Origin of the sequence: Methylobacterium sp. Leaf111, from assembly GCF_001423285.1 — a bacterium.
In the GTDB taxonomy this organism is placed as follows: domain Bacteria; phylum Pseudomonadota; class Alphaproteobacteria; order Rhizobiales; family Beijerinckiaceae; genus Methylobacterium.
In genome coordinates, this window is sequence record NZ_LMNE01000001.1 from 273426 (window position 1) to 328313 (window position 54888).

Genomic DNA, 54888 nt, shown 5'->3' on the forward strand with positions numbered 1-54888 from the left:
AGACCTGCCGCACGAGACCTGCCGCACGAGACCTGCCGCACGAGACCTGCCGCACGAGACCTGCCGCACGAGACCTGCCGCACGAGACCTGCCGGGATCCGACGCTCCGGCCGCCTCCTCGGCACCGTCGCCAGAGCGACGAAGCCGCCGCCGGCCGGCATCCGGCCCTCACGGCGTAGGCTCGTCCGGCCGCTCCCCCGGGCTCACCCACGAGCCCGAGAAGGTCAGGGTCGCGGTGTAGACCGCCGCGCTGTCCGTGTTGCGAACGACGACCTTGAAGGCCTGGGCATCGGCCCCGCGCCGGGGGATCGCGTCCCGCGCGATCTCCGGCAAGGCGCGCATCGCTTCGCGGCGGACATGGTCGGCGTCGACGCAATCCTGGCCGATCGGATCCGGGACGAACGCGCGGCCGTCGTGAATGTCGAAATAATAGCGCGCCACTCGGGTGCCGCGCTGTCCTCGCCTCGGCTACTTTGTGGAGAAGTGCCTCGCAGGATCGCGGGTTCTGTCGGGTAGATCACCGAGGGACGGGCCCGCGCCGGCATCCGTTCCTCGGGCGCGGGCCAAAAAAACTAGGCTGGCAAATCTAACTGTTGGGCTTGGCGTTCGAGGGCGGTGAGGTAGGCATCGGGATCGCGTCGGAAGCGGGTTCGTGCGACGCGCGCTTGGCNCTAGGCTGGCAAATCTAACTGTTGGGCTTGGCGTTCGAGGGCGGTGAGGTAGGCATCGGGATCGCGTCGGAAGCGGGTTCGTGCGACGCGCGCTTGGCGCCTGTCATCGAGGGATCGGCGCAGGTCTTGCCACCGCGCGCGATCGACCCGGCCGAGATCGCGTCCGGACAGGATCCGAGCCCGCGTGCCGATGCCTGCCACGAGCCGGACTGACCCGCGCAGCACCGCCCCGGGCGAGGCTGTCTTGCGCCCGGTGGCGCGGCGCTCGTGATAGCGCTGCGAGCCGAACAATTGCTCCAGGGCGTTGTTGGTGCGGGGCAGGCCGGCGACGTCGGGCGCGTAGAACAGTCCGGGCCGATAGCTCCGCGCGACCTTGCGGAAGTGGTCGAGGGCCGCGCCGAGATCGACGACGCGTCGACGGTGGCGCTGCATTGCGGCGAGCAGGCCGTCGAAGCGCCGCCGGACCTTGGCGCCTGTCTCCCCGGCGGGATCGGCCAGCAGGCGGGCGGCGGCGTGCACGAAGACGAAGCCTTGCCGGACCACCGGCCAGAGCGCRGCGGTGCGGGCGAGCGCCCGTCCGATCAGGAGCGCGAGCCGGGCGAGCGGGCGCGAGGCCCCCCTTTTGAGCGCACCCGCTCCAGGCTGCCGGCGACCTTCTCCAATCGGTCCTTCAACCGCAGCCCTGCCGCATCGAGCGGTGCGCGCCCGTCGTCGGTGATCGCGCTGCGCACGGCGCTGGCATAGCCGCGCACTACGTTCGCCTCGGCGTCGCTGCGTCCCTCCACAGCCCGCTCGATCGGGCGCACGCCACGCACCGCTTTCTTCAGTTCCTTCTTGGCGTGCCGGTCGGCCTCGAAGATCGGCAGCGCCGCCTCCCGCAGGAAATGGAAGTGGCAGAGTTGATGCGGAACCTCCGGAAGGGCCGTGGCCACCGCCTTGCGGATGGAGTGCTGACCGTCGCTGATCACGCCCGCCACCGGCACGCCCACGGCCTCCACCACCTCGCGCAGCAGCACGGTCAGATCCTCCGCGGTCCCCGACAGCAGGCTGCGCGCCAGCAGGACCGTCCCCGAGAGACAGTCGCGTAGCACCCAGAGCACCTCGTGGCCGACATCCGGCTGCAGACCGTCGAGGGCGAGGACGATCCGGTCCTGCCCACCAAGCTGCCGGCGCAGGTGCTGAGGATCGCCGAGCCGGGTCGACACCACCTCGTCGTAGCGGTCGAGCAGGTTTGTCACGCTGCGCTCGGCGATGGGCACACCGCGATCACGCAGGATCGCGTGGATCTCCGGCACTGAGCGATGTTCGCGGTGGCGCAAGGCTCCCACCAGCGCCATCACGTCGAGGCCGAACTCGTGCTGCGGCAGCGCCAATGCGCCTTCGGCCTCCGGGCGGTAGGGCTTGCGGAAGCGGGCGCAGCCCTCGGCCTCGCAGCGGCGGATCTTCAGGCGCAGCCGTTGCGTGCCGGACAGCGTCACCAGCGTGCGTCGGTTCTCGTAACGGAGCCGCATGCTCTGGCCGCAGGCCGGGCAGAGCCGCCGAGCCGGCTGAAGCACCCGCTCCACATCCGGTGTCCGCGATTGCCTTCGCGACATCCCGCGCCTCCAAAATGGCGCCCCCAGAACTAAACCTACCAGACAGCCAGCTTTGCCGGCCTAGNTCCACATCCGGTGTCCGCGATTGCCTTCGCGACATCCCGCGCCTCCAAAATGGCGCCCCCAGAACTAAACCTACCAGACAGCCAGCTTTGCCGGCCTAGAAAAAAAGCGCAGGCTCAAAACGAGCCTTGTCAATCACTGGTGCTGCAATGGAGCACCAATGTGACCAATCAAATCGTAAACAAAAATCACCTGACTGGGCTTTCGAGGAGCGAGAAAGCATCTGCAATACCGGCTGCTCAGCCACTGATGAACGAGCATCAGGCCGCTGCCCTTTTAGGGGTAGCGGTTAAGACCCTACGTAACTGGCGATGCCGTGGTGATGGACCAAAGTTCGTCAAGCTCGGTGGCGGCCGTATGGTGCGGTATCGCGAGAGCGACCTTACTGCCTTCATTGAACGCGACGTACGTGCATCCACAGGCGATCGAGGTCTCTGATCACCTCGTGGCATATACATGAAGGCCGTTTGAACGATCCGGCCAACCGCTGCCTTGAACCCCGACGATGGATCTCTGATTTGCCCACGCTCTCGGACGGCAATCGAGCATCTGAACTGCGCCTGCTGCCAACCGGAGTATCTGCAGATGGTCGGCGAACAATCAGGCTTTTCTGCCACCCTTCACCCCTAGCAGAAAGAGGGGTGGTGGTTGCGACTCGATAGGAGGTAGCGGTTTACGCCTGATCGGATGAATCGCCGCAGTGACGGCCGACAACGCGATGGTAGCTATGTGGTTGCTAGGAAAAGTCTCAGTTAGCAACTTCCACTGCTAAACTCTTGAAAATAATGGTGAGCGCGCTGGGACTCGAACCCAGGACCTACAGATTAAAAGTCCGTTGCTCTACCAACTGAGCTACGCGCTCGTGTGCGACGGGGCGTTGCGGCGCTCGGCGCCGCGCCGTGTCGAACAGCGTGGCTCGCAATAGGGGGTCGGCGGTATGGGGTCAACCGGCTTCGCGGTCGTCCCCCGGGGATGGTGCGTCAGGCCGCGGCGCGTTCGGCCTCGGCCCGGGTCCAGGCCGCGCGGGTCTCGTCGCTGAAGTCGGCGAGGCGGCCCTGCGCGATGGCGGTGCGCAGGCCCGCCATCAGGTCCTGGTAGTAGGACAGGTTGTTCCAGGTGAGCAGCATCATTCCCAGGATCTCGTCGCTGCGCACGAGGTGGTGGAGGTAGGCCCGGGAATAGTCGCGGGCCGCCGGGCAGGACGAGGCCTCGTCCAGGGGGCGGGTGTCCTCGGCGTGGCGGGCGTTGCGCAGGTTGATCCGGCCGTGTCGGGTATAGGCGAGGCCGTGGCGGCCGGCGCGGGTCGGCATCACGCAGTCGAACATGTCGATGCCCCGGGCCACCGAGCGCATCAGGTCGTCCGGAGTGCCGACGCCCATGAGGTAGCGCGGCTTGCCCGCGGGCAGGTGCGGCTCGACCGTCTCGATCATCGCCAGCATCACGTCCTGGGGTTCGCCCACCGCGAGCCCGCCGATGGCGTAGCCCTTGAGGTCGAGGTCCACGAGGGCGCGGGCGCTCTCCACCCGCAGGGCCGGCACGTCGCCGCCCTGGACGATCCCGAACATCGCCTTGCCGGGCTGGGTGCCGAAGGCCACGCGGCAGCGCTCGGCCCAGCGCAGGGACAGGTGCATCGCCTTCTCGATAGCCGCGTGCTCGGCCGGCAGGCGGACGCACTCGTCGAGCTGCATCTGGATGTCGGAGCCGAGCAGGCCCTGGATCTCGATGGAGCGCTCCGGGCTCATGTGGTGGGTCGAGCCGTCCACATGGGAGCGGAAGGTCACGCCCTGCTCGTCCAGCTTGCGCAGGGCCGAGAGCGACATGACCTGGAAGCCGCCGGAATCGGTGAGGATCGGGTGCGGCCAGTTCATGAAGCGATGCAGGCCCCCGAGGCGGGCCATGCGCTCGGGACCGGGGCGCAGCATCAGGTGGTAGGTGTTGCCCAGGACCACGTCGGCCCCGAGTTCGCGGACCTGGCCCGGATACATCGCCTTCACGGTGGCGGCCGTGCCCACCGGCATGAAGGCCGGCGTCCGGATGGTGCCGCGCGGCATCGTGATCGCGCCGGTGCGCGCGGCCCCGTCGGTGGCGTCGACGCGGAAGGTGAATTCGGCGGGCAGGCCGGCGGATGCGGCGGGAGAGGCGGGCTCGGACATGGGCGCCGTCTTAGAGCCTCCGGCGCTTTCGAGGCAAACCCCGCGCGGGCCGGCGCCTCAGCCGCGCGCCGGAAACAGCAGGCTGGAATCGCCGTAGGAATAGAAGCGATAGCCCCCCGCGATGGCGTGCGCGTAGGCCACCCGCATGGTCTCCAGGCCCGAGAAGGCCGAGACCAGCATGAACAGGGTCGAGCGCGGCAGGTGGAAGTTGGTCATCAGGGCGTCCACCGCGCGGATGCGCGTGCCCGGGGTGATGAAGATCTCGGTCTGGCCGGCGAAGGGGTGGAGGCGGCCCTCCCCGTCGGCCGCGCTCTCGAGGAGGCGCAGGGCCGTTGTGCCCACAGCGACGATGCGCCCGCCCCGCGCCCGCACGCCGTTGAGGGCCTCGGCGGTGTCGGCGTCGAGGCAACCGATCTCGGCATGCATGCGATGGTCGGCGGTGTCGTCGGCCTTCACCGGCAGGAAGGTGCCGGCGCCCACGTGCAGGGTCACGGTGTGGCGGGCGATGCCGGCGGCATCGAGTTCGGCCAGCATCGCCTCGGAGAAGTGCAGGCCGGCGGTGGGGGCCGCCACCGCGCCGGGCTCGCGGGCATAGACGGTCTGGTAGTCGGTGGCGTCCTGCGCGTCGGTGGGGCGCTTGCCGGCGATGTAGGGCGGCAGCGGCAGGTCCCCTATGGCGGCGATGGCCTCGTCCAGGGCCGGTCCGGCGAGATCGAAGCGCAGGGTGATCTCGCCGCCCTCCCCCTTCGCCGCGATGGTGGCGTCGAGGCCGCCGAGGGCGCAGGGCGCGCTGGCGCCGTGGCGGCCGAAGCTGACCCGGTCGCCGGCGGCGAGGCGCTTGCCCGGCCGGGCGAAGGCGCGCCAGGTGTCCGCCGCCTCGCGCAGGTGGAGCATCGCCTCCATCCGCAGGCCCGGCGAGCCCGGGCGATGGCGGACGCCGGCGAGCCGCGCCGGGATCACCCGGGTGTCGTTGAAAACCAGGGCGTCGCCCCGGCGCAGGAGCTGCGCGAGGTCGCGCACCCGCCGATCCTCCAGGCCGTCGTCGGGCCGGACCACGAGGAGGCGCCCGGCATCGCGGGGCACAGGCGGCCTGAGGGCGATGCTGTCTTCGGGCAGCTCGAAATCGAAGAGATCGACGCGCATGCCGCGCCACCTGCCCGGTTTGCCCGCGCGGATCAATGGTCCGGCGCGCGTGCCCGGAACCCGGGACGGTCCTGCCGGTTCGCTGAGGGGCCGGGCCACCGCCCGGCGCGCCTGGATTTTCGTACTTCCGGTTGCGATAGTCCGACCCCCTCACGGTGAGATCGAGTCAGGAGTTCGAGGCATGAGCGACGGGACCCCCCGGCCGGTGCGGCCGGGCCGCGTGACCCTGGACGGGCAGCTGGTGACGTACTGGGAGCGGGAGGCGCAGCGCCTCGAGACGCTGGCCGATGCCGCGCGCTGGAACTGGAGCGCCCGCAGCTTCCGGCGCAAGGCCGAGCGCGCCCGGGCCGAAGGCGCGCGCTTCGCTGCCCGCGAGCGGGCGCGCAAGCCCGTGGCGCCGGACACGCCGGAGACCTCCGAGTCGGCATAGCCCCGGCTCAATCGTTCAGCGGCGGGTTCAACCTTTGCCGTGGCCTTGGCGCCGGGACGGGCGCTATGGCCGCGCGACCGGGCGTCGCTGCTGCGCCCGGGCCGAGACCGGACGTCGCCATGGACCGTACCCAGAAAGCTGCCCTCCTGAGCGCCGGCCTCGGCGCCCTGGTGATGGGCCTCAAGTTCGCCGCCTACTGGGTCACCGGCAGCCTCGCGCTGTACTCGGATGCCCTGGAGAGCATCATCAACGTGGTGGCGGCGGTGTTCGCCCTTGTCGCCCTGCGGGTCGCCGCCCGTCCGGCCGACGACGACCACCCCTACGGCCACCACAAGGCCGAGTACTTCTCCGCCGTGATCGAGGGCGCGCTCATCGTCGTGGCGGCGATCCTGATCCTGCGCGAATCCTTCCACGGGCTTCTCGACCCGAAGCCCCTCGACGCGCCGCTGACCGGCCTCCTCGTCAACCTCGTGGCCACCGCGATCAACGGCGCCTGGGCCGTGATCCTGCTGCGCCGCGGCCGGGAATGGCGCTCCCCCGCCCTGGTGGCGGATGCCCGGCACGTCATGGCCGACGTCGTCACCTCGGGCGGCGTGCTCGTCGGCGTCGCCCTGGTGGCGGTCACGGGCTACGCGATCCTCGATCCGCTCATCGCCGGGCTCGTCGCCCTCAACATCCTGTGGTCGGGCTGGGGCATGATCCGCGATTCGGTCAGCGGCCTCATGGACAAGGCGGCCCCCGGCGAGATGGTCGCGCAGATCCGCGCGCTCATCTCCCTCCACAGCACCGGCGCCCTGGAGGCGCACGACGTCCGCACCCGCCACGCGGGACAGGCCACCTTCATCGACTTCCACCTCGTGGTGCCGGGCACGATGACGGTGCAGGATTCGCACGCGATCTGCGACCGGCTGGAGGCCGCCATCGAGAACGCCATCGAGGGCTCCGTGGTGGTCATTCACGTCGAGCCGGGCGAGCACGCCAAGGGACGCGGCGTGCCGGTGATCTAGGGTCTCTCTCGTGGATTTGTCTTCTCGGGAGAACCGGTTTCCCCTCATCCCGGGCGAACTCTAGCCGACGGACACCGTCTCGCCGAAGATCGCCTCGAAGGCGGCGCGCAGTTGCATGTCGACCTCGGGCATCGAGACGAGGTGGCCGAGCTCGACGAGGCTGGTGACGCCGTGGCCGGCGATGCCGCAGGGGACGATGCCGGAGAAGTGCGACAGGTCCGGCTCCACGTTGAGGCTGATGCCGTGGAAGCTGACCCAGCGCCGGACCCGGATGCCGATGGCGGCGATCTTGTCCTCGACCGCCGCCCCGCGCTCCGGTCGGCGGACCCAGACCCCGACCCGGTCCTCCCGCCGCTCGCCGCGCACGTTGAAGGCCTCCAGGGTCGCGATGATCCAGGCCTCCAGGGCGGCCACGTAGGCCCGCAGATCCCGGCGGCGCCGGTTGAGGTCGAGCATCACGTAGGCCACCCGCTGGCCGGGCCCGTGATAGGTGTACTGCCCGCCCCGGCCCGTCCGGTGCACGGGGAAGCGCCCGGGGGCGACGAGGTCGTCGTCCTGCGCGGAGGTGCCGGCCGTGTAGAGCGGCGGGTGCTCCAGCAGCCAGACCAGTTCCGGCGCCTGCCCCGCCGCGATCGCCTCGGCGCGCGCCTCCATGGCGGCCACGGCCTCCCCGTAGAGCACGAGCGCGTCGCTGATCCGCCAGTCCACCGGCGCCGCGCCGGCCATGGGCCGGAAGTCCCTCGGCGGGAGCGCCAGCCGGGTGGCATTTAGGGTTTCGTTTACCAAGACTTCACCATCGCGCGTGGAAGGTGGACGGAAGGGCGGACGCCGCATCGCGCGCCGCCCCGGAGCGGGGGACGGGGCGCGTGGCGGTTCTGGAAGACCTGAAGGTCGATCTTAAGGTGGTGCTCGGCCGTAGTCATATGCCGCTGCACATGCTGCTGCGCATGGGCCGGGGCGCCGTGATCGAACTCGAATCCACCGAGTCCGATATGGTCGAGATCCTCGCCAACGACCACCCGATCGCGCGGGGCCAGATCGTCGTGACGGGCAACCGCATCTCCGTGGAAATCACCGAGCTGATCCGCAAGGCCGAGGTGGTGCGCCTCGCCGGGGTGACCATCGGCGAGGGCGCGGTCCCGGTCCTCGAAGGCGGTGTCGATTTTCTCTGATCCCGCCCACGCGGCGCTTGTCGGACGGAAATCCCTCTGTTATTGGCTGCGCCGCGCCCCGAGAGATCGGCCGCCGCAGCCGAGTGAGACAGGATCTCCGGGCCCGGTGACCGACGCGAACGGTGTGTTGACGATGCGGCCATGGCGGAATTGGTAGACGCGCTAGCTTGAGGTGCTAGTCCTGCAAGGGGTGGAGGTTCGAGTCCTCTTGGCCGCACCAACTCAACAGAGTTGGTGTCCCCTCATGAACTGACGAGGTCGCTACCAGGCCTCCCCTTCTCCCTCCGACAATTCGTTCGATCAGGCGCCCTGCACAGACGCGCCTCTTCCATCGCCCGTCCGCTCCCACACCGAGACCGGCTCGCGGAGGGGCGCATAGGCGGCGCGGTAGCTGCGTGGGCCGATGACGGGCAGCAGCCGGTTTCGCGCCCAGTCCGGCAGCGCGGCGGTGCGCGACAGGCGATCGGTCATGGCCTGGACATGGGCCACGCGGGGGCGACGCCGCGCCTCGTAGGCGAGGCCGACCGTGTTCCAATCCGCTTCGCGCCCCAGGAGGTCCGCGAGCACCAGGGCATCCTCCAGGGCGAGGGCGGCGCCCTGTGCCCAGACCGGCGCGGTGGCATGGGCGGCATCGCCGGCCAGGAGAACCCGGCCTTGGGTCCAGCGCGCGATCCGCACCTCCTCGAGCGGGGAATGATGGATCGCGTCGAAATGGACCAGGACTCGATCCAGGGTGTCCTGCACCAGGCGCGGGAAGGGGGCGAACACCCGGCGGACTTTCGCCAGATCCCGTTCGCCCGCCCCGGTCCGGCTGATCGAAACCCAGCCATAGACCGTGCCGGTGTCGACCGGGATGAGCAGGAACAGGCCCCCCGCCCCCGCCCAGAGGGTCCACGCATCGATGCCGGGGTTTGGGGCCATGAAGCGCCAGCTGGCCTGTCCGAGCACGGCCGCGCGGGTCGCCTGTTCGCCGAACATGGAACGCCGGACCGTCGAGTGGACCCCATCCGCGCCGACGAGCAGGCCGCCCTGCTCCACCCCTCCTTCGCCAAAATCGACGCTCACGCCCGACGCGGTCGCCCGGACCGCGCGGATCGTGCCGCCACGCCGGATCGCCTCCGGCGGGAGGTCCTGACCCAGGAGGCGCTGAAGGTCGGAGCGGCGCAGGCAGCGCGGGCAGGCCGCCTCCCCCCAGAACGCCGCCTCGTCCACGGCGAACAGGAGCTGGCCGCGATGGGTGCGATATTCGCGCCGCCGGACGGGCGACCCGACGCGCTCCAGGGCGTCGCCCAGCCCGAGTTGCCCGAGGGCCTGCACCGCGTTGCCCGGGAGGTTGATGGCGAGCCCGCCATCCTCCGGCGCCGTGCGCCGCTCCAGGGCGAGGACGGGCACCCCGCGCCGGTGCAGGGCCCGCGCCGCCGCCAGTCCCGCGATGCCGCCGCCGGCGACGAGGACGCGCCCGCGCGCATCATCGATCATGAAGCCTCTCCATTCGCGTCCCGATTGGCGCTGCGCACTCTGCACGCGCGCCACTGTGGCAAGGATACGCGCGCGCGGGAACCGCCTGCTGCGCCGGACCTTCCCGGTATGGGTTCGCCCTGTGCGGCGGGTTCCCGCGCAGGTCTGCCCTGTGCCAGACCGCCTTGTCCGGGTCGGGCATGTGCGAGACCGATACGCGCGGCCCGGCGCTTGCAAGCGAATCGCAGCAAGTCGAACGCGGGTGTCGGCGACGACGCTCCTTGCTGGCGGTTCTCGCCGCCGGCCCGCGGCGATGACGGAAAATGGGTGCTATCGCGACCGAAACTACGTAGGTTTGACGGAGACGCTCGCCGAGCGCAGAGGGAAGCGGAATGCGGTTGATCGAGGACGTGGATGCGAGAGGGGGGCGACGGCTCCTGCGCGGTGCCTACATTTGGTATCGCTTCACCATCCTCGCCGTTCGCGAGATCCTGACGCGCCGCGACACCGAGCACCACCGGGGCGGGGCCCCGTCCTACCCAGGGCCGCACGCAGGATCCCACCCGCGCCGGCTGTCCTGGTCGAGCGGCCCCAAGGCCTGAGAGCCGGCCGACCCGATCCTCGGTGGGGTCGAGCAGCAATTGGATGCTCTCGCCCCCCGCGTCGGCTCAGCTCTCCAGGCGCTCGTCGCCCAGGAACTCGATCCCGAATCCCGAGAGTCCGACATAGGCGCGCGACGAGGTCGCGAGGTTGCGGATCGACGAGACGCCGAGATCGCGCAGGATCTGGGCGCCGAGCCCGACTTCGCGCCACTGCGCCACGCGCTGCGCCTCCGAACCCTCCTCGACGAAGGGCTTCAGGGGCACGCCGGCCGTGCCGTCGCGGAGGTAGACGAGGATGCCGCGGCCTTCCTCGGCGAAGCGGCGCATCACCGCCTCGATCTGGCGCCCGCCCTCGATGACGTCGGCCACCACGTTCGACCGGTGCAGGCGCACCAGCACGTCCTCGCCGTCTCCGATGCGGCCGTGGACGAAGGCGAATTGCTGCACGGTCTCGAACGGCGTCGTGTAGGCGTAGCCCGTCATCTCGCCGAACTCGGTCTTCACCGGGAAGGTGCCGACCCGCTCCACCAGGGTCTCGCGGGCCTGCCGGTAGGCGATCAGGTCGGCCACCGAGACGCGCTTGAGGTTGTGCAGCTCGGCGAAGGCCGTAATCTGCGGACCCTTCATCACCGTGCCGTCGTCGTTGGCGAGTTCGCAGATCACGCCCACCGGGGGTAGGTTCGCGAGCTTGCACAGGTCCACCGCCGCCTCGGTGTGGCCGGAGCGCATGAGCACGCCGCCATCCTTGGCGATCAGCGGGAAGACATGGCCGGGACGGACGAAATCGTCCTCGCCCATGTTGCCGTTGGCCAGCGCCCGCACCGTGTTGCAGCGCTGCTCGGCCGAGATCCCGGTGGTCAGCCCGTGCTTGGTGTCCACCGTCACCGTGAAGGCGGTACCGAGCGGCGCGTCGTTCGAGGCCACCATCGGGTCGAGGCGCAGGCGCCGGGCCTCGGCCCGGGTCAGGGGCGCGCAGACGATGCCGCAGGTGTTGCGGATGATGAAGGCCATCTTCTCCGGCGTGCAGAGCGCGGCGGCGACGACGAGGTCGCCCTCGTTCTCGCGGTCGTCGTCGTCGGTGACGACGACGATCTCGCCGCGAGCATAGGCCTCGATGGCCTCGGTGACGTGGGTGTGGGGCACGGGCTGTCTCTTGGCGTTTCGCGGATCGGACGACGGCGGGCGCGGGCAGGATCAGTCCCGCGCGCCGACCTGCCCCCGATGACGCAGATAGTGATCGGCGAGGACGCACGCCATCATGGCCTCGGCCACCGGTACGGCGCGAATGCCGACGCAAGGGTCGTGGCGCCCCTTGGTGACGAGGTCGACGTCGCGGTTGTCCCGGGAGACGCTCATGCGCGGCGTCAGGATCGAGGAGGTCGGCTTCACGGCGAAGCGGCAGACGATGGGCTGGCCGGTGGAGATGCCGCCCAGAACCCCGCCCGCATGGTTGGCGAGGAAGGTCGGGGCGCCGGCATTGCCCGAGCGCATCTCGTCGGCGTTCTCTTCGCCCCGCAGGGACGCGGCGGCGAAGCCGTCACCGATCTCGACGCCCTTCACGGCATTGATCGACATCATGGCGGCGGCGAGATCCGCGTCGAGCTTGCCGTAGATCGGCGCGCCGAGACCGGGGGGCACGCCCTCGGCCACCACCTCGATCACCGCGCCGACGGACGAGCCGTCCTTGCGGATGCCGTCGAGGTAATCGGCGTAGAAGGTCGCGGTCTCGGGGTCCGGACAGAAGAACGGGTTGGCGTTCACGGCCTCCCAGTCCCAGCGCGACCGGTCGACGGCGTGGGGGCCCATCTGCACGAGGGCGGCCCGGATCGTGACGCCGGCGGGCAGGACCTTGCGGGCGACGGCGCCCGCCGCGACCCGCGCGGCGGTCTCGCGCGCCGAGGAGCGCCCGCCGCCGCGATAGTCGCGGATGCCGTACTTGGCCTCGTAGGCGTAGTCGGCATGGCCGGGCCGGTAGCTGTCCCGGATCTCGGAGTAATCCTTCGAGCGCTGATCGGTGTTCTCGATCTCCAGGGCGATCGGCGTGCCGGTGGTGAGCTGGACGCCGCCGGTGCGGTCGTCGGCGAAGACGCCCGAGAGGATGCGGACCTGGTCGGGCTCGCGCCGCTGGGTGGTGAAGCGCGACTGGCCGGGCTTGCGCCGGTCGAGTTCCGCCTGGATGTCCTCCGCCGACAGGGCGAGCCCGGGCGGACAGCCGTCGACCACGCAGCCGAGGGCGACCCCGTGGCTCTCGCCGAAGGTGGTGACGCGAAACAGGTGTCCGAACGTATTGTGCGACATGGCGCTCCCGCTCTAGCGCGGGTTTGGCCCGAGGGCCAGCGCGGGGCCATGCGCCGGTCCGGGGGCGACCCTGCGCCAGGACACGCGCTGCGCCTCAGGCATCCGGCCGCGCGAGCACGCCGCCGGTGGTCGGCTCGCGCACGCCGGTGGTGGACGGGAAGGTGATCGGCAGGCCCTTGAGCGAGCGCACCGCGAGATGCGCGAAGGCCTGTGCCTCGAGATAGGCCGAGGACCAGCCGATGGCGTCCGCCGTCGTGATCTCGGCGCGCAGGTGGTAGTTCAGCAGGCGCACGAGCTCGCCGTTGCGGGCGCCGCCGCCGGCCACGATCCAGCGGGCCGGGATCTCGGGGGCGTGGTCGAGGGCGCGGGCCACCGCGCGGGCGGTGAAGGCCGTAAGGGTCGCGGCGCCGTCCTCCGTCGAGAGCTGGCCCGCGAGCTTGTGCGAGAACCAGTTGCGGTCGAGGGATTTCGGCGGCCGCCGGGCGAAGAACGGGTGGATCAGCAGCCAGGCCAGCAGCGGCTCGTCGGGGCGTCCGCGGGCGGCGGTGCGACCGCCGTCGTCGAGGGGGCGGCCGGTGCGCTCCCGCATCCAGTCGTCGATCAGCGCGTTGCCGGGCCCCGTGTCGAACGCGATGACGTCGCCGTTCGCCGACAGGATGGTGGCGTTGGCGACCCCGCCGATGTTCAGGATGCCGAGGGCCCCCTCGAAGCCGGAGGCGCGGGCAAGGGCCTGGTGGAACACCGGGACCAGGGGGGCGCCCTGCCCGCCCGCCACCACGTCGGCGTGGCGCAGGTCCGACACCACGGCGATGCCCAGCCGCCGGCTCAGGGCCGTGCCATCGCCAATCTGCACGCTCATGCGCTGGTCCGGCCGGTGCACCACGGTCTGGCCATGGAAGCCGATCACGTCGATGTCGGCCGGGGTGAGATGGTTGTCCGCCAGGAAGCTCTCCACCGCCTCGGCATGGGCGGCGGTGACGAAGGCCTCGGCCTCCGCGAGGCAGCCCGGCCGGTCCTCGCGGGCGGTGACCCCTTCCGAATCGACCAGCGCCTGGCGCAGCAGGGCCCGGTCCTCGTCCGAGTAGCCGCGATAGCCCGTCGGCCCGAGGGGCTCGAGGTAGCCGTTGTGGCTCTGGACCACCCGCACGGTCTCGCCGTCGGTCTCGATCAGGGCGACGTCGACGCCGTCGAGGGACGTGCCGCTCATCAACCCGATCGCGCGCATCATCGTCATGGTGCCCTCCCCGGGCCTTGATGCCCGTGCCTTCCGTCCGCAGCCCTGCTAAGAGCCGCCCCACATCCCGTGCGGTGCTATCACGCGGCCTTCAACGCTGTCCCGTGCCGCGATTCTCGAAACCGGAACCTCGCATGTCCTCCGACGCCCCCCAGGCTGCCGCCGCAAACGCGCCCTTCCAGCCGCAATCCGATTTTCTGAAGGTCCTGACCGAGCGCGGCTACATCCACCAGGGGTCGGACCTCGCTGGCATCGATGCGGCCGCCCGCGAGGGCCGGCTGACGGCCTATGTCGGGTACGACTGCACTGCCGCCTCCCTGCATGTGGGCCACCTCCTCTCGATCATGATGCTGCACTGGCTCCAGGCCACCGGCGGCACGCCCATCACCCTGATGGGCGGCGGCACGACGCGGGTGGGCGACCCCTCGGGCCGGGACGAATCGCGAAAGATTCTCACCCTCGAGCAGATCGAGGAGAACAAGGCCGGCATCCAGAAGACCTTTTCGCGGTTTCTTACGTTCGGTGACGGCGGCCAGGCTGCGACGATGGTCGACAATGCCGAGTGGCTGACCAAGCTGAACTACATCGAGATGCTGCGCGACATCGGGCGCCACTTCTCGGTCAACCGCATGATGTCGATGGACAGCGTGCGCATGCGCCTGGAGCGCGACCAGGAACTCTCGTTCCTGGAGTTCAACTACATGATCCTGCAGTCCTACGACTTCGTCGAGCTCAACCGTCGCTACGGCTGCGTGCTGCAGATGGGCGGCTCGGACCAGTGGGGCAACATCGTCAACGGCATCGATCTCGGTCGCCGCATGGGCACGCCGCAGCTCTACGGGCTCACCTGCCCGCTGCTGACCACCGCCTCGGGCGCCAAGATGGGCAAGACCGCCGCCGGGGCGGTCTGGCTCGATGCCGGGATGCTCAGCCCCTACGATTACTGGCAGTTCTGGCGCAACACCGAGGACGCCGATGTCGGCCGCTTCCTCAAGCTGTTCACCCTCCTGCCCATGGACGAGATCGCGCGCCTGGAAGCCTTGCCCGGCGCGGGCATCAACGAGGCCAAGAAGGTGCTGGCGACGGAGGCGACGGCCCTGATGCACGGCCGCGAGGCGGCGGACGCCGCCGCCGAGACGGCCCGCAAGACCTTCGTCGAGGGCACGGTGGCGCAGGACCTCCCGAGCATCACCGTCTCGCCCGAGCTCCTGGACGCCGGCCTCGGCGTCCTCTCGGCCTTCGGCCCGGACTACGCCAAGCTCCTGCCCTCCACCAGCGAGGGCCGCCGCCAGATCAAGAGCGGGGGCCTGCGCGTCAACGACGTGCCGGTGACGGACGAGCGCGCGGTCCTGCGCACGGCGGACCTCACCGCGGACGGCGTCATCAAGCTCTCGTTCGGTCGCAAGAAGCACGTGCTCGTCCGCGTCGCCTGAGAGGTGATCCGCCGTATCGACCCGAGACCGTGCCCCGATCCTGGAAACCCCGGAGGTCCCCTGCCTTGGTCAGGACCGGGGGACGTGGCATGACGGGCCGATGCGCATTCCTTCGCTGCCAGACCATAGCGTGGCCGTCTCGGCCTGCCGGAGCGAGAAAGGTCGCTTTCGCTGGTCGGTCTGTACGACCGGCTATCACCCATACCGGTCCCCGAGTTCCTACCCGTCCGCGGCCCTCGCGCTCGCGGCGGGGATCTCGCACGCGCACGTCCTGGCCGAACAGCATCCGATCCGCGCCCGGATCAACGACGGGAGCTGGCTCTAGCTCGCGTTCGCGCCCGGCAGCGTCCGGGCGCCGGGATCCGACCCAATCTACAATAAATGTAGGTGATCGATCGATCGAGGCGCATACTGCCCGCTGGGTAGGAATCTCTATGACAATCAAAGAACTCGTGCGTCGGCGTCGATCTTCGGCAGGACAGGCGGCCGTCGTCGGTGTGACGCGTGCTTTGGAGATGGCGTTTCCCATCATCGAGAACGAAGCGGGGCTCAATCGCATCGGTCGGGCCCTGGCCGCCCTCGTCGCGTTGGACGCCGTCGCCGAGCGCGTGGTCGCCGTCGAGGCGGCCTGAGTGAGGGAAGTCTGATCGCGACGGACGTCGCCGGGGCGGACGCGATTGGCCACCGGGGCGGTACGACGGCCCCTCGCCAGACGTCTTCGCGCAACTTCAACAGATCACAGCCAAAACGCAGGCGATCCCCCGGACCGCATGCGTCCGTGCCCTGCGATCGGTCCGTCGGCGTCGTTCGCATCGAAGGTCGGCCCCAGAGCGCGCCTGTAACTGAGCGCAGGGCCGAGGCGTGGCGGGGATTCGGATCTCAAACCGGTATCAGTGTCTGAGCGAGGTGGCGCCGATGCAGGTTCCGATGATGAAGATGAGCGCCGCGGCACAGAAGTGCAGCGCGGGAGACGGTGTCCGGGAGAGCGTTGGCTCGGAATTTCCGGCCTGAACCCGGACCATCGTTGCGCCTACCGCCAGAGCGACCAGGGCGACCGCCACGTCGAGGGCCACTTCGAGGAATTCCTTCATCCAAGGTGCCCTAATCCCATTGCTGACTGTCGAGGTTGCAAGCGCCGTTCGTCAGCTTGGCAATGGCCGACATGGCCTCATCGAGGCTCGGGTGCCGGAGCTTGATGGTCTGCAGGATCGTGCCCGGCTCCGGTTCGATGCTGACGGTATCCCCCGTCGCGCTTCTCCGGATCGTTCCCAGATCGCGACCCAGCCGATCCTTCAGGGACCAGACATCGACGTCCGATTTCATCGGCGTGAGGACGACATCCATCGGCGGTCCCTTAAAACACTGTCCTGAGGGCACCGTCAGCCCTATCTACGGTCGCTGACGCGCGAGATCCCTCATCAAAGATGCACTCGGGGTCGGTCTCTGGCAATCATGGAAAGCAAACTTATTTCTATTTAAACGCGTAGGAGCTTTCAGAAACTCGTGTATGTTCGCCTAAATCTTGAAAAGGGCGAAATATGTTCCGAATTATTCTCCGTCACGAGACGTCGGCGCTTGGCTCGAAGGCTTGGACCAATGACCTGGACTCGGCGAAGTCTCATGTGAAGGCCCTGATCGACAAGCCGGGGACGGGCGTTCGACCCACATCCGCCGAGATTCGCGATGGCATCTCGCAGGCGATCGTCTACCGGTATCCCCCTCTCCCGTAGGGTCCGGTCGACCGCCTTGACGCTGGGGCACCGAGCCCGCGCACCGCGATCCCCCGTCCGTCACGAAACATCCCGAAGCGGGGTGCCAGGCGACGCCGGGGGATGGTTCGCCGCGAGATCTCCCCTGCGTCCAGGGCGGGGGGCGATGAAGTCCACGAAGGCGCGCAACGGCGCCGGCAGGTAGCGGCGCCCGGGATAGTACAGGAACGGCCCGGAGAACCGCTGCCACCAGGGCTCCAGCACGGGCTCCAGGGCGCCGCTGTCGAAATGCGGCTGGAGCCAATCCTCGAACAGGTTCAGCAGTCCGACGCCGGCGATCGCCGCGTCGATGGCGAGTTCGGTCGCCGCCCCGACGCGCACGACCAGCGGCCCCGTCGGCTCGACCCGGACGATCTCGCCGGCGCGCTCGAATTCCCAGGCCGGCATGGCGCCGCTGGCGAAGCGGCCGCCGATGCAGGCATGGTCGAGGAGGTCGCGCGGGTGCTCCGGCCGGCCGTGCCGGTCGAGATAGGCCGGCGCCGCCGCCGTGGCGAAGCGCTGCTCCCGCGGGCCGATCGGGACCGCCACCATGTCCTGCTCCAGGCGCTCGTCGTAGCGGATGCCGGCATCGCAGCCGGCGGCCAGCACGTCGACGAAGCTGTCGTCGGCGATCACCTCCAGGCGGATGTCGGGATAGGCCGCCAGGAAGGGCGGGACGATCCGGGGCAGCACCAGCCGGGCCGCGCTCACCGGCACGTTGAGCTTCAGCGTGCCGGCCGGCCGATCGCGAAAGCCGTTGACCACGTCCACCGCCGCCGCGACCTCGCCGAGGGCCGGTTTCAGGCGCTCCAGAAGACGCAGGCCGGCCTCCGTCGGGACGACGCTGCGGGTGGTCCGGTTCAGGAGCCGGACCCCGAGGCGCGTCTCCAGGCGCCGCACCGCCTCGCTCAGTCCGGAGGCGCTGAGCCCGCTCGTGCGGGCACCGTCGCGAAAGCCGCCGGCTTCCGCCACGGCCACGAAGGCCGCGAGTTCCCCGAGATCGGTGCGCATCGTTCGTTTCCCCGCACGGCCCGTGCGCATTGTGCCGGATTATCGCGCGGGGCGGCAGGGGCTAGGTGGAGCTCAGCGCAGAGGAGTTTTCCATGAACGATCGCGACAGGGCGAAGGATCTCGACGGAGCCGGCACCTACCAGCTCGGCGACCGGACGGTGAAGCGGATGGGCTACGGTGCCATGCAGCTCGCCGGACCGCAGGTGTTCGGCCCCCCGAAGGACCGGGCTCGTGCTGTGGCCGTGCTGCGGGAGGCGGTGGCCTCCGGTGTGGATCACATCGACACGAGCGATTTCTACGGCCCCCACGTCACGAACCAGATCATCCGCGAAGCGCTGCATCCCTACCCGGACGATCTCGTCCTCGTCACCAAGGTCGGGGCGCGGCGGGGACCGGACGCCTCCTGGAACCCGGCCGCCTCGGCCGAGGACCTGACGCACGCCGTCCACGACAACCTGAGGAACCTCGGCGTCGAGGCGCTGGACGTGGTGAACCTGCGGATCATGTTCGACGCGCACGGTCCCGCCGAGGGCTCCATCGCGGAGCCCCTGGGCGTCCTGGTCGACCTGCAGCGCCAGGGACTTGTGCGCCGGATCGGACTCAGCAACGTGACGCCGCGCCAGGTGGCCGAGGGGCGCGCGATCACGCCCATCGTCTGCGTGCAGAACGCCTACAACCTCGCGCAGCGGGCGGACGACGCGCTGGTCGACGACCTTTCCGCCGCCGGCATCGCCTACGTGCCCTTCTTTCCGCTGGGCGGCTTCAGCCCGCTCCAGTCGACGACGCTGTCGGCCGTCGCCGCGCGCCTCGGCGCGACCCCGATGCAGGTCGCCCTCGCCTGGCTCCTCGCCCGGGCGCCCAACATCCTGCTGATCCCCGGCACGTCGTCGCCGGAGCACCTGCGCGAGAACATGGCCGCCGCCGGTCTGTCCCTGCCGGCGGACGCGCTGGCGGAGCTCGACGGGATCGCGGGCGCGGGCTGACCATGGGGATCCCGGAGCGGGGTCGCGCGCAGGACGGCGAGCCCCTCAGCGCTCGGTCTCGCTCATCGGCGCGCCCGCAGCGAGGCCGTCATTGCCGCCGCCCGCGCTGAACAGCTTGCGCAGGATGCCGGGGGCGAGGGCCGAGAGCGGGTTCACGCTCACGTCCGGCTTGGCGAGGCGGCCGGACACCCGGAAGTTCAGGGCGAACAGGCCCTCGTTCCGGCCGCCACCGAGGAGCTGGCCGAGGATCGGCAGCTGGGAGACGACGTTGTTCAGGCCGTAGAGCGGCACGAAGGTGCCGTTGATGTCGGTGCGCTCCTTGGCGGTGTCGAGGAAGCCCGTCATGGTGAAGCCCATGGCGGGGTTCGAGATCGCCGCGTCGCTGATGTCGATCCGGCTGCCCGTGCGGGTGAAGATCGCCCGCAGGCGGTCGAACTCCACGTCGTTGCCGGCATTCTGCACGACGTATTTCCGGCCGCGGGAATCCACGACCTCGCTGGTGGCCGGCCCCTGCGCCATGATGCTGGACAGGGCCGGCTCGTTGCGCAGGATGAAGTTGCGGATCTGGACGGAGCCCGGCTGCGGCCCGTCGTTCAGGGCGCTCGTCATGATCAGCTTGCCGCCGTACATCCGCTTGTAGATGTCGGCGAAGCGCAGGGTCGAGCCGGCATCCAGCGTCTCGATGGTGACGCTCGAGGCGCCGCGATCGGTGTGGGTCACCTGCGCCGAGAAGGGCGCGCTGCTGAACTTGCCCTGGACGCGCCCGCTTCGCAGGTCGCGGCCGCGCAAGGAGAGCTTGGCGCTGGCATTGGTCAGGGATTCCCCGTTGAAGCCGCTGACGATGCCGAGGCTGAGATCGGCCTCGACATCCTTCGGGTTCGCATCCCGGGTCCCCTTGACGTCGGGCCCGCCGAGTCCGCGCAGGAACGGGCGCGCATCGGCCACGGCGCCCCGGACGGCGACCCGATAGGCATTGCCGCCGGTGCGGTCGACCTGGACGCGCATGTCGTCCCCGGGCGAGAGCTTCAGCGCCGTCAGATCCGCGCGCTCCAACCCCCCGTCGCCGTTGAGGCTGGCGCTGCCGCGCGCCATCAGCGGTCCCGCGTCGACGACGAGATCGCGTAGGTCCTGGTTGCCGTTCGCCCCCTCGCTCACGGTGAAGCTCGCGCGTCCGGCCTTGCCGACGGCCTTCGTCACGCCCGGCAGGAGCCCGTCGCTCCCCATCCGGGTGAGGTCGGCCTCCACGCGGATCGGGGGCTTGCCCGGTCCGGTCCGGCCGATCGGCAGGGTCAGGCGGACCGGGATGGTGCCGGTGATCTGGGGCGCCACCGGCAGGCCCTTGCGGGCCCGCAGGGCGTCGTCGATGGCCAGGCCGATATTCACCTCGCCGGGCGCGCCGGCCTTGGGCTGGCGCAGGTCCACCGTGATCGGCGTGCCCATGACGCGGCCGTCGCCCTTGAGCGAGAAGGCGCCCCGCTCGCAGAGGACCGCGAAGCGTCCGCTCTCGAGCCGCTCCTTCCCGAACACCTTGTCGACCGCGATGTCCGACAGGGTCCCGGTGATGCTCACCGGCAGGTCCGGCAGGTCGGGGATGTGCTTCAGGTTGAGGGGGAAGTCGATGCGCAGGTCCGCGGCGCCCTTCACCGTCCCGGGATCGAGGTCGAGGCCCGTGAGGGTCTTGAACATGTTGGTCTGCAGCAGCGAGACCAGGGCGTCGGCCCCGCCGCTGAGGCGCAGCCCGATCTGCGCCGTCACCGTGTCGGGGGTGATCTTGGGGATCACGAAGGATCCATCCGAGATCGACAGGGTCCGGTTGTCCGCCATGCGGACATCGGCTGTGACGTTGCGGATCTTGGTCGTCTGTCCGGTGATCGTGCCGGTCACCCGCCCCCGCGTGAGCGGCGGCGAGTCGGGCACCACGATCAGGGTGGCGTCGGAGACCGCGAAATCGATATGGACCGCGTTGTCGGGCATCGGCTCGCCGCGGGTGGCGGCGGCGAGTTCCGAGCCGCTCATGTCCACGGTGATGTCGACCGCGTTGACCTTTCCGCCGCGCAGGTTGTCCACGAGGTAGTTGCGGGCGGGCGGCGCCACGTGCTCTGGCCAGAGGCGCAGCGCCATCCGCCCGTCGGTGTCGCCGGCGGCGATGTGCAGGGTCAGCCCGTCATCGTCGGCCGAGGTTCCGATGGTCCCGGTGATCCGGCCGTTGGCGGCACCGGCCCGGACCGAGAAGTCGTCGATGACGATCCCGCCGGCCTTGCCGGTGAGATGGGCCGAGACCGTGTCGAGGCCGACGGGCTTGTCGGCCGCATTGGCCCCGCGCAGCACCGCGTCCTTGCCCGCCAGTTCCAGGGTCCAGGCGGAATCCGCGCCCGCGGGCGCCGCGGTCCAGGCGCCGGTGAGGTGCACCGCGTTGCCGGCCCCGCGATAATCGAGGGCGTCGAGCTTCATCGCCCGGCCGGCCTCGTCCCAGCTCACCGCGGCCGCGAGGCTGTCGATGGTGACCGGGTTGAAGTCCTTCTCCTCGATCAGGACGTTGCCGCCGCCGGTGCGGATCTCGGCCGTCATCGTCTCGATGCGCCCGGCATCGATCGCCACGTCGGCCTTGGCCGAGAGCTTGAGGTCGGTGTCCACCGGCAGCTTCGACTGGCCGGACAGGAGGAGGAGGTCGCTGATCGGCAGGTCGTCGAGGGTGATGATGCCGGTGCGCTTGGTGCCCCCGGCCTCGTGCAGGTCGCCGCCGAAGCGCCATTCCCCGTGCGGCCCGTCGATGCGCAGTTCGAAGACCCGGGCGTCGCGCACGGCATCGCGGCGGAACAGGCCGTTGACGTGCTCGAACACGGCGCGCTGGCGGGCATCGTCGTCGATGAGCGTAAGGCGTCCGTTGGTGATCCGCGCCCGGTCGAGGGCGCCGATCACGCCGGCGGAATCGAGCACCACCCCGAAGATCGAGGCGACGCTGGCGGAGATCGGCGAGACGTGGCCGGCCGCGGCATCGACGCTCGGCAGCGTGTGGGGCACCACCGCGCTGCCCGGGCTGCTGTCGGAGGCCGCGAAGGCGATGCTGCCGTTGCGGTGGACCAGGGCCGTCATCTGCAGGTCCCGGAACTCGATGGCCCGCGGCTGTACCGCGAGGCGCAGAAGACTCCAGGTGTCGAGGCTGACCACGGCCAGGGGCGCCCGGACCACGAGGGCGCCCTCGGGATTGTGGATGTCGAGGCCGGCGACGCGCAGGGCCAGGGACTGCTCCGCGTCGAGCTCCAGGGCGCTGTCGCTGAGAGCGACGCGCCAGCCGGGACCGATGCTGCCGGCGATGGCCGAGGCCACGCGCTCCGACATGCCGTCGATGCGCAGGGGACCCATCGACAGGCGGCCGATGACTCCGCCGACGGCGACCGTCAGGCCGACCACCAGGGCGGCCGCAATCCAAAGCAGCGGCCGCCGCCGTGCGGCGGGCCGCGCGGGCCGCGAACCTTTGGCCGTTTCCTGGTCCATCAATCCTTGTGCCGCTGGATCGGAACGTCCCCTCGGGCTATCGAGCGGCAGTCCTACGGGTTTCTGCTTGCGCGGGTCTTTGGCGTTCGTCGGTCCTGGTGCGCCGGGGCGTGGAACTCCCGTCGCGGTGCAACGCCAGAGGCACACCATCAATCGGCCGAAAGGAAGGCATGATGCCCCTCGATACCGGAGATCAGGCGCCCGACTTCACCCTGCCGGGCGCCGGCGACGAGACGATCAGCCTCGGGGACCTGTCGGGCCGCAAGGCGGTCCTGTACTTCTACCCCAAGGACGACACGAGCGGTTGTACCCTGGAGGCGCAGGGCTTCAACGCCCTCGGCCCCGACTTTGCCGCGGCTGACACCATCGTGATCGGGGTGTCGCCGGACTCGGTGAAGAGCCACGACAAGTTCCGCGCGAAGTACGCCCTCACCTTTCCGCTGGCCTCCGACGAGGGCAAGGCCATGCTCGAGGCCTATGGCGTGTGGGTCGAGAAGAGCATGTACGGCCGGAAATACATGGGCGTGGAGCGCACGACGATGCTCCTGGACCGCGCGGGTCGCATCGCCCGGATCTGGCCGAAGGTGAAGGTGCCGGGCCATGCCGAGGCGGTATTGGCCGCCGCCCGCGACCTGGCCTGAGGACTGGATTTCGTATGATGAATCGTCGGGGCTGCGCCTTGGCGGTTCGTTAACCCTGATCCGGGCAGGGTGACGCGGTGGATCAGGTCACGCGTCCCATGCCATCGTCTTCCCGGAAATCCTCCTCGACGGCGAACCGCGTCGTCCCCGCCGGCCCGGCCTCAACGCTGCGGTCCCGCCTCCTCGCCGGAGCGCTGGCCGTTGCCGTCGCCTGGGCCGGCGGGGCGACGTACTACCTCGTCTTCCACGACGAGGTGCTGGCCCGCTTCGTCTCGCAGCAGAGCGCCCTCCAGTACGGCTACGAGGAGCGGATCGGCACCCTGCGCCTGCAGCTTCACCGGGTGACGATGGAGCAGGCGGCGTCGCGCGACGGCCTCGCCCAGCGCATGGCCGAGCTCGCGCGCCGGCAGGCCGCGCTGGAGGCCCGCCAGGCCGCCATCGCCACCCTCGCGGGCGATCCCGGCGCCGCGACGCTGGCCGCCCCCGTGAGCGAAGCGCCCGAGCCCGCGATCAAGGGCCCGTCCAATTCCCTGCCGGGCACCCTGTCAGGCACCAAGCCCTTCCCGACCCCCGATGCGCTCCAGCTCAGGACCGCCGCCGACCCCGCCTCCGGGCGACAATCCGCCCGCGCGGTCGAGGGAAGGGTCGCGGCCCTGGAGCAGCGCCTGGACGGCCTCGCCGAGGCGCAGTCCCGCGTGCTCGCCACGATCGGGGCGCGGGCCGGCAAAGGCGCCCAGCGCCTGCGCGGCCTCGTCGCCCGCCTCGGTCTCGATCCCGCCCGCTACGAGCACGAGCGTCCGGCCGGGATCGGTGGGCCGCTGGTGCCCCTGAGCGGCGACGCGTTCGCCCTGTCCCTGTCGGAGGTTCAGCGCTCCCTGGCCGAGGAGGCGCATCTGCGCCGGATCACGGCGGCCCTCCCCGTGCGCCGTCCGCTCTCCGGGGACCTCAGCCTGTCCAGCAATTTCGGCCCCCGCCTCGATCCGTTCACCCGCGGCTACGCCATGCATACCGGCATGGACATGCGGGCGGAGACCGGAGAGCCGGCCCGCGCCACGGCGGCGGGGCGCATCACGGTGGCCGAGTACAATGGCGGCTACGGCAACATGGTCGAGGTCGATCACGGCCACGGCCTCGTGACGCGCTACGCCCATCTCTCGGCCTTCGACGTATCGCCGGGCCAATGGGTCGAGCCGGGCACGATCGTCGGACGCGTGGGCTCCACCGGCCGCTCCACCGGCAGCCACCTGCATTACGAGACCCGCATCGACGGCGAGCCGGTCGACCCGGTGCGCTTTCTCAGGGCCGCCGACGTGCTCTGACCGGCCCTCCGCCGGCCCCGCCTCGCGTCGGGATTCTCCGGCGAGGGAGCCGGCGCGGCGTTTTCCCGAAGCCGGGAAACGCCGTCCGACCACCCGGGAGCGGGCGCGCGCCCTACTCGATGTCCTCGACCACATCCGCCCCGCCATAGACGCGCTGGGCGAGGGACGCTTCCATGAACGGATCGAGGGAGCCGTCCAGCACCGCATCGGGATCGGTGGATTGGGTGCCGGTGCGCAGGTCCTTCACGAGCTGGTAGGGCTGCAGCACGTAGCTGCGGATCTGGTGACCCCAGCCGATGTCGGTCTTCGCGGCGGCCTCGGCACTGGCCTTCTCCTCCCGCTTCTTCAGCTCGGCCTCGTACATGCGGGCGCGTAGCATGTTCCAGGCGGTGGCCCGGTTCTTGTGCTGCGAACGCTCCTGCTGGCACGCCACCACGATGCCCGTCGGAATGTGCGTGATGCGCACCGCCGAATCGGTGGTGTTGACGTGCTGGCCGCCCGCGCCCGACGACCGGTAGGTGTCGATGCGGCAGTCCGATTCCTTGATCTCGATCTCGATCCGGTCGTCGATGACCGGATAGACCCAGACGCTGGCGAAGCTGGTGTGGCGGCGCGCACTCGAATCGTAGGGCGAGATCCGCACCAGCCGGTGCACGCCGGACTCGGTCTTGAGCCAGCCATAGGCGTTGTGGCCCTTGATCAGGAGCGTGGCGCCCTTGATCCCGGCCTCGTCGCCGTCCGACCACTCGACGATCTCGACCTTGTACTTCCGGCGCTCGGCCCAGCGGCCATACATGCGCTGAAGCATGTTGGCCCAGTCCTGGCTCTCGGTGCCGCCGGCGCCGGAATGGACTTCCAGGTAGGTGTCGAAGCCGTCGGCCTCGCCGGAGAGCAGCGTCTCGATCTGGCGCCGCGCGGCCTCCTTCTCGACGGCGCGCACGCCCGCCTCGCCCTCCTGGATGGTGGCCTCGTCGCCCTCCATCTCGCCGAGTTCGATCAGCGTGTGGGCGTCCTCGAGGTCCTGGCTCAGCTTCTTGATCGCGTTGACCGCGTCATCGAGCTGTGTGCGCTCGCGCATGACCTTCTGGGCGGCCTCGGCGTCGTTCCAGAGCTCGGGATTCTCGGAAGCCGCGTTCAGCTCCGCGAGGCGTTTCTCGACGGTATCCCAGTCAAAGATGCCTCCTCAGCAGTCCGATCGACTGCTTGGCGGCATCCGAGAGTTGTTCGATCTCGGCGCGCATCTGGTGTTTCGGGCTCGTGTGTTCGGGGTGTGGGACCGGGTGATACCGGGCCGGCCGGATGGTGTAAACGCCGGGGAGCGAAACCGAGGCTGCGACGCGCCTCCGGTCGGCGCGCCGGCGCAAGGGGGACGAGCCCGCACGTGGCTCCGCCTGCTCCCCGGCATCGGTCGTGACGGAAGGCGGATCGGTCCCCGAGGACGCGATGACCCCAGGCAGTGCCGCCGGGCCGACCGGCGCTAGCGGAGGGCGGGGCGGACGTAGTCCGGCGGGCCGATGCGGGCCGGCGCCAGGACGAATTCGCGCGGGCGGTGGCGCTGGTTGAGCGGGCCCTCGCTGAGGCCGTCGCTGAAATACTCGGTTCCGGTCAGGCCGAATCCGCCGCCGTTCATCACGCTCGGCACCGGCACCGCCTCGGGAACGTCCGGGATCGGCCGGCCGGAGCTCGGGCTCGTCGGCAGCACCACGGGGCCGTTCGCGCCGAGATAGAGGGTCTGCGCGGAGGCACCAAGGGTGAACCCGAGACCGATCAGGCCAGCAGCGAGGAGGGTCCGCATCATCAGCACCACGATCAAACTCCGGCGGGCAACCTGAAGACCCGGAGGGACGCGCCCGGGGGCATCCTGCCCCAATCCCGCGTTCCTGTCCGTGTCCGTTCGGTCGCGGGAGCGCGACATTCGTCGCTGTCCTGTGGGAAAGCGGCCGCGACGCGCGGCCTCGAGACGTCGACGGCCGGACATCGGCCCGGCCCTGCGACGCGTTCCGGGGGGCTCAGCCCTTGGCGCGGACCACCACCGAACGCTCCTGGAGCGCCGGTTCGCAGGTGGAATAGAAGCCGTTCAGCACGGTCGGCCGCGAGCTGCACTCGTAGCCGAGCGTCGGCTCGGGTGCCGGAACCGGGTCGCGGGCGACGATCGGCTTCGGCGCGCAGGCGCCCGCGGAGGCGCTCAGCACCAGGGCGACGGCAAGGGGCAGGCGACGAAGGGTCAGGCGACGCATACGATCCTCGGGCCTCGGCGAACGCACCGCGCGCAAACAGGAAACGCGGCGCGGCGTCGCTGGGACCCTGCGGAGCGCGCCGCGCCGTGACAAGCGCATCGGTGCGTTTCGGCAAGCTTTGCGGCCGGCTGTCTCCCGGCCGCAACATCCGGGCCCAAGGTTCGGGCCCGAGATCCAGACGAGGGAGCCTCAGCCGGCCTTCGACAGGGACGCCTCGGGCATCGGCACCACGTTGTGCAGCGTCTTGTCCGAGGTCTCGAAGAAGCGCCGGACGTTGCGCGCCGCCTGCCGGATGCGCTGCTCGTTCTCCACGAGCGCGATGCGGACGTAGTTGTCGCCGTGCTCGCCGAAGCCGATGCCGGGGGCCACCGCCACGTCGGACTTCTCGAGGAGGAGCTTCGAGAATTCGAGGCTGCCCAGCGGCTGGTACTTCTCGGGGATCGGCACCCAGGCGAACATCGAGGCCGACGGGGTCGGGATCTTCCAGCCGGTCTTGCCGAAGGACTCGACCAGCGCGTCGCGGCGCTTCTTGTAGATCCCGCGCATCTCGACGATGCAGTCCTCCGGCCCGTTCAGGGCGGCGGTGGCGGCGACCTGGATCGGGGTGAAGGCGCCGTAATCGAGGTAGGACTTCACGCGGGTGAGCGCGGCGAGCAGGCGCTCGTTGCCCACCGCGAAGCCCATGCGCCAGCCGGCCATGGAGAACGTCTTCGACAGGGACGAGAACTCCACCGTGCAGTCGATGGCGCCCGGGATCTCCAGCACGGAGGGCGGCGGATCGCCGTCGAAGTAGACCTCCCCATAGGCGAGGTCCGACAGGATGATGATCTCGTGGCGCTTCGCGAAGGCGACGAGGTCCCGGTAGAAGTCGAGGCTCGCCACGTAGGCGGTGGGATTCGAGGGATAGCAGACCACGATCGCCACCGGCTTCGGGATCGAGTGCTGCATCGCCTTCTCCACCGCGGGGAAGAAGGCGGGCGTCGGCTCGGCCGGCACGGACCGGATGACGCCGCCGGCCATGAGGAAGCCGAAGGCGTGGATCGGGTAGCTCGGGTTCGGCACCAGCACCACGTCGCCCGGCGCCGTGATCGCCTGCGCCATGTTGGCGAAGCCCTCCTTCGAACCCAGCGTCGCCACCACCTGGGTGTCGGGGTTCAGGCTCACGCCGAAGCGGCGCTTGTAATAGTTCGCCTGGGCGCGGCGCAGGCCGGCGATGCCCTTCGAGGCGGAGTAGCGGTCGGTACGCGGACGGCCGGCGGTTTCCACCAGCTTGGCGATGACGTGCTTCGGGGCGTCGAGGTCCGGGTTGCCCATGCCGAGGTCGATGATGTCGGCGCCGTTGGCGCGGGCCTGGGCCTTGATCCGGTTCACCTGCTCGAACACGTAGGGGGGCAGGCGCTTGATGCGGTGGAAGTCGGTCATGGCCTTCACGATGTCCGAGAAAACGAGCGAGAGATACGAATGGGGGCGCGGGGCGGCGAGCGTCACCCGGCGCGAAGCTGTCATCATCCCGAGATGGCGGCGTGGTCTTCTCCGGATGTCCCTCGGGTGGAATCCGGACGTCTTTTGACGGCCTCGCCTGGTGCAGGGCCGTCGCAGAATCCGCACGCTCCCTTCCCGTCTAGCAGTTTTGTGCCCCGACGCCGAACGATATCTGGGGGGCCTACGGCTTGGCGGCCTGGGCCGCGCCCTCGGCGGACCGGCCGCGCGCTTCGTTGCGCCCGCGCGCCGCGACGAGCTCCGCCTCCAGGGCCTTGGTGCCCTCGGGCGTCTTGGCCCGGATCGGCCGGGCCGGGGCAGAGACGCCCACCGGCATGAAGTCGTCGCCGCCGCGGCGGGACTGGGCCACGAAGTCCGGCGCCTTGGCGGGCGGCCCGGCCTCGCCGGTGCCGTAGGCGATCCGCATGGGATTCAGGTCGCCGGAACATCCCGCGAGTAGGAGGGCCACGGCGAGGACCGCGACAAACTGAGAGTTGTGAAGCCCGGACATGGGAGAAGTCGGCCGTTTTGGAGGCGTGCGCTCTGGCGGAACTCCGCGATGGCGCGTTAATTTGTCGGAAACGAGGCCCCCTCGACCGTGCGGCAGGCGTCGTGCGGCCAAAGGTTCGGCCACACTCGGGGAGAGATGCACGCGTGACGACCGAACGGACGACACCGCTGCCCGACATCGAGGCCCTGTCCCGCAACGCGAGCCTGCTGGTCGAGGAATTCGGCCGGGCCGCGTCGCGTTACATGAAGCCCGTGGGCACGCCGGACGCCCTGCCGGTCGAGGCGGTCGAGCCGCCCGAGGAGGTCAAGGACGTGGTCCGCACCCTCGGCAGCGTCGCCGAGACCTGGCTCGCCGACCCGAAGAAGACCGTCGAGGCGCAGACGAAGCTGAGCGAGGCCTTCATCACCCTCTGGGGCTCGACCTGGCAGCGCCTGCAGGGCGAGAGCGCTCCGCCCGTGGCCGAGCCCGAGCCGAAGGACAACCGCTTCGCCCATGCGGAATGGTCCACCAACCCGATCTTCGACTTCATCAAGCAGAGCTATCTCATCACCTCCCGCTGGGCCGAGGGCCTCGTGGACGAGGCCGAGGGCATCGACGAGCACACCCGGCACAAGGCGCAGTTCTACCTGCGCCAGATCACCGGGGCGCTGTCGCCCTCGAACTTCGTGATGACCAATCCGGAGCTGATCCGCCACACCCTCCAAGAGAACGGCGCCAACCTGGTGCGCGGCATGAAGATGCTCGCCGAGGACATCGAGGCCGGCAAGGGGCAGCTCCGGGTGCGCCAGACCGATCCGGCGGCGGGCTTCGAGGTCGGCGTCAACGTCGCGGTGACGCCGGGCGAGGTCGTCTTCCGCAACGACCTGATGGAGCTGATCCAGTACGCGCCGACCACGGAGACGGTGCTCAAGCGGCCGTTCCTGATCGTGCCGCCCTGGATCAACAAGTTCTACATCCTCGACTTGAACCCCTCGAAGAGCCTGATCGCCTGGATGGTCGGCCAGGGCCTCACGGTGTTCTGCATCTCCTGGGTCAACCCGGATGCGCGCCACGCCGACAAGGATTTCGAGAGCTACATGCGGGAGGGCATCGAGACCGCGATCGATGCCATTGGGGTCGCCACCGGCGAGAACGAGGTCGCGGCGGCGGGCTACTGCGTCGGCGGCACCCTCTTGGCCGTGACCCTGGCGATGCAGGCCGCCACCGGCAACAAGCGCATCAAGAGCGCCACCTTCCTGACCACGCAGGTGGACTTCACCCATGCGGGCGACCTGAAGGTGTTCGCCGACGAGGATCAGATCCGCCTGATCGAGTCGCGGATGCAGAAGCGCGGTTACCTCGAAGGCACCGGCATGGCGACCGCCTTCAACATGCTGCGCCCCAACGACCTGATCTGGTCCTACGTGGTCAACAACTACGTCAAGGGCCAGACGCCGATGCCCTTCGACCTGCTGTACTGGAACGCCGATTCCACCCGGATGCCGGCGGCCAACCACTCGTTCTACCTCCGCAACTGCTACCTGAACAACACGCTCGCGCAGGGGAAGATGATCCTCGGCAACGTCCGGCTCGACCTGAAGAAGGTGAAGATCCCGATCTTCAACCTCGCCACCAAGGAGGACCACATCGCGCCCGCCCTGTCGGTGTTCGAGGGCTCCGCGAAGTTCGGCGGACCGGTCGACTACGTGCTCGCCGGCTCGGGCCATATCGCCGGGGTGGTGAACCCGCCGGCCAAGCCGAAATACGGCTTCTGGACCGGAGGGCCGGCCAGGGGCCGGTTCGAGGACTGGATGGCGGCGGCCACCGAGACCAAGGGCTCCTGGTGGCCCTACTGGTTCGCGTGGCTGGAGCACCAGGCCCCCGCCCGCGTCCCGGCACGGGTGCCGGGTGAAGGCGGCCTCGCTTCGCTGGGCCCGGCGCCCGGCACCTACGTGCGCATGAAGGCGTGAACGTCGCCGCGACGGGGTCCGATTGGACGATCCGCCTGGAGGCGGAGCCCGACCCGGGGATGCGGACCGCGATCCTGGCGCCCCTCGTCGCCTATAACGAGGCGCAGGTGCCGGGCGGCGACTGGGGCCTCCTCGCCCTCACGGTGCGGGATGCGGACGGCGCCATCGTCGGCGGCCTCTGGGGCCGGCACGGCTACGGCATGCTCTTCGTGGAGTTGCTGGCCCTGGGGCCGGCGCGCGGGCAGGGCCTGGGACGGCGCCTGATGCGGCAGGCCGAGGCCGAGGCGCGCCGGCGCGGCCTGTCCGGGATCTGGCTCGACACCTGGACGTTCCAGGCCCCCGGCTTCTACGCGCGCCTCGGCTTCACCGAGTGCGGGCGGATCACCGATTATCCGCCCGGCCATGACCGGATCTTCTTTGTGAAGCGCTTCGACGACGGCGGGACCGCAGCGGTTCCGCCGCCCTGAATACCCGGCGCCCTCAGAACTTGCGCACCAGCGGGGCCGGCGCGGCGGCGACGGGCTCCCCGAAGACGTAGCGGAAACCCACCGAGACGATGTCGGCGCTGCTGTCGGCCACGCCCGCGAAGACGACGTTCTGGACGTTGTAGTCGCGGCCGGGGCCGGCCAGGATCCGCCCCTTGTCCACGAAGAAGTGCGAGTAGGCGACGTTGAGGGTCAGCTTCTCGCTCCAGCGGTAGCTTCCGCCGACCGACACGTTCACCCGGTCGCCGTCGGGCAGGCGCACCGACCGGTTCGAGAAGTCGATGGGGGAGGATTCGTAGGCGACGCCGGCCCGGACCGTCAAGGCCGGGGACCAGTCGTACTCGCCGCCGATGGAGTAGGTGTAGCCGTCCTTGTAGTTCAGGGTCAGCGGCGGGGCCGCGGCGCGGGCGCCGGCCGAGACGATGTTGACCAGCCCGAGGCGGCTCCAGTTGTCCCACTCGAAGCCGAGATTGACGCGGGCCACCGGGGTGATCGCCTGGGTGAGGCCGACACTGAGCTTCTCGGGGGTGTTCAGCTTGGCCTTGATGTCGCCGCCCAGCGCCGCCAGGGCCCCGGGCAGGATGAGCTGGCCGCCGATGTCGTGATGGACCGACGAGCGGTAGCCGACGCCGATCGCGGTGCCCTCGAACGGCGTGATCAGGGCGCCCGCGGTGAACCCGACGCCCCAGGAGTCGCCCTTCAGGCCGGAGCTCGGCAGGGCCGCCGGGTTGAAGACCGGGGACGGGATGAAGGCCTGGCGCAGGACGAGCTTGAAATACTCGATGTTCGGGCCGGCGGCGACGGAGAGCCACTCGTTGACCTTGAAGCCGATGACCGGGTTGAAGGCCAGGGAGAAGATGCGGCTCGACCGGCCGTAGAGCTCGCCCGACCAGGTCTGCCGCGGCTTGGTCACGAGGCCGAAGGGCGCGCCGGAGGTGATGCCGACCCAGAGGCGGTCGTTGATCTGGTAGGAGGTCGCCCCGGCCGGAACGATCGCGCCCTGGCCGAGCTCGCCGCTGTCGCCCAGGCGGCCGAAGGCCGGGTTCGTACCCACGTCGGGCGTGATCTTCGCCGACAGGTTGATGAAGGACAGGTTCTGCTCGGTGACCCAACCCGGCCGCATGGTCACGGTGGCGGGGTTCCAGAACATCGAGGAGACGCCGCCGGATCCGGAGGCGGCGCCCGCGAAGGCGAGGCCCTGGGCCTCGGTGCTCTGCTCGCGGATGCCGAAGGCGCCGGCCGAGGCGCCGGCCACGCCGGCGCAGAGGATGGCCGCGGAAACTCCCGATCGCGCGAGGCCGCGCAGAGAACGGCGCCGAATCGTGCCCATCATGACGTCAGACCCATCCCTATTGTTGGTGCTCGTTTGTCCTGTCCCGTTCGGGACGGCCTCGCACCTTGGAAGCGACAATGACGCGAGTGGCGCGACTTCGCAAATCACGGATCTACAAGTAAAACTGTTGGACAATTCGAAAGAAATACTGTATTTGGCGCAATATTGCAGGCCTGGCCGCGCTCTGGCGAGGATGCCGGCAGAATGGTTCACATCTAAACTCTCGTCGACGTGAGTAAGCCGCGCGGGCGAAAAAATGCGCCCGGCGCATCTCCGGACGGAGGTGTGACCTTTCGGCGACAGACCGGTCATGGGCCCGGCGTCCCGGCACGATCGGCCGGTCAGACGGCAGGCCATCCGTCGCCGATTGCCCCTTGCCGCCCGTCCTGCTCCGATCGATGTCAGGCAGGGGACAGCCATGCGGAGGCACGAGCGATGAAACTGGTACGCCACGGCGCGAGCGGAGACGAGAAGCCGGGTCTCATCGATGCGCAGGGTGTCCTGCGCGACCTCTCGGCCCATGTGCGCGACATCGCCGGGCCTGCCCTGTCCCGCGAGACCCTGGAGCGTCTGCGCCGGCTCGATCCGGCGAGCCTGCCGGCCCTGCCGGCGGACACCCGCCTCGGCCCCTGCGTCGGCGGCACCCGCAACTTCGTCGCCATCGGGCTGAACTTCAGCGACCATGCCGCCGAGATCGGCGCCGACATTCCGCCGGAGCCGATCCTCTTCAACAAGGCGCCCTCGTGCCTCGCCGGGGCGAACGACCGGGTCATCCTGCCCAAGGGTTCGGCCAAGACCGACTGGGAGGTGGAACTCGCTTTGGTGATCGGCGCGCGCGCCTCCTACGTGCACGCCAACGAGGCCCTGTCCTACGTGGCGGGCGCCTGCATCTGCAACGACGTGTCCGAGCGCGCGTACCAGATGGAGCGCGGGGGCACCTGGACGAAGGGCAAGGGCTGCCCGACCTTCGGACCCCTCGGTCCCTGGCTCGTCACCCTCGACGAGATTCCCGACCTGAACAATCTCGGCATGTGGCTCGACGTCAACGGCACCCGGATGCAGACGGGTTCGACGGCCACGATGATCTTCGACGCGGCGCAACTCGTCGCCTATGTCTCGCATTTCATGATGCTGGAGCCCGGGGACATCATCACCACGGGCACGCCCCCCGGCGTCGGAATGGCGCGCAAGCCGCCCCGCTTCCTGCGCAGCGGCGACGTGATGACCCTCGGCATCGCCGGGCTCGGCGAGCAGCGCCAGGAGATCATCGCCTTCGACGACTGGACCGCCAAGGTCGCGGCGGGCGAACCGACGCATTGAGGGCGTGCGGCCGGCTTGATTTTCCGGCCGAGATTCGCCTCATGGGGGCTATGACCGACACCCTGGCCCCCCTCGCCGCCCGCGCGGCTCCCGCCTCAGCCGCGATCCGTCACGACTGGACCGTGGCCGAGATTCAGGCGATCCACGACCTCCCGCTCCTCGACCTGGTGTTCCGAGCGGCGGAGGTCCATCGCGCCCACAACGACCCGGCCGACATCCAGCGAGCCAGCCTGCTGTCGATCAAGACCGGCGGCTGCCCCGAGGATTGCGCCTACTGCCCGCAATCCGCCCACCACAAGGGCACCGGCATGGCCCGCGAGCGCCTGATGCCGGTCGATGCCGTGCTGCGGGAGGCGGCCGAGGCCAAGGCGGCGGGCGCCCACCGCTTCTGCATGGGGGCGGCCTGGCGCCAGCCCAAGGACGGGCCGGAATTCGACGCCGTACTGGCGATGGTGCGCGGCGTGCGCGGCCTCGGCATGGAGGCCTGCGTCACCCTCGGCATGCTCTCGCCTGCGCAGGCCGAGCGCCTCGCGGAGGCCGGGCTGACCTCCTACAACCACAACCTCGACACCGGCCCCGACTTCTACGGCGACATCATCTCGACCCGCACCTACGAGGACCGCCTCACCACGCTTCAGAACGTGCGCGATGCCGGCATCGGCGTCTGCTGCGGCGGCATCGTCGGCATGGGCGAGGGGGTGAAGGACCGGGCGAGCATGCTCCAGGTGCTGGCCAACCACGCGCCGCACCCCGAGAGCGTGCCGATCAACGCGCTCGTGGCGGTGGAGGGCACGCCCCTGGAGGACCGCCCCGCCGTCGACCCCCTCGACCTCGTGCGGATGTGCGCCACCGCCCGCATCGTGATGCCCCGCGCCCGCGTGCGCCTCAGCGCCGGCCGCAAGGGCCTCACCCGCGAGGCGCAGATCCTCTGCTTCCTCGCCGGGGCCAACTCGATCTTCTACGGCGAGCGGCTGCTGACCACGGCGAACAACGAGACCGATTCGGATGCCGAGCTCCTGCGCGACATCGGCATCACCGTACCGGGCCTGACCCTGGCGGCGGCAGCGGAGTAGCGCCCGCCCGTTCGGTCCGCCATCCGGCGACGTCGACTCAGGCGACGGCGGCGTCCGGGATGGTGATGCGGAAGCAGGTGCCGATCGCGGTGTCGTCGAGGCTGAGGCGCCCCCCGTTCAGCTCGATCAGCTCCGACGCGATGGCGAGGCCGAGGCCGGTGCCGCCGGAGCGCGACGAGCCCTTGAACGGGGAGAACAGGTGCTCGCGGGCCCGGGGCGGCAGGCCGGGGCCGTTGTCGGCCACGAGGATCGTCGTCTCGCCGGCGCCGGGCTGGCCCTGGCGGCGGGCCCGGATGGTGATCTCGGGGTTCTCCTGGGACGGCGCCTCGTAGCCGGCCCCCTGCGGGCTCAGGGCCTGCACGGCGTTCCGGACGATGTTGGCGAGCGCGCGCGAGAACTGATCCGGGTCGACGAAGATCCGGAGCTCGGTCGGACAGAGTTCGCGGATGACGATCTTCGAATCGCGCCCGCGCCCGGCCAGGTCCGCCTGCTCGGCGACGATCTGGGCGATGGGGACGAGGCGGCGGTTCGGGTTGCGCTCCGTCGCCCGCCCGTAGGCCAGAGTTTCCTCGCAGAACCGGATCGCCCGATCCAGCGTCGCGACGAGGCGGGGGGCCACCCGCTGGGCGACGGGATCGGCGACGCCGTCGAGGCGGTCGCTGAGGAGTTGCGCCGTCGTCAGCAGGTTGCGCAGTTCGTGGTTGATCTTGCTCACCGACAAGCCGAGGCCGGCCAGCCGCCGCTTCTCGCGCAGCTCGCTCGCGAGCGCCGTCTCCATGCGGGCGAGCGCGATCTCGGCATGGCCGATCTCGTCCGTGCGCCGCGAGGGCACGATCACGCCGTCGATCGCTTCCGGATCGTCGGCGAACCCCGTGATGTTCTGGACGAGGCGCCGGACCGGCCGCACGATCACCCGCTGCAGGACGAGGAAGATCAGGCCCGCGACGGTCGCCGCGAGGGCCAGGGAGGACAGAGCCAGCCGGATCGAGAAATCCGCCACGGCCTCCCGCAGGGGGTGGGGATCCATCAGGATCTCCACGAGGTCGAAGCCGTCGCGGCCGTGCCCGATCACGCGGATCGGATCGCCCGATTCGGTCAGGAGCGTCCGGGCGACGCCGTTGATCGACCGGATCCAATGCTCCGACCGCAGGTCGATGGTGTCCGAGACCGTGTCCGGGACGGGTTCGTTGGCGAGGAGCCGGCGGGTCCCGTTGCCGCGCACCGCGATGGCGCGCGCGCCCGCACCCGCGAGCAGGCGCTGGGACAGCCCTTCCGAGACCTGCTGGTCGGGGGCCGCGTCGAGGACGAGGGCGGCCACCTGGGCGGCGGCGATCCGGTCCGACAGCCACATCCGGCGGTAATTCGCCACCGTCGGGACGTAGATCAGCACCTCGATCAGCGCCACGAACGCCACGGTGAGCAGGAAGAGCCGACCGGACAGGCCGAGATGCCGGCCGAGACCACGGGCGGCCACGGGGTTCGTGGCGGTCGCCTCCTGCTGAATTTCGACGCGCGACGTCACACCCATCTCGGTACTTGGCGTTTCCGGTGTCCTAACGGCGCGGCGGGTGACGGCGTGAACCCGATCTGGAGAGTGATCCAGTGGCGTTTTCAGGGCGACGGCTCGGAGCGCGATTGCCCACCAACGCTCCGCACCGCATTAGGCTGCGTCCGGAGATACAACTTTTTAGATCAGGTGTCTGGCCAAATTCGATCAGGATTCTAGCCGGCGCCGCGCCTGGAGGCGACGTCGTAGGAATACCGAGATCAGGGCCAGGGCGGCCAGGGCGCCCAGGCCGAGCACCATCTTGGGGGTGATGAGCGCGCGCAAAGTCAGGGCGTTCTCGCAATCGAGGCCGTCGGCGGCGAGGCATGCCGCCTTGGCGGTCTCGTGCGCCAGCACCACGTCCTCGATCGCCGCGCCGGTGGCGGCGTACACGAAGGCCCCCGGCAGGAGGCCGACCAGGGTCGCCAGCACGAAGGTGCTGCGCCGCACCCCGAAGGCGGCCGGGGCGAGGTTGGTCATCCAGAACGGAAAGATCGGCAGCAGGCGCAGGAAGGCGATGTAGCCGAAGGCGTCCTCGCGAAAGCCCGCCGCGAGGCCCGCTAGGCGGGGACCGGCCCGACGCAGGAGCAGGTCGGAGGCAGCCCCGCGCCCGATGGTGAAGACGATGGCGGCCCCCGTGGTGGCCGAGGCGACGGCGACGAGGGCGCCGGGCACGATCCCGAACAGGAATCCGCACAGCATCGTCAGGAAGAGCGAGGCCGGCACCGACACCACCACGGCCCCGACATAGACGAGGTAGGCGACCACCATCGCGCGGAAGCGATCCTCGGCCACCCAGGCGTTGAGCCAGGCCCGGGAGGCGAGCAGCCGGTCAAGGCTGAGGAGATGCGAGGGGCCGGAGGCCAGCACGGCCAGGGAGGCGCAGACGAGGAGCAGCAGCGGTCCCCAGCGGAGGAGGCGCTTCAGCCGGCTCGGCGCTCCGGCGGGTCCGGCGGGCGGAGGCGTCGGCGCGCTCACCCGCGCTTGCGCATCCGCAGGATCTTGAAGAACCCGCCCGGGAAGGTCGGCGCGACGCCGATGAACTCGACCCCATGGGCACGGGCCCAGGCCTCGATCCGGCTCGCCTTGAAGTCGGAGGACCAGCCGATCTTCGTACAGAGCGGCGCCACGATCTCCTCGACTTTGGCCACGGGCCCGGTGTCCTGGCCGAAATGATTGGCCAGCACGATCTCGCCGCCCGGCCGGATCACGCGGAGGAACTCGGAGAGGGCGGCCTCGGGATCCGGCACCAGGGTGATGAGGAACTGCGCCACCACGGCGTCGAAGCTCGCATCGGCGTAGCCGAGGCGGCAGACGTCCATCACCTGGAGGCCGCGCACGTGGCGCAGGCCGCGGCGCAGAATCTTGGCGCGCGCGCGCTTCAGCATGTCCTCGGAGAGGTCGACGCCGCAGACGAAGCTCGTCGGGGGGTAGTAGCCCAGCGACAGGCCGGTGCCGACGCCGGCCTCGAGGATGCGCGGGCCGCAGGCGACGGCGGCGTTCACCGCGTCGCGGGCGGCCGGCTCCGTCAGCTTGTCGTAGACCACGTCGTAGACCGGCGCCCAGCGCGCATAGGCCTTGCGCATCAGGGCGGTGCTCGGACCGGCCTCCCGCGGCTCGCTCAGCATGTCGATCTCGTCGTCCTGTTGGGGGATGGGGTTCGTTCGGGCCGTGATCCGGTCAGGCCGCTTCGGCCGCGCCGGTCGCCAACGCGTCGATGCGCCGGATGGTGCCACCGCCGAGGACCCGGGCGCGCGGGCCGTCATCGGCGTAGAGCACGCAGGCCTGTCCGGGCGAGACGCCGTCCTCCGGGGTGGCGAGGACGATCTCGGCGCCGTCGCCCGACGCATCGCGGCTCAGGAGGGCCGGTCGCGGCTCCCGGGTCGAGCGCACGCGCACCGCCACCGGCAGGTTCTCCACCGGCCCCGCGTCGCCGAGCCAGTTCAGGTCGGTGATGCGGATGCGGCTGGTGGCGAGCGCCGCGCGCGGCCCGACCACGACCCGGGCGGTGTCGGGCTCGAGGCGGATGACGTAGAGGGGCTCGCCCACCGCGAGGCGCAGGCCCCGGCGCTGGCCGACGGTGTAGTGGATGATGCCCTCGTGCTGCCCGAGCACCCGGCCGCCGAGATCGACGATCTCACCGGCCCGGGCCGCGTCCGGCCGCAGCCGCGCGATCACGTCGGCGTAGCGCCCCTGGGGCACGAAGCAGATGTCCTGGCTGTCGGCCTTCTCGGCCACGGCGAGGCCGAGGTCGCGGGCGAGGCGCCGGGTCTCGTCCTTCGGAAGCTCGCCCAGGGGGAAGCGCAGGAAGTCGAGCTGTTCCGCCGTGGTGGCATAGAGGAAGTAGCTCTGGTCCCGGGCCGGATCGAGGGCGCGGTAGAGCCCGCGTCCGCCGGAGGCCTCGGGCCGGCTCGCCACGTAGTGCCCGGTGGCGAGGCAATCGGCCTCCAGGTCCCGGGCGGTGCGCAGCAGGTCGCGGAACTTGATCGAGCGGTTGCACTCGACGCAGGGGATCGGCGTCTCGCCGGCGAGGTAGCTCTCGGCGAAGCGGTCGATCACCGATTCCCGGAAGCGGTCCTCGTAATCGAGGACGTAATGGGGAATGCCGAGGGTCTCGGCCACCCGGCGCGCGTCGTGGATGTCCTGGCCGGCGCAGCAGGCCCCCTTGCGATGGGTGGCGGCGCCGTGATCGTAGAGCTGAAGCGTGATGCCGACGACGTCGTAGCCCTGCCGCTTCAGGAGCCCGGCCACGACGGAGGAATCGACGCCGCCCGACATGGCGACGACGACGCGCGTCTCGTGGGGAGCCTTGGGAAGATCGAGGGAATTCATCGCGCCAGACTGTGCCGGGAGGGACCGGTCCGGCCCCGCGCGTGAGTCTATAGCCATCCTCGGGCGCGAGTTCCAGGGAGGCCGATGCGCCGGGTGTGTCCCCGCGCATGGCGGCGGCGGTCGGGCCAAAGCTGCCGGGCGCCCGGCAGGATTTGCCCCCTTGCACCGGCGCGGGACGGGGTCTCAGAGAAAAAGACTTTTCTCTACAGTGGCTTGCGTTCCGCGCGCGCTGGCCCGCACCTTGCGGAGGGATGCGGCGGAGAGGATTGTCGCCCATGGCCGTCTCATCGATCGATTGGAACGCACTATCCCGGCGCACGGCTTCGCCGGGCGCGGTTCCGTCGCGGGGATCGGCCGCCACCACCTTCCGGCTCGACCCGCCCGCGCCCGACCCTCGTCCGCGGGCCGCGGAGGCCCATGCCCGGGACGACCGTGCGGCGGCCGATGCCCGCAGCGACCGGATCGCCTCCCAACGGGCCAACGACGCTGCAGCGAACCGCGAGGCGGCGCAGGCCCGCGACACCGCGAAGGCCGCAGCCGAGGCGCGTCAGGTCGAAGCGCGCGCGCTCAAGGCGGACGGGGCCAAGGCGGACGGGGCCAAGGCGGAGGGGGCGAAGGCGGACGGGGCCAAGGCGGGCAGCAACAGGACGGGCGCGGCCGGCGCCGAGGCCCGCGGCGGACCCGTCCCCGCCCGTCCCGGAGCATCGGACGCGGCGCGGGGCCCGCGCGACGCGACGAACGCATCACCCGGGGCGAGCGCGCGCCAGGACACGACCGCGCCGGCCGAGAGCGACGCAGCCACCGGCGCCACGACGGCCGGGGAAGCCGCCTCCGCCGACCCGTCGGAGAAGACCGAGGCCACCGCGCAAACCGGGACCGCGACGCCGATCCTGCTCCTGCCGACTGCCCCACCGCCCACCGCCCTGGCTTCCGCCGCGCAGGGCGCCGCTGCGGCCGGGCCCGGCGGCGCGGTTCCCGCCGACGCGTCCGGGACCGCTGCGCCGGTCGTGGCCGTGGGCACGAACCACGACGGGAGCGCGGCCCGGGGGCTGCCCGGCCTGCAGGTCCAGGCGCCCGCCGGCCGTGGCGACGGGTCCGAGAGCGGTGAGCCGGGCAACGGCAAGCCGCAGGGCGATCTCGCCGCCGCCCTCGCCCCGGCCTCGGACGCCGCCGCACGCACCGACCTGACGCCCGCCGCCCCGGCGGCGCCCGCGCCGGCGCACGCGAAGGCAGCGGAGGCGGCCGCCCCCGGCGCGCCGGGCGCGCCCGCACCGGCGCCGGTGCCCCTCGGCGCCGTGCCGATGACGATCGGCCTGCGCTCCCTCGCGGGCAGCAACCAGTTCGAGATCCGCCTCGATCCGAAGGATCTCGGCCGCATCGACGTCAACCTCGACATCGACAAGGAGACCGGCGCGGTCCAGGCGCGTCTGGTCGTCGACCGCCCCGAGACCCTGGCGCTGCTGCAGCGCGACGCCGGCAACCTGCAGCAGGCCCTGGCCCAGGCCGGCCTGAATCCCGGCGACGGCAGCATCAACCTCTCGCTCCGCGGAGACGGTCCGTCTGACGACCGACAGAGCGGCGCCGGTTCCGATGGGCAGCGGTCCGAGACGGGCCGGAGCGCCCGTGCCGACACACCCGATCCGACTTCCCTCGCCGCCGTTCCGATGCGCCGTTACGGCGCCCTCCTCGGCATCGACATCCGCATCTGAGGAACCCGATCATGGCTTCAGGCATCACCGGCGCTTCGAGTACCACCGCGTCGAGCGGAACGACCAAGACCTCGCAGCAGGAGCTCGCCGGGAATTTCACCCAGTTTCTGACGCTGCTGACCACGCAGCTGAAGAACCAGAATCCCCTCGACCCGATGGACACCAACCAGTTCACCCAGCAACTGGTGCAGTATGCCGGCGTGGAGCAGCAGCTGAAGTCCAACGACCGCCTGGACTCGATCCTGAGCAATGCGAAGTCGTCGAGCGCCGCCTCGGCCACGGGCTTCATCGGCCAGACGATCACGGCGGACGGCAAATCCACGGCCCTCAAGGACGGCGCCGCGAGCTGGACCCTGACGCCAGCGCGGGCGGCCAAGCAGGCGACGATGACGATCAGCGACGCCAAGGGCAACGTGGTGGCGACGCAGACCAAGGCCCTCACCGCGGGCGAACAGGCCTTCACCTGGGACGGCCGCTCGTCCAGCGGCTTCACCGCGCCCAACGGGACCTACGCGATCAAGGTCGATGCCGTGGACGCCACGGGGGCGAAGGTCACGGTCGACACCAAGGTGAGCGGGACCGTCGACAGCGTCGATCTCAGCGGCTCGGAGCCGGTGCTGATGGTCGGCAAATCACGGGTTCCGGTCTCCACCGTTCAGGACATCGGCGCCGGGTTGTCCACATGACGAACAGGGCGAATCCAATGCGAACGATCCGCTTCAAGATATCTTAAGTGGGCACAAGTAGCTTCCAATCTCGACAGGTCAGTCGAGTTGTAGAGCGTATCATGACCGAACCAAGCCGCCCGAGAGTTAAGTACGTCATCGGGCCTGATGGAAGTCCGTTAACCATCGCGGACCTTCCGCCGACCACGACCCGGCGATGGGTGATCCGTCGCAAGGCCGAAGTGGTCGCCGCCGTAAGAGGCGGATTGCTCAGCCTCGAAGAGGCCTGCCAGCGCTACACCCTCACCACCGAGGAGTTCCTGAGCTGGCAGTTCTCCATCGATCAGCACGGTCTGGCCGGCCTGCGCACCACGCGCATCCAGCACTACCGCCACTGAGCCGGGCGATGGCCGGGGTCTCCGTCGGACCCCGTCGCCGCCCCTCCCGAACCCGGAAGCCGCGTCCCCTCACCCGGGCGCGGCTTTCGCGTTTTGCGGTCTTCCCGGGTGGCGCCGACACCCCTTCGTTCAGGATCGTTAACTCGACGCTAACCACGACCCAGGCAAATTTTGCCGAGCGGGTGCCGGCAGTCCGGCGCCGCGTCTCGGGTGGGTGCGTCGCGTCGTGAAACCGGTCCTCGACCTCGTGACCAAGTTGGGCCCGGCGCGCCTGGCCGCCATGGCCGCCGTCACGATGACGCTGATCGGCTTCTTCGCCTTCGTGATCCTGCGTGTCTCGAAGCCCGACATGGGCGTGCTCTTCGCCGACCTGTCGATGTCGGATTCCTCTGCCGTGATCCGTGACCTCGACGCGCGCGGCATCAAGTACGAGACCAAGGGCGACGCGGGCCAGACCATCCTCGCCCCCCGGGCCGACCTGCCCCGCCTGCGCATGGACCTCGCCGGCAAGGGCCTGCCGAGCGCCGCCGGCGTCGGCTACGAGATCTTCGACAAGGGCGACGCCTTCTCGTCCACCAACTTCGTCCAGAACGTGAACCACCTGCGCGCCCTGGAGGGCGAGCTGTCCCGCTCCATCCGCGCCATCGGGCGGGTCCAGGCGGCGCGCGTCCACCTCGTGATCCCCGAGCGACGGCTGTTCGAGCGCGACCGGGAGATGCCGAGCGCCGCCATCGTGCTCAAGCTGATGGGCGACCTCGACCCCTCCCAGGTGCGCGCCATCCGCCACCTCGCGGCCTCCGCCGTCGAGGGCCTGAAGCCGGAACGGGTCTCCATCGTCGACGAGCGCGGGCGCCTGCTCGCGGACGGCGCCCGCGGGGCCGAGGCCGAGACCGGCGCCGGCATGGAGGAGAAGCAGGTCGGCATCGAGCGCCGCCTGCGCGCGCAGATCGAGGAGATCGTCGCCGGCATCGTCGGCGCCGGGCGCGCCCGAATCCAGGTCAGCGCCGAGCTCGACCTGAACCGCATCGAGAGCCGGTCCGAGAGCTTCGACCCCGAGAGCCGGGTGGTGCGCTCGACCCAGACCCGCACCGAGAATTCGCTGACGGGCGGTGCCGAGGGCGCGGTCAGCGTCGGCAACGAACTCCCGGGCGCCAATCAGCCCGGCCAGACGCCGACCCAGAAGGATTCCACGAACAAGAACGAGGAGACCACGAATTACGAGATCTCCCGGGTGACCAAGACCGAGGTCGCCGAAGGCGGCCGGATCAAGCGCCTCTCCGTGGCGGTGGTGGTGGACGGCGCCTACGTGCCCGGCCCGGACGGCAAGCCCGTCTACCAGGCCCGCCCGGCCGCCGAGGTCGACCGCATCGCCGCCCTGGTGCGCTCGGCCATCGGCTTCGACAAGGCGCGCGGCGATCAGGTCGAGGTGGTGAACCTCCGCTTCGCCGAGACGCCGGTCCCGGCCGAATTCGCCGAGCCGTCCCTGGTCCAGTCGCTGCTCTCTCCCTCCAAGGAGGAGATCATGCGGATCGTCGAACTCGGCGTGCTGACGATGCTGACCCTGATCGTCCTGATGGCGGTGGTGCGCCCGCTCCTGAAGAAGGTGCTGGCCTCGGAGCCGATCCAGATCGCCCTGGTCTCGGGTGCCGGAGCGGCCGGAGCGGTGGCGGGCGGCGAGGCGCTGATGGTGGCGCCCGACAACCCGACCGCCCGCCTCGTGGATTTCGCGCAGCTCAACGGCAAGGTCCAGGCCGAGACCGTCCAGCGCGTGGTCGACATGGTCCGTGCCAGCCCGAGCGAGACCGTGGAAGTGCTCCGCAACTGGATTCACGAGAGCTGATGCGCGTCCTGTCCCCCCTCCCCACCGTGAGGCGTTGAGACCATGTCCTCGGGATTGAACCTCCAGGCGGAACTCGCCAAGGGCGGCAACGGCGCCTTCGGCGCCATGACCGGGGCCCAGCGCGCCGCCGCGCTCCTGCTCCTCCTCGGGGAGAGCGAGGGCGCGCCGATCTGGCAGATGCTCGACGAGGACGAGGTGAAGCTCGTCTCGCACGCCATGGTGCAGCTGGGCTCCCTCGAGGCCGAGACGGTCGAGAAGCTCATCGTCGACTTCGTGTCCCGCCTGTCCTCCGGCGGCGGCATCACCTCGAACTTCGAGCGGACGGAATCCCTGCTCCTCAAGATCTTCCCGTCCGAGCAGGTCTCCTCGATCATGGCGGAGATCAAGGGCGCCTCGGGCAAGCGCGTCTGGGCGAGCCTGACCCAGATCGATCCCGAGATCCTCGCCTCCTTCCTGCGCAACGAGTACCCGCAGACCGTCGCGGTGGTGCTCTCCAAGGTGCGCTCGGACTACGCGGCCCGGGTGCTCACCATCCTCCCCGAGGACTTCGCCATCGACGTCCTGAACCGGATGCTGCGGATGGAGACCGTGCAGAAGGAGGCCCTGCGCCACATCGAGGAGACCCTGCGGGTCGAGTTCGTGTCGACCATCGCGCAGACCACGCGGCGCGACGCCCACGAGCTGATGGCCGACGTCTTCAACGCCTTCGACCGGCAGACGGAAGGCCGCTTCCTCACCGCCCTCGACCAGGCCAATCGCGGCTCGGCCAAGAAGATCCGCCAGCTGATGTTCACCTTCGAGGATCTGCTGAAGCTCGATGCCGGCAGCGTCCAGACCCTCCTGCGCAAGGTCGACAACGAGACCCTGTGCCGGGCCCTGAAGGGCGCCGACGACCGGGTGCGCAACTTCTTCCTGAAGAACATGTCCACCCGCGCGGCCAAGAACATCACCGACGAGATGGGCTCCCTCGGCCCGATCCGCCTGAAGGACGTCGACGAGGCGCAGGCCAAGATGACCGAGCTGGCCAAGGAACTCGCCGAGAAGGGCGAGATCATGATCGCCAAGTCGAGCGGCGAGGAGGAGCTGGTCTATTGAACGCGCGCCGCTTCCTCTTCGACACCGACTTCCGGCCCCGGCCCGACAACCCGGTCGCCGCCAAGGAGGCGGCCGCCCTGGCGGAGACCGTGGCGCGCGCCGAGGCCGAGGGCTACGCGCGCGGCCTGCGCGAGGGCCAGGCCCTGGCCGAGCAGCAGATCCAGGCGCGCCTGTCCGACGCCCTCACCCGGGTGGGCCTCGCGGCGGCGGGCCTGATCGGGCAATCGGACGCCCGGGACCGGGCGCGCGAGGACGAGGCCCTCGACTTCGCCATCCTGCTCGCCCGCAAGATCGCCGGCGAGGCCCTGGACGCGCAGCCCCTGGCGGCGATCGGCGACGCGGCCCGCGCCGCGCTCCAGCACCTGCGCGGCGTCCCCCACCTCGTCGTCCGGGTGCACGAGAGCCTGGTCGACGACTCCGAGGCCCTGGTGAAGCGGCTCGCCCGCGAGCGCGGCTTCGAGGGCCGCCTCGTGGTCCTCGGCGAGCCCGATCTCGCGCCGGGCGATGCCCGCATGGAATGGGCCGATGGCGGCGTCGTCCGGGACCGGGCCCAGATCGAAGCCGCGGTGCTCTCCGCCCTCGGACTTCCAGCCTGAACCGCCCGCCCGACCCGAACTCAGCCCGAGAAACCTCCGCATGTCCGACGATTTCAGCCTGCCCCAGCTCAACGGCTTGGATGCCTCCTTCGACGGCCTCGGCACCGAGTCGATCCGCGAGACGCCCACCACGCCCAAGAGCGCCGCCGACCTGGAGCAGGTCTTCGACGTGCCGGTGGTGGTCTCGGCGGTGCTCGGCTCCTCGCGCATGCCGATCGGCGACCTGCTCCGGCTTCAGCCCGGCGCCGTGCTCGAGCTCGACCGCAAGGTCGGCGAGGCCATCGACATCTTCGTGAACAACCGCCTCGTGGCGCGCGGCGAGGTGGTGCTCGTCGAGGATCGCCTCGGCGTCACGATGACCGAGATCATCAAGAGCGACCACTGACCCCCCCCTCGCCTTCCCGGCTGCCGCGCCCCCCGCGCGAAGCCGACCCTGACGGAGACCCTGAGCCATGCGGCTTCTCATCATCGGACGGCTCAACGGCGAGCTGATCACCGCCTCCAAGATCGCCATGAACCGGGGCGCGGCCGTCACCAATGCCGAGAGCCTCGCCCAGGGCCTCGCGGTGCTGCGGGCCAAGGGCGCCGACCTCATCATGATCGACGTGGCCCTGGCGATCCGCGATCTGGTCACGGCCCTGGCCGAGGAGCGCATCCGCACCCCCGTCATCGCCTGCGGCGTCGCCACGGACGCCAAGGCGGCGGTGGCCGCGATCCAGGCCGGCGCGCGGGAATACATCCCCCTGCCCCCCGATCCCGAGCTGATCGCGGCGGTGCTGCAGGCGGTCTCCGAGGACGGGCGCGCCTTCGTCTGGCGCGACGCCTCCATGGAGAAGGTGGTCAAGCTCGCCGAGCAGGTGGCCCGCTCGGAGGCGTCCGTGCTCATCACCGGCGAGAGCGGCACGGGCAAGGAGGTCCTGGCCCGCCATCTCCACGGCAAGTCGAACCGGGCCAACCGGCCCTTCGTCTCGGTGAACTGTGCGGCGATTCCCGAGGCGCTGCTGGAATCCGAGCTGTTCGGCCACGAGAAGGGCGCCTTCACGGGCGCCGTGGCGCGCCGCATCGGCCGCTTCGAGGAGGCCCATGGCGGCACGCTCCTCCTCGACGAGATCTCCGAGATGGACGTGCGGCTGCAGTCGAAGCTCCTGCGCGCCCTTCAGGAGCGGGTGATCGACCGGGTCGGCGGGACCGCGCCGGTCAAGGTCGACATCCGCGTGCTCGCCACCTCCAACCGCAACCTGGTGGAGGAGGTCCGCAAGGGCACCTTCCGCGAGGATCTCTACTACCGGCTGAACGTCGTGCACCTGCGCCTGCCGCCCCTGCGCGAGCGCCCCGCCGACATCCTCGAACTGGCGGCGCATTTCGCCCGGAAGTACGCCGAGGTGAACGGCGTACCGGTGCGGCCCCTCAGCGCCGAGGCCCAGGGCCTGATGCGCGCCAATCCCTGGCGCGGCAACGTCCGCGAACTCGAGAACACCCTGCACCGCGCGGTGCTCCTGGCCGCGGGCCCCGAGATCGGACCCGACGCGATCCTGACCCCGGAGGGCGACAGCATCGCACCGGTCTCGGCCGGGCCGGCCGAGCGCGCCGCCCGGGTGGCGGAGGCCGCCACGCGCGGCCTCGTGGGGCAGACGGTGGCGCAGGTCGAGTGCGACCTCATCCTCGACACCCTGGACCATTGCCTCGGCAACCGGACGCATGCCGCCAGGATCCTCGGCATCTCGATCCGCACCCTGCGCAACAAGCTCAACGAGTACGTCGAGGCCGGCCTGTCGGTGGCCGAGCCCGGCAGCGTCCGGGCCGTGGCCGCCTATGGCTGATCGCGGGAGCTGAAAAGCCCGGGTCGCCCCGACGGGCGGACCTCAGCGGCCGTTGTTGGCGCGCTCGGCGGCCATCTGGGCCTCGTGGGCGCGCTCGAGCTTCTCCATCGAACGGAACCGGGCGATGTCGGCTTCGACGTCGCGGATCGTCTCCTCGACGAGATGCTGCTGCAGCGCGCTGCGCGGATCGTTCGCCTCCAGGCCGTCGCGGGCCTGCAAGCGCTCGACCGCCTGCTTGACGACGCTGTAGACCGCTTCCCGCTCCGTGCGGGACATGGCGGGATTGACCGCGCGGGCGATGAGATCGGTGAATTCGGACATGCGTGCTGGCGGGAACGACCGGGGCGTGGGACGGGCTGGAGTCCGTCGGGTTCATCCTGGACCCGGCAGACGCTCGATGTCTTTTCTGTCGTTTGTCTTCTCGGGATAGCGGGTTTCCGCCGATCCCTGACAAACTCTAGAGGCGCTGGTCGTTGACGCCCGCGAGGATGAGGGCGATCGAGCTCCAGACTACCAGGCACCCGAAGAAGACGACCATGATGCTGTAGCCGCGCTGCGGGAAGATCGAATCGTCGGGCAGGGCCGGTTCGACGAACGTTGCCAGGTAGATCTGCTGCTTGTTGGCAGCGATGCGGGCCCGGTCCACCATCAGGTTCGCGGATTCGTTGAGCTTGGTGGCGATGACGCGCTCGACCTGCAGGCCCTCGTATTCGAGGAGCGCGCGGGTCATGTTGTTCGCGGCGTTCGAGCCCGACAGGCCGTCGCTCGTGAGCTGGTCGGTCAGCTTCTGGATCTGCTGATCGAGGGCCGCGACGGTGGACGCCAGGTTCTGGATGCTGCGGGACTTCTCGTCGAGATTGGAGCCGCGCAGGACCGCGAGGTCGGACTCGGCCTTGAGCCGGTCCTTCCGCAACGTGCCGATCGTCGTCAGGGTGGACTCGGCGGCCTTGGCCGGATCGATGATGCCCCAGCGATTCCGGAAGACCTGGAGCGCCATGTGGGCGTTGCGCAGGCGCTCCTGCGCCTTCGTCGCCTCGGCCTCCGCATGCTTGACCATGTCGGCCTGGGCTCGGCGGGAGATGTCGTTGATGAGCGCCTCGCTTCGCGCCACGACCCCGCGATTGATCGCCAGGGCATCCTCCGGCGTGAAGGCGCGCACGCTCAGCGTGATGATGCCGGAGAGCACCTCGATCCGCGTCCCGACATGCTTGTTCCAGTACTTGACCAGTTCCTCCATGGACTGATCGACCCGGTAGCGCGTCCAGAAATCCGCTTCCGGCCGCGAGAACATCTGCGAGATGTGGAGGCTCTCTTCCATCTTGGCGACGATCGCGCGGCTCTCGACGAAGTCCCGGATGATGAAGCTGTCCTGGCTGTTGTGCTTCATGATCAGGTCGGAGAACTGCCCGCCCGAGCTTTCTTCCATCGGTTCGACATTGCCGCGCACGGCGAATTGCGACACGGCCACGTACTGATCGGCCGCGAAGGCGTAGAAATAGATCCCCGCCAGGACCGTCGGCAGCAGGACGAAGACGCCGAACTGGCGCAAAAGACTGCCGACCAGATTCTTCGGCTTGCTCGGCGGCGGCCGCAGGCCCGGGAGCTGGCGCCAGTCCAGCCGCTCCTGCGCCCGGCGCAGGAGGGCCGGGACGCGGCTCCGCGAAACGGGATCGACCGTTTCGGCGTTGCGGCGCAGATCCGGCAGGGAACGCAGGGCGATATCGATCACCCCCCGCACGCGGTCGGTCTGCTTGACCTCGTCGGCCTTCATGATTTCCGGTTCCCGAGGCTCGGCGCGATCAGGGCTGATGGCGGACGCAGCATCATGGGCGGCGAGTCTGCCCGAGCCTGATGACGATGCATATGGTCACGCCTGGGGAGCCCTCTCGCCGTCCTCGTGTTGAACCCGACGAATCCTTCATTTTTCGGCCCTTTTTAAGGCGCGTCGCCCTGGTGGCGGGGCCTGGGTGCGGGGGGGTCGGCGCATCGGGCTTTCGGCGCATGGGGCCGCAGGGGACATCGGGGACGGCATGGATGACACGGACAGGGAGGCGGCCCGCCCGGCGCGGATCCGCATGGCGCGGGCCGGGTTCACGGAACTCGTGCTGGTCTGCAGCAAGTGCGTCAAGCGCCAGGGCTTGAAGAAGGGCTCGGTGCGGCAGCAGCTCAAGAGCGAACTCAAGCGGCGCCTCACGGCGCGCAAGCCGCGCGTGGTCGAGGTCGGGTGCCTTGGCCCCTGTCCCAAGCGTGCCCTCGCGGTGATCACGGCGGACAGCCTCGCCAAGCAGCGCATCCACCTGCTTGACCCGCAGGCCACGCCGGCCCAATCCGTGGAGGCGCTGTTCCCCGATTTCGGCCCCAAAGGCCGCCTAGACCTGCCGGACGCTGCGGAATCGCCGCACCGCTAGGGCGGTGCCGCGCGCCGGAACGGGAAGCCGGGATCGTCGTCCCGGCGCGACGGATGCGGGAGCGGGGAATCCTTGAAACGGACGATTCGGGACGGGTCCGATGCCTGACGAGCCGCGCTTCGCGACGACCCGGGTCGCCGAACGTCCAGCGGGCGAGCGGACCGGGTCCGGTCGTCTCGGGCGCCTCGTGCTGCGCCGGCTTCCCCTGGTCGGAACCCTCCTGGGCCTCGGCCTCGCTGTCTGGCTCATCGCCACCAACGATCTGGCCGCCGTCACCGACGCCTTCGGCCGGGTCGGCGCCGGCGGCCTCGCGGCCATCGTGCTGGTGCGGCTGTCGGTGATCCTTCTGTGCGGCCTCGCCTGGGGCTGCGTCATCCAGGGGCTCGCGGGGCTGGGTCAGGCCCGCACCGGAGCCTTTGTCCTGCTGCGCCTCGTCCGTGAGGGCATCAACGTGCTGCTTCCGGTGGCCTCCGTCGGCGGCGACGTGGTGGGCGGCCGCCTGCTGACCTTCTGGGGAACCACCGGAACCCTGGCGGCCGCCTCGATCCTCGTGGACATGCTGTTCCAGGCTGGGACCCAGGCCGTCTTCGCCCTGGCGGGGGTGGGCCTCCTGCTTCAGGTCGGCGGCGAGGCGGCGCAGGCGCTGGCCACCTGGGTCCTGCGCGCCCTGGCGGTCACCGCCCTGCTGCTGGGGGCTTTCCTGGCCGTCCAGCGCAGCGCCGCGGCGCGCGCGATCGGGCGCAGGGCCGTCGACGGCGTGCGCCGCGTCTTTCGGGGTGACCCCGTCGCTCCGTCGCCGTCGGGCGGCAGCGTCTACGACGCCCTCGATGCCGTCTGGGCACCGGGTCGGCGCGGACGGCTCGCGGCGTCCGTCCTGCTGCACCTCGCCGCCTGGGGACTGGGCGCCCTGGAGATCTGGATCGCGCTCACCTGCAGCGGCGTCGATTCGGTGAGCTTTACCGAGGTCGTTGTGATCGAGGCCCTGAGCCAGGCCATCAAGTCGGCGGCCTTCCCGGTGCCGAGCGGCCTCGGCGTCCAGGAGGGCGGCTTCGTCCTGCTCGGCAGCCTGTTCGGCATCGATGCGGGCACTGCCCTCGCCCTGTCGCTGATCAAGCGCGTGCCCGACGTCGTCCTCGGCCTTCCGGCCCTGCTGCTCTGGCAGGCCCTGGAAGCCCGGCGCGCGCTGATCCTGCCCCCGGCGGCCTGACGCCCGCGCCATGGCTCCCGCTTCGCACGGATCTTCGGCCCCCGGCGGCCTGGCCGCCACGCTGCTGCCCGTCGCGGCTCTCCTGGGCAGCATCGTCTCCCTCAGCGTCGGCACTTCCTACGCCAAGCAGCTGTTCCCGATCCTGGGCGCGGAGGGCACGACCGCGCTGCGGGTCGGCCTCTCGGCGCTGATGCTCGTCGCGATCTGGCGGCCCTGGCGCCTGCGTCCCGGCCGCGCCGACCGGCGGGCCCTGCTGCGCTACGGGGCCGTGCTGGGCGCCATGAATTTGCTGTTCTACCTGTCCTTGCGCACGATCCCCCTCGGCCTCGCCATCGCGATCGAATTCTCCGGGCCCCTGGCGCTCGCCCTCGCGGTCTCCCGCCGGGGGATCGATTTCGCCTGGATCGGCTGCGCGATCCTCGGCCTGTCGCTGCTGCTGCCCCTCGGCGACCTGTCCACCGGGCTCGATCCCGTCGGCGTCGCCTGCGCGCTCGGCGCCGCCCTGTGCTGGGCGCTCTACATCGTCTTCGGCCAGCGCGTCGGTCATCTCCATGGCGGACGGGCGGTGGCCATTGGCATGTCGGTGGCGGCCCTGGTGGTGCTGCCGTTCGGCATCGCGAAGGCGGGGACGCTGCTGCTGCAGCCGGCCATGCTCGGAATCGGCCTAGCGGTGGCGGCCCTGTCGAGCGCCCTGCCCTACACGCTGGAGATGGTCGCCCTGAAGCGGTTGTCGAAGCAGAGCTTCGGCGTTCTGCTCAGCCTTGAGCCGGCCGTGGGCTCGCTGGCCGGCCTCGCGATCCTGGGCGAGCACCTCACCCCCACCGAGTGGCTGGCCATCGCCTGCATCGTGGTGGCCTCGGTGGGCAACACGGTGACGAGCCATCGCGGCCGGGTGGCCGCCGCGGCCGCGCTGACGCCGGTCTGACGGTCGCGCGACGGATCCGGCTCAGCGGTCCAGGGCGGCGACGATCGCCTCCAGGGCGGTCTTCAGCCCCTCCTCCACCGTCGGGTGATAGATCGGCCGGTCGAGAAGAGCCTCGGCGGTCAGCCCGTCCGCGATGGCAAGGGCGAGGAACTGGGCCAGGTGCTCGCAGGCCGGTCCGAGCATCTCGGCCCCCCGGAGGGTGCCGCTGCGGTCGGCGTAGAGGTGCAGCGCTCCGGCATTCTCGGCCATGATCCGGGCCCGGCCCTGGTCGCCGAAATCTACGCTGCCGCGGACGAGGGTCGCGTCCGCGGGATCGTAGGGCGCGCCGACGCTCGCCGTCTGCGGCTCGGTGAACACCATGGCGAGGTTGGTCCAGCGCCGGGGCGCTTCGACGGCGTGGCGGCCGGAGGCGACGAGACGGGCCGCGTTGGCGCCGGCGATCCGGCCCTGGCGGGCGGCCTCGTGCAGCACCGGCCGATCGGCGTTGGCGTCGCCCGCGAGGAAGACCGGGCCGCCGGCGCAGAGCAGGCTGCGGGCATCGAACGCCGGCATCCCGTGTTCGTCGAGGGAGAGGCCGGCGGCCTCCAACCCGAGATGCCGGACGTTGGGGGGCCGCCCGGCCGCCGCCAGGACCCGCGCGAAGGTGCCGGTCCCGGTCGCCCCGGCCGCGTCGGTCCAGGTCAGGCGCACGCCCTCGGGCGCGCGGTCGCCCTCCGTGACCCTGCAGCCGAGGCGCAGCGTCATCTCGGCCCCGAAGAGCCGGCGGGCCGTCTCGGCGAGGCCGTCGTCGCGCAGGGACGCGAGGTGCGTGCCGGGGTCGAACAGGGTCACGGCGACGCCGAGGCGGGCCATGGCCTGCGCCAGCTCGAGGCCGACGGCGCCGCCGCCGAGCACCGCCAGGGACTCGGGCAGGTCGGGGATCTCGAACACCGTGTCGCTGGTGAGGAGCCGGTCGCCGAGGTCGCGCAGGGGCTCGGGGACGGCCGGGCTGGAGCCGGTGGCGACGATCGCGGCGCGGAAGCGCAAGGCGGTGTGGTCGTCCACCGCCAGGGTGTCGGGCCCGGTGAAGCGGGCGCGGCCGGCGATGCGGATTTCGGCGGGCAGTTCGTCGACGCCCGCGCGGACGCCGGCCACGAAGCGGTCGCGCTCGCGCCGGACGCGCGCCATCACGCGGGGGCCATCCACCCGAACGGAGCCGGCATCGATGCCGAACACGTCGGCGTGGCGGGCCGCATGGGCGGCGTTGGCGGCGGTGATCAGCAGCTTCGAGGGCATGCAGCCCACGCGGGCGCAGGTGGTGCCGCCCGGCCCGGCTTCGATCAGGACGGCGTCGGCGTCGCGATCGCGGGCGGCGCGGAGAGCGGCGAGACCGGCGGTGCCGGCGCCGATCACGGCGATGTCACAGGATCTCTCGCGCATCGCGACGGCTCTCGGGTTCGCGCCTCTCGACCCCGACCGTCGGAATCGCGGGCCAACCCCCGTGCCTCGATGAACGTTCCTGTCTGCGGCAACCCGCCCGTCAGTCGGGCTCGGCGAGCAGGCCCTCCACGAAGCTGGTCAGGCCGGTGCGGCGGGCGCGCTTCAGGCGCTCGGCGATGAGGATGCCCTCCAGGGAGCGGAAGGCGTCGTCGAGGTCGTCGTTGACGATGACGTAGTCGTACTCGGTCCAGCGCTGGATCTCCATCCGGGCGTTGGCGAGGCGCTTCTCGATGGTGTCGGGCGAATCCTCGGCCCGGCGCTCCAGGCGGTGGCGCAGCTCGGCCAGCGAGGGCGGCAGGATGAACACCGTGACGACGTCGTCGGCGAGCTTGGCGCGCACCTGCCGGGTGCCCTGGTAGTCGATGTCGAAGATCATGTCCCGGCCGGCGCCCAGCACCTTCTCCACCGGGCGACGCGGGGTGCCGTAGAAATTGCCGTGCACCTCGGCCCATTCGAGCAGGTTGTCGGCGCTGCGCAGGGCGTCGAAGGCCTCGCGGTCGATGAAGGTGTAGTGCTTGCCGTCGATCTCGGACGGGCGGCGCTGCCGGGTCGTCACCGAGATCGAGAGGTCGAGGCCCCATTTCGGGTCGGCGGCGACGGCCCGGGTCAGGGTCGTCTTGCCCGCGCCCGAGGGGGAGGACAGGATGAGGATGAACCCGCGCCGCGCGATCACCCCGGCCTCCATCGTCAAACCGTCCCGCATCGCTGAAAAAACCTACTCGACGTTCTGAACCTGCTCCCGGAATTGCTCCACCACGGCCTTCAAGTCGAGTCCGATCCGCGACAGCGCGATGTCATTCGCCTTGGCGCACAGGGTATTGGCCTCGCGCCCGAGCTCCTGGGCCAGGAAGTCGAGCTTGCGCCCGATGGCACCGCCGGCGGCCAGGAGCTCGGCCGCGCTGGCGAGGTGGGCCTGGAGGCGGTCGAGCTCTTCGCGGACGTCGGCCTTGGCGGCGAGCAGCACCGCCTCCTGGTGCAGGCGGTCGGGATCGAGGTGGCCCGCCTCCAGCAGCGTCGCGACGGTGGCGGCGAGGCGCGCCTTCACGGCCTCGGGCGTGCGGGCCGGGCAGGCTTCGGCGGCGGCGGTGAGCCGGGCCATCGCGGCGAGCTGGCCCTCGATGACCCCGCGCAGGGCCCGCCCCTCGGCGCGGCGCGCCTCCACGAGATCGGCGACGAGGCGGACCACGCCCTCGGCGAGGTCACGGGCCAGGGCCTCCGCGTCGGCGCCGGGCTCCTCGTCGGCCTCGACGACGCCCCGGATGCCGAGCAGCCCGTCGAGGGTGGCGGGCGCCACGCCCTCGGGCCGGGGCACCCGCGCGATGGCGGCGGCGAGCTGGCCGAGCAGCGCCTCGTTGATCCGGACGCGGGGCGCCGCCTCCGGCCGGGTGAGGGTGAGGGAGAGCTGGCACTGGCCCCGCGCCAGGGTCTTCTGCAGGGCGGTGCGGGCGACCTCGCCCACGGCGTCGTAGCCGTTGGGAACGCGCAGGCGCACGTCGAGCCCGCGCCCGTTCACGCTGCGGACCTC

53 protein-coding genes and 2 tRNA genes (1 of these 55 cut by a window edge) are annotated in these 54888 nt (G+C 70.5%); 26 read left to right on the forward strand and 29 right to left on the reverse strand.

Annotated features, from left to right (window positions below; translation table 11 throughout):
* Nucleotides 1-168: 168 nt before the first annotated feature.
* Complete coding sequence (locus ASF41_RS01125) at nucleotides 169-441, reverse strand: DUF6894 family protein (RefSeq protein WP_056350538.1); 273 nt, start codon at nucleotides 439-441, stop codon at nucleotides 169-171.
* A 230-nt stretch (nucleotides 442-671) separates the two neighbouring features.
* A protein-coding gene (locus tag ASF41_RS23440; protein ID WP_156653188.1) for an ISNCY family transposase occupies nucleotides 672-2182 on the reverse strand; the annotation gives its coding sequence in 2 pieces (ribosomal slippage) (nucleotides 672-1285 and nucleotides 1285-2182; 1512 coding nt in all).
* A 396-nt stretch (nucleotides 2183-2578) separates the two neighbouring features.
* On the opposite strand from ASF41_RS23440, the gene ASF41_RS23445 reads away from it, so the two are divergent.
* Nucleotides 2579-2767, forward strand: a complete 189-nt coding sequence (locus ASF41_RS23445; RefSeq protein ID WP_082503890.1) for an AlpA family transcriptional regulator — start codon at nucleotides 2579-2581, stop codon at nucleotides 2765-2767.
* Nucleotides 2768-3115: 348 nt separating this feature from the next.
* Here the strand turns inward: ASF41_RS23445 and ASF41_RS01140 are convergent.
* The 3 genes from ASF41_RS01140 to queA all read right to left on the reverse strand — a co-directional run bounded on the left by ASF41_RS01140 (nucleotide 3116) and on the right by queA (nucleotide 5625).
* Nucleotides 3116-3191 (reverse strand) — tRNA-Lys (locus ASF41_RS01140).
* Between the two features lie 118 nt (nucleotides 3192-3309).
* Nucleotides 3310-4482: a tRNA guanosine(34) transglycosylase Tgt gene (tgt, locus tag ASF41_RS01145; RefSeq protein ID WP_056211103.1), complete on the reverse strand. Its 1173-nt coding sequence runs from the start codon at nucleotides 4480-4482 to the stop codon at nucleotides 3310-3312.
* Nucleotides 4483-4539: 57 nt separating this feature from the next.
* Complete coding sequence (queA, locus tag ASF41_RS01150) at nucleotides 4540-5625, reverse strand: tRNA preQ1(34) S-adenosylmethionine ribosyltransferase-isomerase QueA (protein WP_056211100.1); 1086 nt, start codon at nucleotides 5623-5625, stop codon at nucleotides 4540-4542.
* Between the two features lie 181 nt (nucleotides 5626-5806).
* On the opposite strand from queA, the gene ASF41_RS01155 reads away from it, so the two are divergent.
* Together ASF41_RS01155 and ASF41_RS01160 are read left to right on the forward strand one after the other, a co-directional pair.
* Nucleotides 5807-6055, forward strand: coding sequence for a hypothetical protein (locus ASF41_RS01155; RefSeq protein ID WP_056353827.1), 249 nt, complete (start codon nucleotides 5807-5809; stop codon nucleotides 6053-6055).
* 119 nt (nucleotides 6056-6174) lie between these two features.
* Entirely contained in the window at nucleotides 6175-7062 is an 888-nt protein-coding gene (locus tag ASF41_RS01160) for a cation diffusion facilitator family transporter (protein ID WP_056211096.1), read from the forward strand.
* A gap of 60 nt (nucleotides 7063-7122) precedes the next feature.
* Here the strand turns inward: ASF41_RS01160 and lipB are convergent, their stop codons facing one another.
* The gene (gene lipB, locus ASF41_RS01165) at nucleotides 7123-7896 is read right to left on the reverse strand and encodes a lipoyl(octanoyl) transferase LipB (RefSeq protein ID WP_082503893.1); all 774 of its coding nucleotides are present in this window, start codon (nucleotides 7894-7896) and stop codon (nucleotides 7123-7125) included.
* A gap of 32 nt (nucleotides 7897-7928) precedes the next feature.
* On the opposite strand from lipB, the gene ASF41_RS01170 reads away from it, so the two are divergent.
* Both ASF41_RS01170 and ASF41_RS01175 read left to right on the forward strand, forming a co-directional pair.
* The gene (locus ASF41_RS01170; RefSeq protein ID WP_056211093.1) at nucleotides 7929-8234 is read left to right on the forward strand and encodes a FliM/FliN family flagellar motor switch protein; all 306 of its coding nucleotides are present in this window, start codon (nucleotides 7929-7931) and stop codon (nucleotides 8232-8234) included.
* A 135-nt stretch (nucleotides 8235-8369) separates the two neighbouring features.
* Nucleotides 8370-8454: transfer RNA gene (locus ASF41_RS01175), tRNA-Leu, on the forward strand.
* An 80-nt stretch (nucleotides 8455-8534) separates the two neighbouring features.
* On the opposite strand, the gene ASF41_RS01180 is transcribed toward ASF41_RS01175, so the two are convergent.
* A complete protein-coding gene (locus ASF41_RS01180) occupies nucleotides 8535-9713 on the reverse strand; it encodes an FAD-dependent monooxygenase (protein ID WP_056211091.1) in 1179 nt (392 codons plus the stop codon).
* Between the two features lie 371 nt (nucleotides 9714-10084).
* On the opposite strand from ASF41_RS01180, the gene ASF41_RS01185 reads away from it, so the two are divergent.
* Nucleotides 10085-10294, forward strand: a complete 210-nt coding sequence (locus ASF41_RS01185; protein WP_056211089.1) for a hypothetical protein — start codon at nucleotides 10085-10087, stop codon at nucleotides 10292-10294.
* A gap of 66 nt (nucleotides 10295-10360) precedes the next feature.
* Here ASF41_RS01185 and ribB read toward each other — a convergent pair whose 3' ends face one another.
* The 3 genes from ribB to ASF41_RS01200 all read right to left on the reverse strand — a co-directional run bounded on the left by ribB (nucleotide 10361) and on the right by ASF41_RS01200 (nucleotide 13826).
* Entirely contained in the window at nucleotides 10361-11437 is a 1077-nt protein-coding gene (ribB, locus tag ASF41_RS01190; RefSeq protein ID WP_056211087.1) for a 3,4-dihydroxy-2-butanone-4-phosphate synthase, read from the reverse strand.
* Nucleotides 11438-11488: 51 nt separating this feature from the next.
* Entirely contained in the window at nucleotides 11489-12592 is a 1104-nt protein-coding gene (aroC, locus tag ASF41_RS01195) for a chorismate synthase (RefSeq protein ID WP_056211085.1), read from the reverse strand.
* 94 nt (nucleotides 12593-12686) lie between these two features.
* Complete coding sequence (locus tag ASF41_RS01200; protein ID WP_200941239.1) at nucleotides 12687-13826, reverse strand: anhydro-N-acetylmuramic acid kinase; 1140 nt, start codon at nucleotides 13824-13826, stop codon at nucleotides 12687-12689.
* A 134-nt stretch (nucleotides 13827-13960) separates the two neighbouring features.
* On the opposite strand from ASF41_RS01200, the gene tyrS reads away from it, so the two are divergent.
* The gene (gene tyrS / locus ASF41_RS01205; RefSeq protein WP_056353815.1) at nucleotides 13961-15259 is read left to right on the forward strand and encodes a tyrosine--tRNA ligase; all 1299 of its coding nucleotides are present in this window, start codon (nucleotides 13961-13963) and stop codon (nucleotides 15257-15259) included.
* 100 nt (nucleotides 15260-15359) lie between these two features.
* Entirely contained in the window at nucleotides 15360-15584 is a 225-nt protein-coding gene (locus ASF41_RS24540) for a hypothetical protein (RefSeq protein ID WP_156653171.1), read from the forward strand.
* A 565-nt stretch (nucleotides 15585-16149) separates the two neighbouring features.
* On the opposite strand, the gene ASF41_RS01210 is transcribed toward ASF41_RS24540, so the two are convergent.
* From ASF41_RS01210 to ASF41_RS01225, 3 genes are all read right to left on the reverse strand, one after another.
* Entirely contained in the window at nucleotides 16150-16350 is a 201-nt protein-coding gene (locus ASF41_RS01210; protein ID WP_056490152.1) for a hypothetical protein, read from the reverse strand.
* A 10-nt stretch (nucleotides 16351-16360) separates the two neighbouring features.
* On the reverse strand, nucleotides 16361-16603 hold the full coding sequence (locus ASF41_RS01215; protein WP_056211076.1) for a hypothetical protein: 243 nt from the start codon (nucleotides 16601-16603) through the stop codon (nucleotides 16361-16363).
* Between the two features lie 446 nt (nucleotides 16604-17049).
* Nucleotides 17050-18018 carry a LysR family transcriptional regulator gene (locus ASF41_RS01225; RefSeq protein WP_082503896.1) on the reverse strand — a complete coding sequence of 323 codons (969 nt, stop codon included), beginning with the start codon at nucleotides 18016-18018 and terminating at the stop codon, nucleotides 17050-17052.
* 92 nt (nucleotides 18019-18110) lie between these two features.
* On the opposite strand from ASF41_RS01225, the gene ASF41_RS01230 reads away from it, so the two are divergent.
* A complete protein-coding gene (locus tag ASF41_RS01230) occupies nucleotides 18111-19001 on the forward strand; it encodes an aldo/keto reductase family oxidoreductase (protein WP_056490158.1) in 891 nt (296 codons plus the stop codon).
* Nucleotides 19002-19046: 45 nt separating this feature from the next.
* Here ASF41_RS01230 and ASF41_RS01235 read toward each other — a convergent pair whose 3' ends face one another.
* Nucleotides 19047-22496, reverse strand: coding sequence for a DUF3971 domain-containing protein (locus tag ASF41_RS01235; RefSeq protein ID WP_056490161.1), 3450 nt, complete (start codon nucleotides 22494-22496; stop codon nucleotides 19047-19049).
* A 173-nt stretch (nucleotides 22497-22669) separates the two neighbouring features.
* On the opposite strand from ASF41_RS01235, the gene ASF41_RS01240 reads away from it, so the two are divergent.
* Complete coding sequence (locus ASF41_RS01240; RefSeq protein ID WP_056211439.1) at nucleotides 22670-23137, forward strand: peroxiredoxin; 468 nt, start codon at nucleotides 22670-22672, stop codon at nucleotides 23135-23137.
* A 98-nt stretch (nucleotides 23138-23235) separates the two neighbouring features.
* Nucleotides 23236-24456, forward strand: a complete 1221-nt coding sequence (locus ASF41_RS01245) for a M23 family metallopeptidase (protein ID WP_056490166.1) — start codon at nucleotides 23236-23238, stop codon at nucleotides 24454-24456.
* Nucleotides 24457-24568: 112 nt separating this feature from the next.
* Here the strand turns inward: ASF41_RS01245 and prfB are convergent.
* The 5 genes from prfB to ASF41_RS01270 all read right to left on the reverse strand — a co-directional run bounded on the left by prfB (nucleotide 24569) and on the right by ASF41_RS01270 (nucleotide 28683).
* A protein-coding gene (gene prfB / locus ASF41_RS01250; RefSeq protein ID WP_156375915.1) for a peptide chain release factor 2 occupies nucleotides 24569-25697 on the reverse strand; the annotation gives its coding sequence in 2 pieces (ribosomal slippage) (nucleotides 24569-25627 and nucleotides 25629-25697; 1128 coding nt in all).
* Between the two features lie 236 nt (nucleotides 25698-25933).
* A complete protein-coding gene (locus ASF41_RS01255) occupies nucleotides 25934-26254 on the reverse strand; it encodes a hypothetical protein (protein WP_082487798.1) in 321 nt (106 codons plus the stop codon).
* 211 nt (nucleotides 26255-26465) lie between these two features.
* The gene (locus ASF41_RS01260; RefSeq protein WP_056272751.1) at nucleotides 26466-26693 is read right to left on the reverse strand and encodes a hypothetical protein; all 228 of its coding nucleotides are present in this window, start codon (nucleotides 26691-26693) and stop codon (nucleotides 26466-26468) included.
* A gap of 189 nt (nucleotides 26694-26882) precedes the next feature.
* Nucleotides 26883-28115, reverse strand: a complete 1233-nt coding sequence (locus tag ASF41_RS01265) for an LL-diaminopimelate aminotransferase (protein WP_056491189.1) — start codon at nucleotides 28113-28115, stop codon at nucleotides 26883-26885.
* 241 nt (nucleotides 28116-28356) lie between these two features.
* Complete coding sequence (locus ASF41_RS01270) at nucleotides 28357-28683, reverse strand: hypothetical protein (RefSeq protein WP_056211063.1); 327 nt, start codon at nucleotides 28681-28683, stop codon at nucleotides 28357-28359.
* A 143-nt stretch (nucleotides 28684-28826) separates the two neighbouring features.
* Here ASF41_RS01270 and phaC point away from each other — a divergent pair, with 143 nt between their 5' ends.
* Nucleotides 28827-30632, forward strand: a complete 1806-nt coding sequence (gene phaC, locus ASF41_RS01275) for a class I poly(R)-hydroxyalkanoic acid synthase (RefSeq protein ID WP_056490185.1) — start codon at nucleotides 28827-28829, stop codon at nucleotides 30630-30632.
* Nucleotides 30629-31099, forward strand: a complete 471-nt coding sequence (locus ASF41_RS01280) for a GNAT family N-acetyltransferase (RefSeq protein WP_244479514.1) — start codon at nucleotides 30629-30631, stop codon at nucleotides 31097-31099. The genes phaC and ASF41_RS01280 overlap by 4 nt, the downstream gene beginning before the upstream one ends.
* Before the next feature lie 13 nt (nucleotides 31100-31112).
* Here ASF41_RS01280 and ASF41_RS01285 read toward each other — a convergent pair whose 3' ends face one another.
* Nucleotides 31113-32450 carry an OmpP1/FadL family transporter gene (locus tag ASF41_RS01285; RefSeq protein ID WP_082503898.1) on the reverse strand — a complete coding sequence of 446 codons (1338 nt, stop codon included), beginning with the start codon at nucleotides 32448-32450 and terminating at the stop codon, nucleotides 31113-31115.
* Between the two features lie 435 nt (nucleotides 32451-32885).
* Here ASF41_RS01285 and ASF41_RS01290 point away from each other — a divergent pair, with 435 nt between their 5' ends.
* Complete coding sequence (locus ASF41_RS01290) at nucleotides 32886-33770, forward strand: fumarylacetoacetate hydrolase family protein (protein WP_056490187.1); 885 nt, start codon at nucleotides 32886-32888, stop codon at nucleotides 33768-33770.
* Nucleotides 33771-33820: 50 nt separating this feature from the next.
* Nucleotides 33821-34843 (forward strand): biotin synthase BioB, encoded by a 1023-nt coding sequence (bioB, locus tag ASF41_RS01295; RefSeq protein WP_056211057.1) that lies wholly within the window; start codon nucleotides 33821-33823, stop codon nucleotides 34841-34843.
* A gap of 37 nt (nucleotides 34844-34880) precedes the next feature.
* Here the strand turns inward: bioB and ASF41_RS01300 are convergent, their stop codons facing one another.
* The 4 genes from ASF41_RS01300 to mnmA all read right to left on the reverse strand — a co-directional run bounded on the left by ASF41_RS01300 (nucleotide 34881) and on the right by mnmA (nucleotide 39221).
* The gene (locus tag ASF41_RS01300) at nucleotides 34881-36371 is read right to left on the reverse strand and encodes a HAMP domain-containing sensor histidine kinase (RefSeq protein ID WP_056211055.1); all 1491 of its coding nucleotides are present in this window, start codon (nucleotides 36369-36371) and stop codon (nucleotides 34881-34883) included.
* Between the two features lie 186 nt (nucleotides 36372-36557).
* Nucleotides 36558-37367 carry a TVP38/TMEM64 family protein gene (locus ASF41_RS01305; protein ID WP_056490189.1) on the reverse strand — a complete coding sequence of 270 codons (810 nt, stop codon included), beginning with the start codon at nucleotides 37365-37367 and terminating at the stop codon, nucleotides 36558-36560.
* Nucleotides 37364-38017, reverse strand: coding sequence for a class I SAM-dependent methyltransferase (locus ASF41_RS01310; protein WP_056211051.1), 654 nt, complete (start codon nucleotides 38015-38017; stop codon nucleotides 37364-37366). Before ASF41_RS01310 ends, ASF41_RS01305 begins: the two co-directional genes overlap by 4 nt.
* A gap of 52 nt (nucleotides 38018-38069) precedes the next feature.
* On the reverse strand, nucleotides 38070-39221 hold the full coding sequence (mnmA, locus tag ASF41_RS01315) for a tRNA 2-thiouridine(34) synthase MnmA (protein ID WP_056211049.1): 1152 nt from the start codon (nucleotides 39219-39221) through the stop codon (nucleotides 38070-38072).
* 275 nt (nucleotides 39222-39496) lie between these two features.
* On the opposite strand from mnmA, the gene ASF41_RS01320 reads away from it, so the two are divergent.
* The 8 genes from ASF41_RS01320 (at nucleotide 39497) to ASF41_RS01355 (ending at nucleotide 47344) form a co-directional block, all read left to right on the forward strand.
* Complete coding sequence (locus ASF41_RS01320) at nucleotides 39497-40930, forward strand: flagellar hook-length control protein FliK (protein WP_056490190.1); 1434 nt, start codon at nucleotides 39497-39499, stop codon at nucleotides 40928-40930.
* 11 nt (nucleotides 40931-40941) lie between these two features.
* Nucleotides 40942-41616 carry a flagellar hook assembly protein FlgD gene (locus ASF41_RS01325; protein ID WP_056211045.1) on the forward strand — a complete coding sequence of 225 codons (675 nt, stop codon included), beginning with the start codon at nucleotides 40942-40944 and terminating at the stop codon, nucleotides 41614-41616.
* A 101-nt stretch (nucleotides 41617-41717) separates the two neighbouring features.
* Nucleotides 41718-41993 carry a DUF1153 domain-containing protein gene (locus ASF41_RS01330; protein ID WP_018044452.1) on the forward strand — a complete coding sequence of 92 codons (276 nt, stop codon included), beginning with the start codon at nucleotides 41718-41720 and terminating at the stop codon, nucleotides 41991-41993.
* Nucleotides 41994-42219: 226 nt separating this feature from the next.
* Nucleotides 42220-43833, forward strand: coding sequence for a flagellar basal-body MS-ring/collar protein FliF (fliF, locus tag ASF41_RS01335; protein ID WP_056211431.1), 1614 nt, complete (start codon nucleotides 42220-42222; stop codon nucleotides 43831-43833).
* A gap of 42 nt (nucleotides 43834-43875) precedes the next feature.
* Nucleotides 43876-44928 (forward strand): flagellar motor switch protein FliG, encoded by a 1053-nt coding sequence (gene fliG / locus ASF41_RS01340; RefSeq protein WP_056211044.1) that lies wholly within the window; start codon nucleotides 43876-43878, stop codon nucleotides 44926-44928.
* Nucleotides 44925-45524, forward strand: coding sequence for a FliH/SctL family protein (locus ASF41_RS01345; protein WP_056490192.1), 600 nt, complete (start codon nucleotides 44925-44927; stop codon nucleotides 45522-45524). The genes fliG and ASF41_RS01345 overlap by 4 nt, the downstream gene beginning before the upstream one ends.
* 40 nt (nucleotides 45525-45564) lie before the next feature.
* Nucleotides 45565-45909, forward strand: coding sequence for a flagellar motor switch protein FliN (fliN, locus tag ASF41_RS01350; RefSeq protein WP_056211040.1), 345 nt, complete (start codon nucleotides 45565-45567; stop codon nucleotides 45907-45909).
* Nucleotides 45910-45976: 67 nt separating this feature from the next.
* Complete coding sequence (locus ASF41_RS01355) at nucleotides 45977-47344, forward strand: sigma-54 dependent transcriptional regulator (protein WP_056211038.1); 1368 nt, start codon at nucleotides 45977-45979, stop codon at nucleotides 47342-47344.
* Between the two features lie 42 nt (nucleotides 47345-47386).
* Here the strand turns inward: ASF41_RS01355 and ASF41_RS01360 are convergent, their stop codons facing one another.
* Nucleotides 47387-47665 (reverse strand): hypothetical protein, encoded by a 279-nt coding sequence (locus ASF41_RS01360; RefSeq protein WP_056490197.1) that lies wholly within the window; start codon nucleotides 47663-47665, stop codon nucleotides 47387-47389.
* A 136-nt stretch (nucleotides 47666-47801) separates the two neighbouring features.
* On the reverse strand, nucleotides 47802-49115 hold the full coding sequence (locus ASF41_RS01365; protein WP_056211034.1) for a hypothetical protein: 1314 nt from the start codon (nucleotides 49113-49115) through the stop codon (nucleotides 47802-47804).
* Nucleotides 49116-49374: 259 nt separating this feature from the next.
* On the opposite strand from ASF41_RS01365, the gene ASF41_RS01370 reads away from it, so the two are divergent.
* The 3 genes from ASF41_RS01370 (at nucleotide 49375) to ASF41_RS01380 (ending at nucleotide 51884) form a co-directional block, all read left to right on the forward strand.
* Nucleotides 49375-49752: a (2Fe-2S) ferredoxin domain-containing protein gene (locus ASF41_RS01370; protein WP_056490200.1), complete on the forward strand. Its 378-nt coding sequence runs from the start codon at nucleotides 49375-49377 to the stop codon at nucleotides 49750-49752.
* A 100-nt stretch (nucleotides 49753-49852) separates the two neighbouring features.
* Complete coding sequence (locus ASF41_RS01375; RefSeq protein ID WP_056490203.1) at nucleotides 49853-50959, forward strand: lysylphosphatidylglycerol synthase domain-containing protein; 1107 nt, start codon at nucleotides 49853-49855, stop codon at nucleotides 50957-50959.
* Between the two features lie 10 nt (nucleotides 50960-50969).
* Complete coding sequence (locus ASF41_RS01380) at nucleotides 50970-51884, forward strand: EamA family transporter (RefSeq protein ID WP_056490206.1); 915 nt, start codon at nucleotides 50970-50972, stop codon at nucleotides 51882-51884.
* Between the two features lie 21 nt (nucleotides 51885-51905).
* Here the strand turns inward: ASF41_RS01380 and ASF41_RS01385 are convergent, their stop codons facing one another.
* The 3 genes from ASF41_RS01385 to ASF41_RS01395 form a co-directional block, all read right to left on the reverse strand.
* A complete protein-coding gene (locus tag ASF41_RS01385; protein WP_056490209.1) occupies nucleotides 51906-53303 on the reverse strand; it encodes a dihydrolipoyl dehydrogenase in 1398 nt (465 codons plus the stop codon).
* Between the two features lie 100 nt (nucleotides 53304-53403).
* Nucleotides 53404-54066 carry a guanylate kinase gene (gmk, locus tag ASF41_RS01390; RefSeq protein WP_056490211.1) on the reverse strand — a complete coding sequence of 221 codons (663 nt, stop codon included), beginning with the start codon at nucleotides 54064-54066 and terminating at the stop codon, nucleotides 53404-53406.
* A gap of 12 nt (nucleotides 54067-54078) precedes the next feature.
* Nucleotides 54079-54888, reverse strand: the 3' portion of a protein-coding gene (locus ASF41_RS01395) for a YicC/YloC family endoribonuclease (protein WP_056490215.1). It continues 69 nt past the right edge of the window; 810 of the gene's 879 nt are visible here — the last part of the coding sequence; its start codon lies beyond the right edge, outside the window; the stop codon is at nucleotides 54079-54081.

What these genes read in the sequence shown, in the direction of transcription:
- ASF41_RS23445 (WP_082503890.1), top strand. Translation starts at nt 2,579, where the DNA reads ATGAACGAGCATCAGGCCGCTGCCCTTTTAGGGGTAGCGGTTAAGACC.
- tgt (WP_056211103.1), bottom strand. Translation starts at nt 4,482, where the DNA reads ATGTCCGAGCCCGCCTCTCCCGCCGCATCCGCCGGCCTGCCCGCCGAA.
- queA (WP_056211100.1), bottom strand. Translation starts at nt 5,625, where the DNA reads ATGCGCGTCGATCTCTTCGATTTCGAGCTGCCCGAAGACAGCATCGCC.
- ASF41_RS01155 (WP_056353827.1), top strand. Translation starts at nt 5,807, where the DNA reads ATGAGCGACGGGACCCCCCGGCCGGTGCGGCCGGGCCGCGTGACCCTG.
- ASF41_RS01160 (WP_056211096.1), top strand. Translation starts at nt 6,175, where the DNA reads ATGGACCGTACCCAGAAAGCTGCCCTCCTGAGCGCCGGCCTCGGCGCC.
- lipB (WP_082503893.1), bottom strand. Translation starts at nt 7,896, where the DNA reads ATGCGGCGTCCGCCCTTCCGTCCACCTTCCACGCGCGATGGTGAAGTC.
- ASF41_RS01180 (WP_056211091.1), bottom strand. Translation starts at nt 9,713, where the DNA reads ATGATCGATGATGCGCGCGGGCGCGTCCTCGTCGCCGGCGGCGGCATC.
- ASF41_RS01185 (WP_056211089.1), top strand. Translation starts at nt 10,085, where the DNA reads ATGCGGTTGATCGAGGACGTGGATGCGAGAGGGGGGCGACGGCTCCTG.
- aroC (WP_056211085.1), bottom strand. Translation starts at nt 12,592, where the DNA reads ATGTCGCACAATACGTTCGGACACCTGTTTCGCGTCACCACCTTCGGC.
- ASF41_RS01200 (WP_200941239.1), bottom strand. Translation starts at nt 13,826, where the DNA reads ATGACGATGATGCGCGCGATCGGGTTGATGAGCGGCACGTCCCTCGAC.
- tyrS (WP_056353815.1), top strand. Translation starts at nt 13,961, where the DNA reads ATGTCCTCCGACGCCCCCCAGGCTGCCGCCGCAAACGCGCCCTTCCAG.
- ASF41_RS24540 (WP_156653171.1), top strand. Translation starts at nt 15,360, where the DNA reads ATGCGCATTCCTTCGCTGCCAGACCATAGCGTGGCCGTCTCGGCCTGC.
- ASF41_RS01210 (WP_056490152.1), bottom strand. Translation starts at nt 16,350, where the DNA reads ATGAAGGAATTCCTCGAAGTGGCCCTCGACGTGGCGGTCGCCCTGGTC.
- ASF41_RS01215 (WP_056211076.1), bottom strand. Translation starts at nt 16,603, where the DNA reads ATGGATGTCGTCCTCACGCCGATGAAATCGGACGTCGATGTCTGGTCC.
- ASF41_RS01225 (WP_082503896.1), bottom strand. Translation starts at nt 18,018, where the DNA reads ATGCGCACCGATCTCGGGGAACTCGCGGCCTTCGTGGCCGTGGCGGAA.
- ASF41_RS01230 (WP_056490158.1), top strand. Translation starts at nt 18,111, where the DNA reads ATGAACGATCGCGACAGGGCGAAGGATCTCGACGGAGCCGGCACCTAC.
- ASF41_RS01235 (WP_056490161.1), bottom strand. Translation starts at nt 22,496, where the DNA reads ATGGACCAGGAAACGGCCAAAGGTTCGCGGCCCGCGCGGCCCGCCGCA.
- ASF41_RS01240 (WP_056211439.1), top strand. Translation starts at nt 22,670, where the DNA reads ATGCCCCTCGATACCGGAGATCAGGCGCCCGACTTCACCCTGCCGGGC.
- ASF41_RS01245 (WP_056490166.1), top strand. Translation starts at nt 23,236, where the DNA reads ATGCCATCGTCTTCCCGGAAATCCTCCTCGACGGCGAACCGCGTCGTC.
- ASF41_RS01255 (WP_082487798.1), bottom strand. Translation starts at nt 26,254, where the DNA reads ATGATGCGGACCCTCCTCGCTGCTGGCCTGATCGGTCTCGGGTTCACC.
- ASF41_RS01260 (WP_056272751.1), bottom strand. Translation starts at nt 26,693, where the DNA reads ATGCGTCGCCTGACCCTTCGTCGCCTGCCCCTTGCCGTCGCCCTGGTG.
- ASF41_RS01265 (WP_056491189.1), bottom strand. Translation starts at nt 28,115, where the DNA reads ATGACCGACTTCCACCGCATCAAGCGCCTGCCCCCCTACGTGTTCGAG.
- ASF41_RS01270 (WP_056211063.1), bottom strand. Translation starts at nt 28,683, where the DNA reads ATGTCCGGGCTTCACAACTCTCAGTTTGTCGCGGTCCTCGCCGTGGCC.
- ASF41_RS01285 (WP_082503898.1), bottom strand. Translation starts at nt 32,450, where the DNA reads ATGATGGGCACGATTCGGCGCCGTTCTCTGCGCGGCCTCGCGCGATCG.
- ASF41_RS01290 (WP_056490187.1), top strand. Translation starts at nt 32,886, where the DNA reads ATGAAACTGGTACGCCACGGCGCGAGCGGAGACGAGAAGCCGGGTCTC.
- bioB (WP_056211057.1), top strand. Translation starts at nt 33,821, where the DNA reads ATGACCGACACCCTGGCCCCCCTCGCCGCCCGCGCGGCTCCCGCCTCA.
- ASF41_RS01300 (WP_056211055.1), bottom strand. Translation starts at nt 36,371, where the DNA reads ATGGGTGTGACGTCGCGCGTCGAAATTCAGCAGGAGGCGACCGCCACG.
- ASF41_RS01310 (WP_056211051.1), bottom strand. Translation starts at nt 38,017, where the DNA reads ATGCTGAGCGAGCCGCGGGAGGCCGGTCCGAGCACCGCCCTGATGCGC.
- mnmA (WP_056211049.1), bottom strand. Translation starts at nt 39,221, where the DNA reads ATGAATTCCCTCGATCTTCCCAAGGCTCCCCACGAGACGCGCGTCGTC.
- ASF41_RS01320 (WP_056490190.1), top strand. Translation starts at nt 39,497, where the DNA reads ATGGCCGTCTCATCGATCGATTGGAACGCACTATCCCGGCGCACGGCT.
- ASF41_RS01325 (WP_056211045.1), top strand. Translation starts at nt 40,942, where the DNA reads ATGGCTTCAGGCATCACCGGCGCTTCGAGTACCACCGCGTCGAGCGGA.
- ASF41_RS01330 (WP_018044452.1), top strand. Translation starts at nt 41,718, where the DNA reads ATGACCGAACCAAGCCGCCCGAGAGTTAAGTACGTCATCGGGCCTGAT.
- fliG (WP_056211044.1), top strand. Translation starts at nt 43,876, where the DNA reads ATGTCCTCGGGATTGAACCTCCAGGCGGAACTCGCCAAGGGCGGCAAC.
- fliN (WP_056211040.1), top strand. Translation starts at nt 45,565, where the DNA reads ATGTCCGACGATTTCAGCCTGCCCCAGCTCAACGGCTTGGATGCCTCC.
- ASF41_RS01355 (WP_056211038.1), top strand. Translation starts at nt 45,977, where the DNA reads ATGCGGCTTCTCATCATCGGACGGCTCAACGGCGAGCTGATCACCGCC.
- ASF41_RS01360 (WP_056490197.1), bottom strand. Translation starts at nt 47,665, where the DNA reads ATGTCCGAATTCACCGATCTCATCGCCCGCGCGGTCAATCCCGCCATG.
- ASF41_RS01365 (WP_056211034.1), bottom strand. Translation starts at nt 49,115, where the DNA reads ATGAAGGCCGACGAGGTCAAGCAGACCGACCGCGTGCGGGGGGTGATC.
- ASF41_RS01370 (WP_056490200.1), top strand. Translation starts at nt 49,375, where the DNA reads ATGGATGACACGGACAGGGAGGCGGCCCGCCCGGCGCGGATCCGCATG.
- ASF41_RS01375 (WP_056490203.1), top strand. Translation starts at nt 49,853, where the DNA reads ATGCCTGACGAGCCGCGCTTCGCGACGACCCGGGTCGCCGAACGTCCA.
- ASF41_RS01380 (WP_056490206.1), top strand. Translation starts at nt 50,970, where the DNA reads ATGGCTCCCGCTTCGCACGGATCTTCGGCCCCCGGCGGCCTGGCCGCC.
- ASF41_RS01385 (WP_056490209.1), bottom strand. Translation starts at nt 53,303, where the DNA reads ATGCGCGAGAGATCCTGTGACATCGCCGTGATCGGCGCCGGCACCGCC.
- gmk (WP_056490211.1), bottom strand. Translation starts at nt 54,066, where the DNA reads ATGCGGGACGGTTTGACGATGGAGGCCGGGGTGATCGCGCGGCGCGGG.